The following is a 56,079-nucleotide window of genomic DNA, read 5'->3' as shown; positions in this document are numbered from 1 at the left end:
GAGAAGCAGGTCGCCGCCGAGCTCGTGGAGCGCGCCCGCGAGCAGGACCTCGTGGTGCTCACGGACGCCGGCATGCCGACGGTCAGCGACCCCGGCTACGGCCTCGTCGCCGCCGCGGCCGAGGCGGGCGTGACCGTGACGGCGATCCCGGGGCCGAGCGCGGTGCTCACGGCGCTGGCGGTGTCGGGGCTGCCGACGGATCGCTTCGCGTTCGAGGGCTTCGTGGCGCGCAAGCCGGGGGAGCGGTCCCGAGCGCTGGCCGCGTTGGCCGCGGAACCGCGCACCCTGGTCTTCTTCGAGGCGCCGAGCCGCGTCGCGCAGACGCTCGCCGACATGGCGGGCGCGTTCGGGGCCGATCGGCGCGCGGCGGTGTGCCGCGAACTGACCAAGCTGCACGAGGAGGTCGCGCGCGGCACGCTGGCCGAGCTGGCCGCCTGGGCGGAGGAAGGGGTGCGCGGCGAGGTCGTCATCGTCGTGGCCGGCGCGGTCGCCCGTGAGGTCTCGGCCGAGGACGCGCTCGCGCAGGTCCGCGCGCTCGTCGCCGGCGGCACCCGGCTCAAGGACGCGGCGCGCGAGGTCGCCGAGGCGACGGGGCTGTCGTCTCGCGACCTGTACCAGGCAGCGCTGGCCGCACGCTGACGCGCGTCATGGCCCGGCGGCGCCGCAACTAGACTGCTCTGGTGACTTCCGGGCGTTCCTTCTACATCACCACCCCGATCTACTACCCGAGCGATGTGCCCCACATCGGGCACGGGTACACGACGGTGGCGGTGGACGCCCTCGCGCGCTGGCACCGCCAGGCCGGCGACGACACATGGATGCTCACGGGCACCGACGAGCACGGCCAGAAGATGATGCGTGCCGCCGCGGCAAACGGTGTCACGCCGCAGGAGTGGGTCGACAAGCTCGTCACGGAGGCTTGGTTCCCGCTGCTGGACACGCTCGATGTCGCCAACGACGACTTCATCCGCACCACCCAGGAGCGCCACGAGACCGCTGCGGCGAAGTTCTGGCAGGCGATCCACGATCGCGGCTACGTGTACGCGGGCGAGTACGAGGCGCTGTACTGCGTCGGCTGCGAGGAGTTCAAGCCCGAGAGCGAGATCGTCGACGGCACGGGGCCCTTCGAGGGCCTCAAGGTGTGCGCGATCCACTCGAAGCCGCTCGAGCTGTTGCACGAGAAGAACTACTTCTTCACCCTCAGCAAGTTCCAGGACCGGCTGCTCGAGCTGTATCGCGAGCGCCCCGACTTCGTGCAGCCGGAGTCGGCGCGCAACGAGGTGGTCGCGTTCGTGCAGCAGGGACTCAAGGACCTGTCGATCTCGCGGTCGGCGTTCGACTGGGGCATCCCCATCCCGTGGGACGCCTCCCACGTGCTGTACGTGTGGATCGACGCGCTGCTCAACTACGCCACCGCGATCGGCTACGGCGCCGACGAAGCCAACTTCGAGCGGCGCTGGCCGGGCTATCACGTCGTGGGCAAGGACATCCTGCGCTTCCACGCGGTCATCTGGCCCGCCATGCTCATGGCGGCGGGGCTGGAGGTGCCCAAGGGCGTCTTCGCGCACGGCTGGCTGCTCGTGGGCGGCGAGAAGATGTCGAAGTCCAAGGCGACCGGCATCGCGCCCGAGACGCTCGTCGACACCTTCGGCAGCGACGCCTTCCGCTTCTACTTCCTCTCCGCGATCGCGTTCGGCCAGGACGGCTCGTTCTCGTGGGAGGACATGGCCGCCCGCTACCAGGCGGAGCTCGCCAACGGCTTCGGCAACCTGGCCTCGCGCACCGTCGCGATGATCGGCCGGTACTTCGACGGATCCGTTCCCACGCCGGTCGAGTACGCCGAGGAGGACCTGCGGATCCAGCAGGTCGTGGCCGCGGCGGCCGCCGACGCGGACGCCGCGATGGAGAAGTTCCGGATCGACCAGGCGATCGACGCGATCTGGACGATCGTCGACGAGCTCAACGGCTACATCACCGACAACGAGCCGTGGGTGCTCGCGAAGGACGAGGCGCGTCGCGACCGCCTGGCGACCGTGCTCTACACGTGCGCCGAGGGGTTGCGCGCGCTGGCCGTGCTGCTCTCGCCGGTGATGCCGAAGTCGACCTCCAAGCTGTGGGTCGCGCTGGGCGCCCAGGACGCACTCGGCGAGCTCGGCGCGCAGGACGTGCGCGCCGCGGGCACGTGGGGGGTGCTTCCGGCGGGCGCCGCCGTGCGCTCCCTCGACCCGCTGTTCCCGCGCATCGAGACGGAGTGAGGTCGCCGTGTCGGGAAACGGTGCGGTCGGCGAGGGCACGCGCGAGACGTACGTCGAGAAGCGCTCCACGAAGGGGCGCAAGGACCTGACGCATCCGGAGGCGCCCGAGCCCCTGGTCGTGCCCGTGTACGACAACCACTGCCATCTCGAGATCGAGGACGGCGACGACCCGCTCTCGCTCGATGAACAGCTGGAGCGCGCCCTCGCCGTCGGCATTCACGGCGTGGTGCAGGCCTCGGGCGACATCGAGTCCTCGCGCTGGGCGGTGGCCGCAGCGGAGCGGCACCCGCGCGTGCTCGCGGCCGTCGCGATCCATCCGAACGACGCTCCGGCCTACGCCTCGCAGGGGCGGCTCGATGAGGCGATCGCGGTCGTGGACGAGCTCGCGGCTCACCCGCGCGTGCGCGCGATCGGCGAGACGGGGCTCGACTTCTTCCGCACGGGCGAGGAGGGCCGGCCAGCCCAGTTCGAGTCCTTCGAGGCGCACATCGCGCTGGCCAAGAAGCACGGCGTGGCGATGCAGATCCACGACCGCGAGGCGCATCGCGAGGTGCTCGACACGCTCGCGCGCGTGGGGGCCCCGGACAGGACGGTGTTCCACTGCTTCTCGGGCGACGCCGAGATGGCGCGCGAGGCGGCCGAGCGCGGCTACTACCTGTCGTTTGCGGGGAACATCACCTTCGCGAACGCGCAGAACCTGCGCGACGCCCTCGCCGTGACACCCCGCGAGCGCATCCTCGTCGAGACCGACGCCCCGTTCCTCGCGCCGGTGCCCTACCGCGGTCGTCCCAACGCCCCGTACCTCGTACCCCTCACGATGCGCTTCATGGCCTCCGAGCTGGGGGCCGATCTGGACGAGCTGTGCGCGCGGGTGGCGGCGAACACCCTCGAGGTCTACGGCGCGTTCTGACGCGCCCGGCGCGGTCCCGGCCCAGAGCCCGGGCCGGGACCGCCCGCGTCAGCCGGAACGCAGGGTGAGCCACAGTCCGGACCACTGCAGGGGCGTGAGGTCCCGCGGCAGCGCCGCGCCGCCGACGCCGTGCTGCTGCAGCGCGCGGGTGCACCGCGCGCGGCTCGCGCCCGTGGCCTGCTGCAGGACGGCCCGCAGCGTGCCGCCGCGGCTCGTGAACACGGCCCGCACAAAGGCCTGATAGTCCCGCTGCTCGCGGTGCGGCACGAGCGGCTCGGCGCGCCGGGACACCGCGAGAAGACCTCCGTCCACGCTCGGACGCGGCGCGAATCGGTGGCTCGGCACGCGCTCGTGCAGGGCGAAGGTGAACCACGGCGCGCTCTGCGCCGTGAGCATGGTGCCGCCGCCCACGCCGGCGCGCTTGCGGGCGACCTCCCACTGCGTCAGCAGCACGGCGTGTCGCCACGGCGTGCAGGACGCGCACCCCGGGCAGGGCGTGCCGCAGCCGAGCCACGCGATGCTCGTCGAGGTCGATCGCGGTGAGCGGGCGGCCGAGCGCCGCGAGCGGACGGGTGAGGGCGCCGTCGCCCGAGCCGATCTCGAGGATCGAGCCGTCCGTGCGCGAGACCAGCCCGACGATGCGTGCGATGGTGGGACGGTGGGTCAGGAAGTTCTGGCCGAGCTCGTGTCGGCCGCCGGAAAGAGAACGAGGCATGGGTGCGCTCCGAGTGCGAAGGGAGCACCGGGGGCGGCGCGCAGCGAGAGGCGCGAGAACCGGCCCGGGTGCGAGGACTCTTCGGCGACGGCGCGCAGGCGCGGGAATGCGTCCGGACGCCGTCAGGAGCGGCGGTCGCGGAACACGGCGACGCGCGTCGTCACGAGCGCGGTGCACAGGGTTCCCATGGCTACGACCGTAACAGGCGGCACTCTCACGCTTCAACCGTGACCGTCCCGCGCCGCCCGCCCGTCCCCTCGGCGCCCGTGCGAAGGAGAGGGCGGGCGGTCCGCGTCACGGCGTGAGCGCGACCTCCGCGAGCGCCCCGTCGCGAAGCTCGAGCGTGAGATCGGGTTCGAGGCGGCGCAGGAAGGCGTCGTCGTGACTCACGATGAGCACCGCGCCGCGGAACGCCCGAAGGGCGGCGAGCAGCTGTTCGGCGGTGGCGATGTCGAGGTTGTTCGTCGGCTCGTCGAGGACGAGCAGCTGCGGTGGGGGATCGGCGAGCAGCAGGCGCGCGATCGCCACGCGGAAGCGCTCGCCTCCCGACAGCGAGGCGATGGGCCGGTCGGCGGCGGCGCCCCGGATGAGGAACCGCGCGAGACTGTTGCGCAACTGCGCCGACGGCACGCGCGGCGCCGCCGCCTGCACGGTATCGAACGCCGACGCGGCATCGTCGAGACCGTCGATCCGCTGCGGCAGATAGCCGACTCTCTCCGTGTGCAGCCGCGAGGCGCCCTCGCCGCGTAGCAGTGATTCCAGGAGCCGCGTCTTGCCCGCACCGTTGGGGCCGATCAGGGCGACGCGTTCCGGCCCCTGCACGACCCAGTCGCGATCGCCGTCGCTGATCGTGGCGATGCGCCGCCCCGCCGCGACGGCGGGGTCGGGCAGGTCCAACCGGATCGCGTCGTCGTCTCGGACCCGCCGCTCGGCGAGGTCGAGGGCGGCGCGGGCCTCCCGCTCCTTCTCGCGTACCTCGCCGCGCAGCTTCCCCGCCGACACCTGCGCCTCGCCCGCCTTGAGCTTCATAATGACCTTCGGCCGCCGCAGGTTCTCGTAGTCGGTCTTCGCGTACCGCTGCCGGCGCGCGAGCTTCGTCTCGGCCTCGATGCGCTGCCGCTTCTCCTTGGCGAGCGACTTCCTCGCGTCGACCTCGGCCTGCCGCGCGGCCTCCTGATCCGCCTCCAGCGCCGCGCGCCACTGGGAGTACGGTCCACCGAACACGCTGAGCGCGCCGTCGTACAGCTCGGCGGTCTCGTCCATCAGCTCGAGAAGCGCGAGGTCGTGCGAGACGACGATCAGCGCACCCCGCCAGCCGCGGACGAGGTCGTAGACGCGGGCGCGCGCGTCACGGTCGAGGTTGTTCGTCGGCTCGTCCAGCAGGGTGATGGGGGCGCCCCCGAGCCGGATGCCGGTGAGGGCCGCGAGCATGGCCTCGCCGCCGGAGAGTTCGCCGACGCGGCGGTCGAGCATGTCCGGTGCGAGTCCGGCCTCGGCGAGCGCCGCGTGCGCGCGGGCCTCCACGTCCCAGTCGTCGCCGACCTCGTCGAAGCGGGCAGGCTCGACATCGCCGGCCTCGATGGCGCGCACGGCGTCGAGCGGCGCGGCGATGCCCAACAGCTCGGCGACGCGCATGCCCGTGTCGAGGGTGAGCTTCTGCGGCAGGTAGGCGACATCGCCGTCTGCGACGATGCGGCCCGTCGTGGGCACGAGCTCGCCCGCGGCCAGGCGCAGCAGCGTGGACTTGCCGGCGCCGTTGCGTCCGACGAGTCCGGTGCGGCGCTCGCCGAAGGCGCCGGAGAGCTCGCGCAGTCCGACGGATCCGTCGGGCCAGGTGAAGGAGAGACGATCAAGGATGAGAGCAGGCATGGGACCTCCCGGGTATCAGAGCAGGGGTGCGCTGATACCGCGGCAGAGGGCCTGCACGCTCGGAGCGAGCATCGACGGATCAGCGCGAGAGGCGCTGATCGAGCTCGGCGAACCGGAGTCGACGGTCAGCGCGGATTACGCGATGGCGTCGATGAGCTTCAACGGTTCGTTCCGATCCTCGGGGGCAGGTCGGCTCGATTGTACGCATTCGGCCCCCCGAGCGACACCCCGAGAAGACGGTGTGCGGTGCCGGCCTGCGAGAATGGACGGAATGGACACCTCGCTGCGTGACCGGATCGCCGGAACCGGCAGCGATCCCGACGGGCTCTACGACGCCTTCGTCGGCTGGGCCTCTGACGGCGGCGTGACGCTCTATCCCGCGCAGGACGAGGCGGTCATCGAGCTCGTCTCCGGATCGAACGTCATCCTCGCCACGCCCACGGGCACAGGCAAGTCGCTCGTCGCGGTCGCGGCGCACGCCGTCAGCATGGCGCGCGGCGGGCGCAGCTACTACACGGCGCCGATCAAGGCGCTCGTGAGCGAGAAGTTCTTCGCCCTCGTCGACCTCTTCGGCGCGGAGAACGTGGGGATGGTCACGGGCGACTCGTCGGTGAACCCCGACGCACCCATCGTCTGCTGCACCGCCGAGATCCTCGCCAACATCGCCCTGCGTCGCGGGGCGGAGGCCGACGTCGACATGGTGGTGATGGACGAGTTCCACTATTACGGCGATCGGGAGCGAGGGTGGGCGTGGCAGGTGCCCCTGCTGCTGCTGCCCCGCGCGCAGTTCCTGCTCATGTCGGCCACGCTCGGAGACACCGCGGCCATCGAGAGCGACCTCACCCGCCGCACCGGCCGGACGACGACCCTCGTCGCCGGTGCGGAGCGCCCCGTGCCGCTGCACTTCGCCTACGAGAAGCGCCCGGCCCACGAGGTGGTGGAGCGGCTGCTCGAGGAATCGGAGGTCCCGGTCTACATCGTGCACTTCTCGCAGGCGGCGGCGATGGAGCGCGCGCAGGCCCTCGCGAGCGTGCGGGTCGCCAGCCGCGAGCAGCGCGACGCGATCGCGGAGGCGATCGGCGACTTCCGGTTCACGACCGCGTTCGGCAAGACGCTCTCCCGGCTTGTGCGCGCGGGCATCGGCGTACACCACGCCGGCATGCTGCCGCGATACCGGCGGCTCGTCGAGACCCTCGCGCAGCGGGGCCTGCTGCGGGTCATCTGCGGCACCGACACGCTCGGCGTGGGCATCAACGTGCCGATCCGGACCGTGCTCGTCACGGCGCTGTCGAAGTTCGACGGCACGCGCATGCGCCGCCTGTCGGCCCGGGAGTTCCACCAGATCGCCGGCCGCGCCGGGCGGGCAGGCTACGACCCGTACGGCAACGTCATCGCGCTGGCCCCCGAGCACGACATCGAGAACGAGCAGGCGCGGCGCAAGGCGGGCGACGATCCGAAGAAGCTGAAGAAGATCACGAAGAAGAAGGCGCCCGACGGCTTCGTGAACTGGAGCGAGGAGACGTTCGAGCGGATCGTCCAGGCGCAGCCCGAGCCGCTGCAGCCGCAGCTGCAGATCACCTCGGCGATGCTCATCAACGTGATCGGGCGCGGCGGGGACGTCTTCGGTCACGTGCGGGGCCTCGTCTTCGACAACCATCAGCCTTCCGCGCAGCGTTTCGCGCTCGCCCGCCGCGCGCTGGCGATCTTCCGCACGCTGCGCGAGGCGGGCGTGGTCGAGGTCACGGGCGACGGGGAGATCCGGCTCGTCGTGGAGCTGCAGCCGAACTTCGCGCTGAACCAGCCGCTGTCGCCGTTCGCGCTCGCCGCGATCGATCTGCTCGACCCCGAGGACGGGGCGGAGGGGGCCGGGACGGGGCATTACGCGCTCGACGTCGTGAGCGTGATCGAGGCGACCCTCGACGATCCGCGGCAGATCCTGTCCCAGCAGGAGTACCGGGCGCGTGGCGAGGCCGTCGCGGCGATGAAACGGGAGGGCATGGAGTACGAGGAGCGCATGGACGCGCTCGAGGAGGTCACCTACCCGCGGCCGCTGCGGGAACTGCTGGAGCAGGCGTATGCCGTGTTCGCCTCCAGCCAGCCGTGGATCCGGGACTTCCCGCTGCGGCCGAAGTCGGTCGTGCGTGACATGTACGAGCGTGCCATGAGCTTCGCGGAGTTCGTGGGCTGGTATCAGCTGGGGCGCAGCGAGGGGCTGGTGCTGCGCTACCTCAGCGACGCGTACCGGGCCATTCGCCAGACGGTGCCTGCCGAGGCCCGCACCGAGGAGCTGGAGGACATCATCGCGTGGCTCGGAGAGCTGGTGCGACAGGTGGACTCGAGCCTCGTCGACGAATGGGAGGCCCTGGCGGCCGGCGCCGATGTCTCGGACGAGCCCGACGCCCTGCCGCCCGCGCCACCGTCTCTCGTGGCCAACCGTCGCGCGTTCACGGTTCTCGTGCGCAACGAGCTGTTCCGGCGCGTGCAGCTCGCGGCGCTCGAGCGCGACGAGGAACTGACCGCGCTCGATCCGCTCATCGACTGGCCCGCCGTGCTCGATGCCTACTACGCCGAGCACGACGAGCTGCTCACCGGCGGTGCCGCTCGCTCCCCGGCCCTATGCCGGATCGAGGAGGAGCCCGGCACGTGGCGCGTGGAGCAGACGCTCGTGGATCCGGCGGGCGACCACGACTGGCGGATCCGCGCCGAGGTCGACCTGGCGGCAAGCGACGAGCAGGGGTCCGCGGTCGTGCACGTGACATGGGCCGGCCGGCTCTGATGGGATGATGGGCGGATGACCGTGACGCTGCTCGGCCCGTCGGAGATCCGCACGCTGGCCGCTCGACTCGACGTCACGCCGACGAAGAAGCTGGGGCAGAACTTCGTCGTCGACGCCAACACCGTCCGCCGGATCGTGCAGGTCGCGAGGGTGTCCAAGGACGACCGGGTCGTCGAGGTGGGCCCGGGGCTGGGCTCGCTCACGCTCGCGATCCTCGAGACCGGGGCCGCGGTCACGGCCGTCGAGATCGACCACCGCCTGGCCGCGGAGCTGCCGGCGACGGCGCGCGCTCACGGGGTGCCGGAGGGCGCCCTCACCGTCATCGACGCCGATGCCCTGAGGGTCGCTGAGCTTCCCGGCGACCCGCGCGTGCTCGTGGCCAACCTGCCTTACAACGTGTCGGTGCCCGTGCTGCTGCACTTCATGCAGACCTTCCCCGCACTGGAGCGCGGCGTCGTCATGGTGCAGGCCGAGGTGGGGGAGCGGCTGGCTGCCGCCCCGGGCAGCAAGGTGTACGGCGCGCCGAGCGCCAAGGCCGCGTGGTACGGGCCGTGGCGATTGGCGGGCACGGTGTCGCGACAGGTGTTCTGGCCGGTGCCGAACGTCGACAGCGTGCTCGTCGCCTTCGACCGTGACGTCGAGCCCCGCGGGCCGGAGGGCGAGCGGGACGCCACCTTCCGGATCGTCGACGCGGCGTTCCAGCAGCGGCGGAAGATGCTGCGACAGGCCCTTGCCGGTGAGCTCGGCGGATCGGCGGCGGCGTCCGCCGTGCTGGAGCGCGCGGGCGTGGATCCGACGGCGCGGGGCGAGGCGCTCGGCATCGCGGACTTCCACCGCATCGCGCTGGCCATGTGACGCCCGCGCTTCGAACCCGCCGTGTGTCGGCGGCGCGGGCGTGGGTAGGGTGAAGCCATGAGCGAGAGCCCCCGATTCCGCACGGTCGCCGACATCGCCGACATCCACCGGCCCTACGCGGCGCACGAGGGGCGCTACGCGCGCAACGACTACCGGCAGGTGGGCGACTCGGGGCTCTACCTGCCGCCGCTCTCGCTCGGCCTGTGGTGGAACTTCGGCGACAACGTCCCGATCGACAACCAGCGCAGGCTTCTGCGCCACGCCTTCGACCGCGGCATCACGCACTTCGATCTCGCCAACAACTACGGGCCGCCGTACGGCTCGGCCGAGAAGAACTTCGGCCGCATCTTCGCCGAGGATTTCCGCCCCTACCGAGACGAGCTCATCATCTCGTCGAAGGCCGGCTTCGACATGTGGCCCGGCCCGTACGGCGACTTCGGCTCGCGCAAGTACATCCTCGCCAGTGCCGAGCAGTCGCTCGCGCGGATGGGCCTGGACTACGTCGACATCTTCTACTCCCACCGCACCGATCCCGTCACTCCTCTGGAGGAGACGATCGGTGCTCTCGACACGCTCGTGCGCCAGGGCAAGGCGCTGTACGTGGGCATCTCGTCGTACTCGGCCGAGCGCACGGCCGAGGCCAAGGCGATCGCCCGCTCGCTCGGCACTCCGCTGGTGATCCACCAGCCCTCCTACTCGATCCTGAACCGCTGGATCGAGGACGGCCTGACCGGCGTGCTGCGTCAGGAGGGGATGGGGGCCATCGCCTTCACGCCCCTGGCGCAGGGCCTGCTGACGTCGAAGTACCTCGGCGACGGCACCGCCGAGCGCGCGCAGCAGCGTCGCTCCCTGCCGAACAGCCGCCTCTCGGACAGCGCGCTGGCGACGCTGCGCGGCCTGGACGTGATCGCGACGGAGCGGGGCCAGACGCTGGCCCAGCTGGCCATCCAGTGGGTGCTGCGTGATCCGGTGGTCGTCTCGGCGCTCATCGGCGCCTCCCGCGTCGAGCAGCTGGACGAGAACCTCGCCGCCCTCGACGGTCCCGCCCTCACGACCGAGGAACGGGAGCGGATCGACGCGCTGGCCGACGGGGTCGGCGCGCAGCTGTGGGCGACATCCCCCGCGACCGAGTGAGCGGGCGCCGATGACTCTCGCGGAGATCTTCCCCTCGGTGCGAGTGCGTGCCCCGGGCAAGATCAACGTCTTCCTGCAGGTGGGGGGCCTCGACGACGACGGGTACCACGAGCTCGCCACGGCCTTCCAGGCCGTCTCGCTCTACGAGGACGTCGTGGCGACCTACGCCGATGACTTCACGATGGCGGTGAACGGATCGGTGCCCTTGGAGGGCGTGCCGGTCGACGACCGCAACCTCGCCCTGCGGGCGGCGCGGCTGCTGGCGGCCGAGACCGGGTACGAGGGCGGCGTGCACCTCGAGGTGCACAAACAGGTGCCGGTGGCGGGCGGCATGGGCGGCGGCTCGGCCGACGCGGCGGCGGCGCTCGTCGCGTGCGACGCCCTGTGGGGCACCGAGCTGCCCACCGGTGAGCTGCATCGGCTTGCGGCGCGGCTCGGCGCCGATGTGCCGTTCGCCCTGATGGGCGGCACCGCGATCGGCGTCGGTCGCGGCGATCGGCTCAGCCCCGCCCTTGCGCGCGGACGGTTCGACTGGGTGCTCGTCACGAGCGAGGAGGGTGTGTCGACCCCGGCGGTCTACGGTGAGCTCGACCGGCACCGCGAGCGGCACCGCGTGGACATCGGGCCGGTCCCGGCCGTGCCGCAGGTCGACGCCGACGTCCTGCACGCCCTGCGGGCCGGGGACGCCCGGATGCTCGCCTCGACGCTGCGCAACGACCTGCAGGCCGCCACGCTGCAGATGCGTCCGGACCTCGCCCCCGTGCTCGAGCTGGGCGAGCGGGAGGGCGCGCTCGCCGGCATCGTCTCGGGCTCCGGTCCGACGCTCGCCTTCCTCTGCGGGGGGCCCGAGGAGGCGATCGACCTGCAGGTGACCATGAGCGCCGCCGGCCACGTCGCGCTGCACGTGCACGGCCCCGTGCCGGGAGCCCGCGTCGTCGGCTGACCGGCCGCGTCCGCGTCACATTCGCGAAAGGCGAGCCCGATGTCGGTGCCCGACGGTATCGTCGGAACACGCCCGAAACCGACCGACTGGAGGGGCGATGAAGGCACTGTGGCGCGACCGGGTGGTCGCGGAGGCACCGGAGGACGAGCTACTGCGGATCGACGGGGCCTGGTATTTCCCGCCGAGCCGCGTGGACCGCGACCTGCTGTTGGCGTCGCCCACGCCGTACACCTGCAGCTGGCGCGGTGAGATCCAGTACTACTCGCTGACCGCGGACGGCGAGACGGAGCGCGACGCGGCGTGGTGCTACCCGTCGATGCCGCCCGAGGCGATCGAGCGGATCGGCACGGACGCGAGGCAGTACATCGCGTTCAGCCCCGCCGTGACGCTCCTCTGAGCGGATGATCGAGTTCCGCTCCGTTCGCAAGGAGTACGCGGGAGGCACGGTCGCCGTGGCCGACGTGAGCCTTGTCGTGCCGTCGCACAAGACCGTCGTGCTGGTGGGTTCCTCGGGTTCCGGCAAGACGACCCTGCTGCGCATGGTGAACCGCATGGTGGAGCCCACCAGCGGCGCGGTGCTGATCGATGACGAGGACGTGAAGGACCGCGACCCCGTGCGCCTGCGCCGAAGCATCGGCTACGTCATGCAGAGCGCCGGTCTCATGCCGCACGTGCGCGTGATCGACAACATCGCGACGGTGCCGCTGCTCAACGGCGTGCCCAAGCGGGAGGCCCGCGAGCGGGCGCGCGAGCTCATGGACACCGTCGGCCTCGACGCTGCCCTCGCCACGCGTTACCCGGCGCAGCTCTCGGGCGGGCAGCAGCAGCGCGTGGGGGTGGCGAGGGCGCTGGCGTCCGACCCGAACATCCTGCTCATGGATGAGCCCTTCGGCGCCGTCGACCCCATCGTGCGGCGCGAGCTGCAGCGCGAGCTGCTGCGGCTGCAGAGCGAGCTGGGGAAGACCACCGTCTTCGTGACGCACGACGTGGACGAGGCGTTCCTGCTCGGCGACGAGGTCGTGATCCTCGCCCAGGGCGGCCGCATCGTGCAGCAGGGCACGCCCGACGAGATCCTCGAGGACCCGGCCGACGACTTCGTGCGCGAGTTCGTGGGGCTCGTCGACGGTCGCCGCGGACTGACGCTGCGTGAGACCCGCAACGGCACCGCGGTGGTCGACGGGTCGGGGCGCATCCAGGGCATGTTGCGCCCCGAACTCGCCGCGCCCGCGGCCGGGGCGCGGAGCGAACCGACGTGAGCTGGACGCTGGACAACCTGGGGTTGATCGGCCAGCTCACGGTCGAACACCTGCGCCAGAGCGTGCCCCCGATCCTCTACGGGTTGCTGCTCGCGGTGCCGCTGGGCTGGATCGCGCACCGCTTCCGCCGCGTGCGTGGCCTCGTGCTCACGGTCACGGGCATCCTCTACACCCTGCCGTCGCTCGCCCTGCTGCCGCTGCTGCCCCTGGTGTTCGGAACGAGCACGCTGAGCCCGCTCAACCTGGTGCTCGCCCTGACCATCTACGCCGTCGCGATCCTCGTCCGCTCCGTGGCCGACGGCTTCGACGCCGTGGACGAGGACGCGCGGCGGGCGGCCGTCGCGCTGGGTTACGGCCAACTGCGCGGCTTCTGGGCGGTTGAGCTCCCGCTCGCGGGGCCCGTCATCCTGGCGGGCCTGCGTGTGACGGCGGTCAGCACGATCTCACTCGCGACCGTGGGCATCCTCATCGGCGTGACCAACCTCGGCTACCTGTTCACCAACGGGTTCCAGCGGCGGATCGTCGAGGAGATCCTCGCGGGTGTCGTAGCGGTCGCGCTCGTCGCCCTGCTCGTCGACGCCCTTCTCGTGGTCGCCGGACGCGTGCTGATGCCGTGGGCGACGGCGACGGCCGGCTCGTCCCGCATCGCGACGGTCGCGGGAGGGCACGCATGAACCTGCTGGTCGACGCCCTCGCCTGGCTGTTCTCACCCGAGCGACTCAGCGGCTCGAACGCGCTGCCGGCCGCCCTGCTCGCGCATCTGTTCTACACGTTCGCGTCGGTGGCCATCGCGGCGGCCATCGCGATCCCGCTCGGCTGGTACATCGGTCACACCGGTCACGGCCGCGAGATCGCGGTGGCGGTGTCGGGCGCCGCCCGTGCCCTGCCCTCGTTCGGGCTGATCCTGCTGCTCGTGCTGCTGCTGGGCGTGGCCCGCAAGCCGGAGGCCGCGATCACGGCGTTCGTCCTGCTGGCGATCCCCTCCATCCTGGCCGGCGCCTACACCGGGATCGACGCCATCGATCGGCGCACGATCGACGCGGGTCGTGCGATGGGCATGACCGGGTGGCAGGTGCTGTGGCGCATCGAGGCGCCGCTGGGGCTGCCGCTGCTCGTGGGCGGCCTGCGCTCCGCCGTGCTGCAGGTGGTCGCCACCGCCACCCTCGCGGCGTACGTCAACCTCGGCGGCCTCGGCTACGACATCATCCAGGGCATCCAGCTGAGGCGCTTCGAACAGGTGCTGGGCGGCGCGCTCGCCGTCGCGGCCCTGGCCCTCGTGCTCGACGCCGTGTTCGCCGTGATCCAGCGCGCGTCGATCCCGCGCGGCACCCTCGACCCGGCGCCCCGCGCCGCCCGACCGAACGAAAGAAGGCGATTCGCATGAACGCACCTCGCTCCCTCGCCCTTGGCGCCACCGCGCTGCTCAGCCTCGCGCTGGCCGGCTGCGCCTCCGCCGACCCGCTCGCGCCGCAGACGCAGGAGCCGGGCGGCTCCGGCGGCGACGAGACGATCGTGGTGGGCTCGCAGGCCTACTACTCGAACGAGATCATCGCCGAGATCTACGCGCAGGCCCTCGAGAACGCGGGCTTCACGGTCGAGAGGCAGTTCAACATCGGTCAGCGCGAGGCCTACATGCCCTCCCTCGAGAGCGGCGAGATCGACCTGTTCCCGGAGTACACCGGCAGCCTCTTGCAGCAGGAGTACGACCCGGAGACCTCGGCACGCACGGCGGACGAGGTCTACGACGCGCTCGTCGAGGCGCTGCCCGAGGGGCTGACCGCGCTCGACCAGTCGACCGCCACCGACCAGGACTCGTACACCGTGACGGCCGCCTTCGCCGAGGAGCACGGCCTGACGACGATCGCCGACCTCGCAAAGGTCGACGAGCCGCTCACGCTGGGCGGCCCGCCCGAGCTCGAGGAGCGTCCGTACGGCCCCCGCGGCGCGCAGGAGGTCTACGGCCTCGACCTGCAGTTCTCCGCCACGGGCGACACGACCGTCGAGGACCTGTTGGCCGGCACGATCCAGGTGGCGAACGTCTTCACCGCCGACCCGCGCATCCAGACCGAGGACCTCGTGCCGCTGGAGGATCCCGAGGGCCTCTTCCTCGCCTCGAACGTCGTCCCGATCGCGTCCTCGGACGTGGCGGACGAGATCGCCGACGTGATCGACCCGATCAGCGCCGCGCTCACTCCCGAGGGCCTCGTCGCGCTGAACGTGCAGAGCACGCAGGAGCAGATGTCGCCCGAGGAGATCGCGACGGGGTGGCTGGAGGAGCAGGGACTGCTCTGAGCCGCGCCCGGGTGACTCCGGCTCGCGCCGTGCGTCATACTGTGGGAAGCGATGTGACCGTGCGCATCGCGGAGACGGTGAAGGACGAGACGGCTGTGGCGAACGCGACGGAGCGGCCCCGGATGCCGAGCATCCGCGACGTGGCGCGCCTCGCGGTCGTCTCGCATCAGACCGTGTCGCGGGTTCTCAACGGACATCCGTCGATCCGCGAGGAGACGAAGCAGCGCGTCCTCGACGCCATCCGCCAGCTGGATTACCGACCCAATCAGGCTGCGCGCGCGCTCGTCACGTCCAAGCTCAATCTCATCGGCGTGCTCTCCGCGACGGTGGGGGAGTTCGGACCCACCGCCTCGATCGCCGCGATCGAGGAGGCGGCGCGCGCCGAGGGGTTCTCGGTGACCACGCTCAACCTGCCGGACACGAGCGCGGAGGCGATCGGAGCGGCGGTGCGTCAGCTGCTGCGCGAGCAGGTCGACGGCATCGTCGTGCTCGCGCCGCAGGTGCGCGTCTTCCACGTGCTGCGCGGGATGGCGATCGGCGTTCCGTTCGTGAGCCTGCAGACCTCCTCGGGAGAGGCCACCGCCCACGTCGCTCCGGATCAGCTCGAGGGGGCCCGAATCGCGACGCAGCACCTCGTCGACCTCGGCCACACGGACATCCTCCACCTGGCCGGGCCCCAGGACTGGATCGAGGCCGACTCCCGCATGCGCGGCTACCTGCAGGCGTTGCGCGATGCCGACCTGCCGACCATCCCCCCGATCCGCGGCGACTGGACGGCGGACTTCGGGCACTACGCCGGGATGGAGATCGCGCGGCGACAGGACTTCACGGCGGTCTTCGCCGCGAACGACCTCATGGCCATCGGTCTCATGCACGGGTTCCGCGACGCGGGGCTCGACGTCCCGCGCGACGTCAGCGTCGTGGGGTTCGACGATATTCCCGTGGCGGCACATGTCTGGCCGCCGCTCACCACCGTGCACATCGATTTCGCCGATCTCGGCCGCCGGGCGATCGCCAGCCTGCTCGCGGCGCTGCGCGAAGAGCCCGCCCCGAAGGAGGAGCGCCCCGCACCCGCCCTGGTCGTGCGCTCGTCCACCCACGCGCGCCGTTAGCGAGATGTGACAGAGCGTCGGCTTGACACCCGGCGCGAGCCGGTGCACGATGAAACGCGATGTGAACGGTCACACGTAGTCGTGAGGCCCCGACGAGGAAGTCCCGAGAGCACCAGTCCCGACCTCCTCGTCGGCGCATTCCTCCCGCCATCGCGGCGAGGGGCCGAGTCCTGTGATTCAGAGGAGAACACTGTGAAGAAGCACCTTCTGCTCGTCGGCATGGTTGCCGTCGGCGGACTGGCTCTCGCCGGCTGCAGCGGCGACCGCACCGGAGGCGGCGGAGCCGGGGCCGGCGAGGATGTCGACGTGAGCGAGCTCATGATCGGCGTCGCGATGCCCACGCAGCAGTCCGAGCGGTGGATCGCCGACGGCGAGAACGTCCAGGCCACGCTCGAGGACATGGGGTACCAGGTCGACCTGCAGTACGCCAACGACGACATCCCGACCCAGGTGTCGCAGATCGAGAACATGATCTCGAGCGGCGCCGACGCGCTCATCATCGCCTCGATCGACGGCACGACCCTGACCGACGTCCTGCAGCAGGCCGCAGACAACGACATCCCCGTCATCGCTTACGACCGCCTCATCAACGGCACGGAGAACGTCGACTACTACACGACGTTCGACAACTACCAGGTCGGCGTGCAGCAGGCGACGAGCCTCCTGACGGGGCTCGGCGTGCTGGACGAGAACGGCGAGGAGACGGGCGAAGAGGGCCCGTTCAACATCGAGCTGTTCGCCGGCAGCCCCGACGACAACAACGCCAACTTCTTCTGGGACGGCGCGATGGACACGCTGCAGCCGTACCTCGACTCGGGCGTGCTGACGGTCCCGTCGGGCCAGGTGGAGTTCGATCAGGCCGCGATCCTGCGCTGGCTGCCGGAGACGGCCCAGGAGCGCATGGAGAACATCCTCACGATCATCGGTGACACCCGCCTCGACGGCGTGCTCTCGCCCTACGACGGTCTGTCGATCGGCATCATCTCGGCGCTCACGAGCGGCGGGTACTCGGCCGACGACCTGCCGGTCGTGACGGGTCAGGACGCCGAGGTCGGCAGCGTGAAGTCCATCCTCGCGGGCGAGCAGTACTCGACGATCTTCAAGGACACCCGCCTGCTGGGTGAGACGGCCGCCGAGATGGTCGACGCCCTCATGCACGGCGAGGAGCCCGAGGTCAACGACACCGAGACGTACGACAACACCGTCAAGGTCGTCCCCGCCTACCTCCACGACTCGGTCATCGTCACGGCCGAGAACTACGAGGAAGTGCTCGTCGACAGCGGCTACTACAGCGCCGACGAACTCCAGTAATCGGCTGCATCACGGTCCGCCGCGCCTCGCGCGGCGGACCGTGGTCCGCCATCCGTCAGACGAGAAAGCGAACGCGTGAACACCATCCTCGAGATGCGCGGCATCACCAAGGAGTTCCCGGGCGTCAAGGCACTGCAGAACGTCACGCTCGAGGTCGAGCGCGGCACCGTCCACGCCATCTGCGGCGAGAACGGCGCCGGGAAGTCGACCCTCATGAAGGTGCTGTCGGGTGTCTACCCGCACGGGACCTACGACGGCGAGATCGTCCTCGAGGGCGAGACGGCGCAGTTCCGGGACATCCGCGACTCCGAGCGCGCCGGCGTCGTCATCATCCACCAGGAGCTGGCACTGAGCCCCTACCTCTCCATCGCCGAGAACATCTTCCTCGGCAACGAGCGGCAGAAGAACGGTTTCATCGACTGGCACGACACGAACGTCGAGGCGCAGAAGCTCCTCGCCCGCGTCGGGCTGGGCGACAACCCTGCCACCCCGGTCCGCGAGATCGGGGTCGGCAAGCAGCAGCTCGTGGAGATCGCCAAGGCGCTCTCGAAGCGCGTGAAGCTGCTCATCCTCGACGAGCCGACCGCCGCGCTCAACGACGAGGACTCCGCCCACCTGCTCGACCTGATCCGCCACCTGAAGGGGCAGGGGATCACGTCGATCATCATCAGCCACAAGCTCAACGAGATCAAGGCGATCGCCGATCGCGTGACGATCCTCCGCGACGGGCGCACGATCGAGACGCTCGAGCTGAACAGCGGCGAGGTCTCGGAGGACCGCATCATCAAGGGGATGGTGGGCCGCGACCTCGAGCACCGCTACCCGGATCGCACGGTGGAGCTGGGCGAGGAGGTGTTCCGCATCGAGGACTGGTGGGTGAGCCACCCGACCGAGCCCGAGCGCGTGATCATCCACGGGGCCAATCTGTCCGCCCGCGCCGGCGAGGTCGTCGGCATCGCGGGCCTCATGGGCGCCGGCCGCACCGAGCTCGGCATGAGCGTGTTCGGGCGGTCCTACGGATCCCGCATCTCCGGCCGGGTGTATGTGCGCGGCAAGGAGGTCAACACCAAGACGGTGGCCGACGCGATCGATGCCGGCATCGCGTACGCGACGGAGGACCGGAAGGTCTACGGCCTCAACCTCATCGAGGACATCAAGCGGAACATCTCGCTCGCGTCGCTGCGCAAGCTCGCCACGCGCGGCTGGGTCGACGCGGGGCAGGAGTACCTCGTCGCCGACCGGTACCGCAAGAGCATGAACATCAAGGCGCCGTCCGTCGGCTCCGTCGTGGGCAAGCTCTCGGGAGGAAACCAGCAGAAGGTCGTCCTCTCGAAGTGGCTGTTCTCGGACCCCGAGGTGCTCATCCTCGACGAGCCCACGCGCGGCATCGACGTCGGCGCGAAGTACGAGATCTACACCCTCATCAACGAGCTCGCCGCGCAGGGCAAGGCGATCATCGTCATCTCGTCCGAGCTGCCCGAGCTGCTCGGCATCTGCGACCGGATCTACGCGATCTCGGAGGGTCACATCACGGGCGAACTGCCCATCGAGCAGGCGACGCCCGAGTCGCTCATGCAGCTCATGACAAAGGAGAAGGAAGCCGACCATGTCCTCAGCTAGCGTTCCCGCGCCGTCGTCCCTGCGCAGCGCGCTCGGGTTTCTGACCTCGCGGATCCGGCAGATCGGCATCTTCGTCGCGCTGATCGTCATCGTCCTGTTCTTCCAGCTCGTCACCAACGGCCGCCTGCTGACGGCGGGCAACGTGTCGAACATCGTGGTGCAGAACAGCTACATCCTGATCCTGGCGATCGGCATGGTGATGATCATCATCGCCGGGCACATCGACCTTTCCGTGGGTTCGGTGGCGGCGTTCGTGGGCGCGGCATCGGGCGTCATGATCGTGCACTGGGGATGGCCATGGTGGGCCGGCATCCTCGTCTCGCTGCTCATCGGCGCCGCCGTCGGAGCATGGCAGGGCTTCTGGGTCGCGTTCGTCGGGATTCCCGCGTTCATCGTGACATTGGCGGGAATGCTGCTGTTCCGAGGGCTCACGCAGATCGTGCTGGGCAACACGCAGATCACGCCGTTCCCCACCGAGTACCGTCAGCTGGGCGGTGGCTACCTCTTCCCGCAGCTCTTCCCGGCATCGAGCTCGCCGGCGGAGTGGATCACGGTCGGCCTGGGCGTGCTCGCGCTCGTGCTGTACATCACCAACACGCTGCGCGAGCGCGGCAAGCGCGTGAAGCTGGGCCTGGAGAGCGAGCCGGCCTCGTGGTTCTACGTGAAGGTCGCGTTCATCTCGCTGCTCATCGCGTACCTGACCTACCTTCTGGGCGTCGCGCCCGGCTCGCGCGGCACGCCCATCGTGCTCATCGTGCTGGCCGTGCTGATCCTCGGCTACTCGCTCGTCATGAACCGCTCGGTGTTCGGCCGCCACGTCTACGCGATCGGTGGCAACCGCCACGCGGCCGACCTGTCGGGCATCAAGTCGAAGCAGGTGGACTTCTACCTGTTCGTCAACATGGGCGTGCTCGCGGCGCTCGCCGGCCTCGTGTTCACGGGTCGCCTCAACTCCGCCGGCCCCGGCGCGGGCAACCTGTTCGAGCTCGACGCGATCGCGGCGGCGTTCATCGGCGGTGCCGCGGTGCAGGGCGGTGTCGGTACGATCATCGGCGCCATCACCGGTGGTCTCATCATGGGTGTGCTCAACAACGGCATGTCGCTGCTGGGCATCAGCACCGACTACCAGCAGTTCATCAAGGGCCTCGTCCTGCTGCTGGCGGTGGCGTTCGACGTGTGGAACAAGCGCCGCACCCGCGCGCGCTGACCGAGCGAGACGGCGGAGGGGCCGGGGCGTCTTCGGACGCCCCGGCCCCTTGCGTTGCGGGCTCAGGTCGGGGGCAGCTGGAGCCGGTAGCCCATCCCGGGTTCCGTGAGGAGGAACCGCGGGTTGGCCGGGTCGGGCTCGAGTTTCTTGCGCAGCTGCGACACGTACAGGCGCAGGTAGCCCGTGTCCTCCACGTGATCGGTGCCCCACACCGAGGCCAGCATGTTCTGACGCGTGACGAGCTTGCCGGCGTTGCGGATGAGCAGCTCGAGCACCTGCCACTCGGTGGGCGTCAACCGGATCTGGCGGGGGTGCCCGCCGTCCCTGCGGGTCACGCTGCGCGCGGCGAGGTCGACCGTGATCTCGCCCAGCGCGACGGAGGGGGCCGCCTCCGCCTGGGGCACGCGGCGCGTCAGCGCACGGATGCGGGCGAGCAGCTCCTCCACGGAGAAGGGCTTGGTCACGTAGTCGTCCGCGCCGGCATCGAGTGCCTCGACCTTCTCGGCGGCCCCCGCACGGCCCGAGACGACGAGGATCGGCGCCTGCGACCAGCCGCGAATGCCCTGAATCACCTCGATGCCGTCCAACCGCGGCATGCCCAGGTCGAGCAGGAACACGTCGGGTCGATGCGCGATCGCGGCCGCGATGGCCTCGGCCCCGTCCGCCGCGGTATGCACCTCGTAGCCGGTGGCGCTGAGCGTGATCCGCAGCGCGCGAAGCAACTGCGGGTCGTCGTCGGCGATCAGGATCCTCATGTGTCCTCCGTGCCTCTCGCCTCGTCGGAATCGTCGGCCAGGGGCAGCGAGATCACCATGGTCAGGCCGCCGCCCGGCGTCTCCTCGGGCGTCAGAGCGCCCTGCATGGCCTCCATGAACCCGCGCGAGAGGGCCAGCCCCAACCCCAGGCCCGTCGCGTTGTCGTCGTCTCCCAGACGCTGGAAGGGCACGAAGACGTCATCCCGTCGCTCCGGGGGGATCCCCGGGCCGTGGTCGACGACCCGGATCTCGAGGCGCGGCCCGAAGGTGCTCGTCGAGATCCGCACGGGCGTGCCCGCGGGGGAGTGACGTCGGGCGTTCGCGAGCAGGTTGACGAGCACCCGCTGCAGCAGCACGGGATCGGCCAGCGCGCGCGCCGCGCCGTGCTCCAGCGCCAGTTCCACCTCGGCGGGCCCCAGGGCCAGCTCGTCCAGGGCGGGCGCGATCGCCTCGCCGGGATCGACGTGGACCGCGGCGATCGACAGCGCCCCGGCCTGCACCCGGCTGACGTCCAGCAGATCGGTGACGAGCGTCGACAGGGCGGACAGGCTCTCATCGGCGGCGTCGAGCAGCTCCCGGCGGTCGGCCTCGTCGAGGGCGACGCCCTGCGTGCGTAGCGCGCCGACGGCTGCGGTGGCCGCCGCGAGCGGTCGACGGAGGTCGTGGCTGAGCGCCGACAGGAGCGCGCCGCGCACGCGGTCGGAGGCCACGATCGGCTCGATCTCGCTGGCGGTCTCGGCCAGTCGCTGGTGCTCGAGCGCGGCCCGCAGCTGGGCGGCGACGACCGTGAGCAGCCGGTGGTCCGAGGCCGGCAGGTCGGCGCCGTGCAGCTCGAGCACGGCGTCGTCGGTCAGCGGCACGGACGTGTGGCGGCCGTCGGGCAGGGGCTCACCCGACCGCGCCAGCACCCGCTCGCCGGCAACGACCCGCACGCCGGGCAGCCGGAACGCCTCGCGCGTGCGCTCCACGAGCGCCTGCACGGCGCTCTGCCCCCGCAGCACGTTGCCGGCGATCGCCTGCAGCAGCTCGGACTCGGCGGCGGCACGGCGGGCGGCGCGGGCCCGCCGCGCGGCCCGGTCGACGACGTAGCTCACGAGGGCGGCGATCGTGACGTAGAGCAGCAGCGACACGACGTCGAGCGGGTCGGCGACCGCCGCCGTGTGCAGCGGCTCGATGAAGAAGTAGTTGAGCGTGAGCCCCGACATCACGGCGGCGAAGAGGGCCGGCCAGACGCCGCCGACGAGCGAGACGATGACGACGAGCAGCTGATAGGCCAGCACGTCGCTCGTGAGCGTCTCGGGGCTGCGCAGGACGACGAGCAGCCACGTCAAGGCGGGGCCCGCCGCGAGGGCCAGCACGAACCCGGCGATCCGGCGCCTCATCGTGAGCGCCCCGCCGATGCGCGGCAGCGCCAGCCGGTCGCTCGCCGCCGCGTGGGTGACCATGTGCACGTCGATGTCGCCGGACTCGCGGATCACGGTCGCGCCGATGCCGGGACCCGCCAGGGCCGCGGCCAGCCGGCCGCGGCGACTCGCACCCAGGACGAGCTGCGTGGCGTTGTGGGAGCGGGCGAACTCCACGAGCGCGGTCGGGATGTCGTCGCCCACGACCTGGTGGTAGGTGCCGCCGAGCTTCTCGGTGAGGGAGCGCTGCTGCGCGAGGGCGGCGGGGTCGCCCGCCCGCAGCCCGTCCTGGGTCAGCACGTGCACGGCCAGCAGATCGCCGCCCGCCGACCGCGCCGCGATGCGGGCGCCGCGGCGCAGGAGCGTCTCGCCCTCGGGCCCGCCCGTGAGCGCGACGACCACGCGCTCGCGCGCCTCCCACCGGCCCGCGATCCCGTGCTGTTGTCGGTAGGAGGTGAGCGCCTGGTCCACCTCGTCGGCGAGCCACAGCAGCGCGAGCTCGCGCAGGGCGGTGAGGTTGCCGAGCCGGAAGTAGTTCGACAGGGCGGCGTCGATGCGCGGCGCGGGATAGACGAGGCCGCCGGCGAGGCGGTCGCGCAGCGCCTGCGGGTCGAGGTCGACGACCTCGATCTGGGCGGCGCCGCGCAGGAACGCGTCGGGAACCGTCTCGCGCTGCGGCACGCCCGTGATCTGTTCCACAGCGTCGTTGAGCGATTCGATGTGCTGCACGTTCACCGTGGAGATGACGTCGATCCCGGCCGCCAGCAGCACCTCGACGTCCTGCCACCGCTTCTCGTGGCGCGACCCCGGCGCATTCGTGTGCGCCAGCTCGTCGACGAGGGCCACCTGGGGGCGGCGCGCGAGCACCGCGCCGAGGTCCATCTCTTCCAGGTCAACGCCCCGGTGCGCCACGCGAGCGCGCGCAACGGCGGGCAGGCCGGCGGCCATGGCGGCGGTGGCCTCCCTGCCGTGGGTCTCGACGAAGCCGATCACCACGTCCTTGCCATCGGCGAGCAGTTGGCGGCCCTCCTCGAGCATCGCGTAGGTCTTGCCGACCCCCGGGGCAGCGCCGAGCAGCACCCGCAGCCGCCCTCGTGTGCCCATCTCAGCCCTCCCGCTCGTCCAGGGCCAGGTTAAGGGTCACGACGTTCACCGCGGGGTCGCCGAGGAATCCGAGGGCGGGGCGGGCCGTGTGCGCGTCGATCAGCTCGAGCACCTCCGCCAGTGGCACGCCGCGCGCCTGGGCGACGCGTTCGGCTTGCAGCCGCGCGTAGGCGGGGCTGATGTGCGGATCGAGGCCGGAGGCCGAGGCCGTCACCGCGTCGGACGGCACGTCGGCCTCGGCGACGCCGTTGAAGGCCGCGATCTCGGCGCGCCGCTGGACGATCGCGGCCACGAGGTCGGCGTTCTCGGGGCCGAGGTTGCTGCCGGCCGAGGCGGTGGCGTCGTATCCCTCGCCGGCCGCCGACGGCCGCGGCTGGAAGAACTGCGGCAGCGGCGCGCCGTCTGCGGCGGCGAACGACTGACCGAGGAGCGCCGAGCCGACGACCCGGCCGTCGTCGTCGCGGAGGAGCGTGCCGTTCGACGGGGCGGGGAACAGCAGTTGACCGGCGATCGTGACGAGCGCGGTGTAACCGAGGCCGAGCGTGGCGGTGAGCACGAGCAGGGCGCGGGCGGCGACCCACAGGGTGCGTCCGCTCGAGCGGGTGGTGGCGTTCATGGAGACCTTCCTGAAGATCAGAAACCGGGGATGAGGCGCACGAGCTGGTCGATGACCCAGATGCCGAGGAACGGAGTGAGGACGCCGCCCAGGCCGTAGACGGCGAGATTGCGTCGCAGGATGCGGGCGGCGCCGAGCGGCCGGTAGCGCACACCCCGCAGCGCGAGGGGCACGAGGAGCACGATGACGATCGCGTTGAAGATGACGGCGGAGAGCACGGCGGACGCGGGCGAATGCAGTCCCATGACGTTCAGGACGGCCAGCCCGGGGAAGACGCCCATGAACATCGCCGGAATGATGGCGAAGTACTTCGCGATGTCGTTGGCGATCGAAAAGGTCGTCAGGGCGCCGCGCGTGATGAGCAGCTGCTTGCCGATCGCGACGATGTCGATGAGCTTGGTGGGATCGCTGTCGAGGTCGACCATGTTGCCGGCCTCCTTCGCGGCGGAGGTGCCGGTGTTCATTGCGACGCCGACATCGGCCTGCGCGAGCGCGGGCGCGTCGTTCGTGCCGTCTCCGGTCATCGCCACGAGCCGCCCGCCCTCCTGCTCGCGACGGATGTACGCGAGCTTGTCCTCTGGAGTGGCCTCGGCGAGAAAATCGTCGACGCCGGCCTCCTTCGCGATCGCCGCGGCGGTGAGCGGGTTGTCGCCCGTGACCATGACGGTGCGGATCCCCATGGCGCGCAGCTCCGCGAAACGCTCCGTGAGGCCCTCCTTCACGACATCCTTGAGATGGATGACCCCCAGCACGCGGTGCGCCCCGTCCGCGGAGCGTGCCGCCACCGCCAACGGCGTGCCTCCCGACTCGGAGATGCGCGCGACGTGCGCCTCGAGGTCGGCGCGCACGTCGGCGGGAAGCGGCGAACCGCCCGCCTCCGCCCACGCGGCGACGGCGGATGCGGCGCCCTTGCGGATGCACGTGCCGTCGGCGAGGTCGAGGCCCGACATCCGCGTCTGCGCCGTGAAGGGCACGACCTCACCGGCCGCCCCCTCCGGCGCGCCGCCCTGTGCCCGCGCCAGGTCGACCACCGAGGTGCCCTCGGGGGTGGGGTCGGCCAGGGAGGACAGCGCAGCCGCCGTCACGAGCTCCTCGAGCGGCACGCCGGAGAGGGGGAGGAAGGCGCTGGCGCGGCGGTTGCCGTAGGTGATCGTGCCGGTCTTGTCGAGCAGCAGCGTCGTCACATCGCCCGCCGCCTCGACCGCGCGCCCCGACATGGCCAGCACGTTGCGCTGCACGAGCCGGTCCATGCCCGCGATTCCGATCGCCGACAGCAGGGCGCCGATGGTCGTCGGGATCAGGCAGACGAGCAGCGCGACGAGGACGGTCACGCTCACGGGCGCGGCGGGGTAGGAGGCGATCGGATTGAGCGTCAGGGCGACGGCCACGAACACGATCGAGAGCGATGCGAGCAGGATGTTCAACGCGATCTCGTTGGGCGTGCGCTGGCGCGCGGCGCCCTCGACGAGGGCGATCATGCGGTCGACGAACGTCTCGCCGGGCTTCGAGGTGATCCGCACGACGATCCGGTCGGAGAGCACGCGCGTGCCGCCCGTGACCGCCGAGCGGTCGCCGCCCGATTCGCGCACGACCGGTGCGGATTCTCCGGTGATCGCGGACTCGTCGACGCTGGCGATGCCCCACTCGATGTCGCCGTCACCGGGGATGAGATCGCCGGCCGCGACGACCACCGTGTCCCCCAGGCGCAGCTGCGCGGACGAGACGTCCTCGAGCGTGGCGTTCGCGGCCGAGGGGTCGCGGGCCGGGTCGTAGTCGACCACGCGATGCGCCGTCGTGCTCGTGCGCGTGCGGCGCAGGGTCTCGGCCTGGGCCTTGCCACGCCCCTCCGCGATCGACTCCGCGAGGTTGGCGAACAGGACGGTCAGCCAGAGCCACGCCGCGATGATCCCGGTGAAGGACGGCGGCACGGCGGCCCCGCCCGAGGCGCGCGGGCCGCCCAGGAACGGTTCGGCGATCGCGAGCAGGGTCGCGAGCGCTGCCCCGACCCAGACGAGGAACATGACGGGATTGCGCCACTGGGCGCGCGGGTGCAGCTTGCGAACGGCGCCGGGCAGGGCGGCGCGCACCTGCGCTGCCGTGAGCGTGCGGCGAACCGCCGGCGTCGGGGCGCGGCGGGGACGCGGAGGGGGAGGGGTGGATGACGATCGACATGGTTCAGAGCAGCCCTTCCGCGAGGGGACCCAGTGTGAGGACAGGGAAGAAGACGAGCGCCGTCACCAGGATTCCGGTGCCGACGGTGAGGCCCACGAACAGCGGGCGATGAGTCGGCAGCGTGCCGGCCGACACGGGCACCCGTTCCTGGGCGGCGAATGAGCCGGCCAGTGCCAGCACGAGCACGATGGGCACGAAGCGGCCGAGGAGCATCGCCACGCCGAGCGCACCGGTGAGCCAGTCGGTGGTGGCAGTGAGTCCGCCGAACGCGGATCCGTTGTTGTTGGCCGCGGAGGCGAAGGCGTAGAGCACCTCGGACAGCCCGTGCGGGCCGGTGTTGGCGAGGGAGTCGTCGACGATGCTGGCTCGCAAAGCCGGCACCCCGAAGCTCAGTGCGACCCCGGCGAGCACGATGATCGGCATGACGAGGATGTACAGGCTCGCCAGCTTCATCTCGCGGGGGCCGATCTTCTTGCCGAGATACTCGGGGGTGCGGCCGACGAGCAGTCCGGCGATGAACACCGCGAGGATCGCCACGATGAGCATTCCGTACAGTCCCGACCCCACGCCGCCCGGGGCGATCTCACCCAGGAGCATGTTCAGCATCGGCATCATGCCGCCCAACGCGGTGTACGAGTCGTGCAGGGAGTTGACGGCGCCCGTGGAGGTGAGAGTGGTGGTGGCGGCGTAGAGCACTGACTGCGCGAGACCGAAGCGCACCTCCTTGCCCTCCATCGGCGCACCGGCGAGCTCGGGTGCGCTGCCTCGTCCGGCGAACTCGAAGGCGGCCAGGGCGGCGAGCGACGCCAGAGCCAGGACGAGCATCGCGGCGAGGATCGCGTAGCCCTGTCGCGAGTCGCCCACGATCCGTCCGAAGGCGCGCGGCAGCGAGAACGGGATGAGCAGCAGGAGGACGATCTGCAGCAGGTTCGTCCACCCGAGGGGGTTCTCGAACGGGTGGGCGGAGTTGGCGTTGTAGAAGCCGCCGCCGTTGGTGCCGAGCGCCTTGATGGCTTCTTGCGAGGCGACCGGCCCGCCGGGGATCGACTGCGTGCCGCCGGAGATCGTGGTGATGTCGGTGAAGCCGTTCAGGTTCTGCACGACGCCCCCGGCGACGAGGGCGAGCGCCGCGAGGACGGCGAGCGGCAGCAGCACGCGGAAGCACCCGCGGACGAGGTCGACCCAGAAGTTGCCGATGGTGCCGGAGCGGCGCGCGGCGAGACCGCGCACGAGGGCGACCGCGACGGCCAGCCCCGTCGCGGCCGACACGAAGTTCTGCACCGTCAGCCCGAGGGCCTGCACGGTGTGCGCCAGGCTCTCGCCGGAGTACGCCTGCCAGTTCGTGTTGGTCACGAAGGAGATGGCGGTGTTGAAGGCGACCGCCGGGTCGACCCCGGCCAGGCCCTGCCCGAACGGCAGCACGGATTGTGCGCGCTGCAGCAGATACAGCAGCAGCACACCGGCGAGGGAGAACAGCAGCACCGACCGCAGGTACGCCTGCCACGACTGCTCGCGCCCCGGGTCGACGCCGATGGCCCGGTACACGCCGCGCTCGACGGCGAGGTCGCGCCGGCTCGTGAGCGCCCACGCCAGGTAGTCGCCGACGGGTCGGTGCAGCACGCCCAGGATGAGGACGAGCGTCGCGACGCTCGCGCCGAGAACCGCCCACTCCATCAGAACCGCTCCGGCTTCACGAGGGCGAAGAGGAGGTACCCGATCGCGGCGACAGCCAGCACTGTGGCGATCAGCTCGAACACGATCACAGCCGTTCCACCGCCTTCGCGACGACGCCGACGAGCGCGAACAGCGCGATCACGCCCAGCAGATAGATGAGGTCGCTCACCCCAGGACTCCGTTTCCACCGTCGGGCGGCCCGGTGTGGGGCCGCGTGCCCGCACACCGGGCACAGCTGTCGATGGAACACCTCTCGGGGGGAGGAATCGGGCGTCCTCACGGAACGCATACGGGGATGTGCTCGACCCTGACGCTTCCCTCACGGCGGCGGGCGCCGTGCCCCCGTCACGCCGTCAGAACGGCGGTCTTCGCCCCGATCCTCGACAGAGTGGGGGAGTCGGAGGCATCGGTGATCACGCCGACGGTCTCCTCCAGCGAGATGACCGGGAACGGGGAGGCGGCGCCGACCTTTTCAGAGGACCCGAGCACGTACGTCTCCGCCGCTCGGGCGGCCAACGCGCGCTTGATCGCCGCCTCCTCCGCATCACCCGTCGTGAGCCCGGTGTCGGGGTGAATCCCGGTGACCCCGAGGAGGAAGACATCGGCGTTCACGCGCTGTGCGGCCTCGAAGGCGACAGCGCCGTAGGCGACGGCGGAGTGCTTGAAGAGACGTCCGCCCAGGATGAGCACCTCGGCGGAGGGGTGATCGACCAGTGCGGCGGCGACCGTGGGGCTGTGCGTCACGATGGTGCAGGACAAATCGCGCGGCAGGGAGCGCACGACCTCCAGCGCGGTGGTCCCGCCGTCCAGGATCGCCGTGGCGCCCGGGCGGATGAGCCCGGCGGCCACCCGCGCGACGCGTCGCTTGCCCTCCACCGAGACGGACTGTCGCCCCGCGTAGTCGGCGACGGCCGGGGACGCCGGAAGAGCGCCGCCATAGACCCGTTGGCAGAGGCCGTCCGCCGCCATCTCACGCAGGTCCCGGCGAACGGTGTCCTCCGACAGACCCAGGCGAGCGGCCTCGTCCTTGGCGAGAACCTTGCCCTCCCGCCGCAGGATGTCGAGCAGGTGAGCACGTCTCTCCGCCGCCAGCATGTCATCCGACTCCTTCGCATTTGTGCACGTTTGTGCCTATTGTAGCCGCATGACGACACCGCAGATGATCTTGATCGCCGGCCCGTACAAGTCGGGAACCGGCGGAGACCCGGAGCTGATGGCCGCCAACCTCCGCAAGCTCGAGGAGGCGGCGTGGCCCCTTTTCGAGGCCGGCCACGTGCCGATGATCGGGGAGTGGGTCGCGTTGCCCGTCCTGAGCTCGGCCGGTGCGGGCATCACCGATCCCCTCGCCGACGACGTGCTGTACCCCACCGCGGAGCGCCTTCTTCAGCACTGCGACGCCGTGCTGCGCCTGCCGGGCGACTCGCAGGGGGCCGACCAGGACGTCCGCATCGCCCGGGAGCGCGGCCTGCCGGTCTACTACGACATCGCCGAGATCCCGAGGGCCGTCTAGGCGCGGCCCGCCCGTCCGCCCGGCGGCGGGGGTTCAGGAAGGCGCGCATACGATCGAGAGGATGTCTCACCCACACGCCGGCGGCCGTGTCCTGCCGCTCCCCGCCGCCGTGCGAGCGTCGACGCGGCCGTGGGTGATGGCGGTCTCTGCCGCCATCGCGTGGGTCGGCGCGATCGCGACCGCCCTGCTGTTCGCCTGGGCGGGACGCTCGCTCGACGGCGTGGCGACGGGGTGGGTGCTTCCGGCCCTGTGCGCGGTGATCGCCGCGGTGTGCGCGGGGGCGGGCCCCTGGTTCTCGCAGTGGGCCGGCTCAGAGGCCGAAAGGCGGCTGCGGCAAGCGGTCGTGAGCCGCGTCTTCGACCTCGGCGTGACGGGAACAGCGGGACGATCGGGGCAGCTGCTGTCGCTCGCGGCCGACGCCGTGGAGCGCACGGCACACTACCGGGCCGGCTTCCTGGGCCCGATCCTCGGCTCTCTCACGACGCCGCTCGTCGTGCTCGGGGTGATGGCGCTGACGGCCGACCCCGTCACGGCGGGCTGGCTGGCGCTGCTGATCCTGCTCGTGCCCGTGCTGATCGGCGGGTTCCGCCGCCTCGTCCGCCCGATCGGGGCCGCGTATCGGCGCACGCAGGGGCGGCTGACGGCCGGTTTCCTGGAGGCGATCCAGGCGCTCGACACGCTCGTGTACGCCCGTGCCGCCGAACGCGTCGCCGCTGACCTCGCGGCCCGCGGGGAGGAGCACCGCCGCGGCCTCATGCGCATGCTCGCGGGCAATCAGCTGCTCATCTTCGTCGTCGATGCGGCGTTCTCGCTCTCGGTGGTCGTCGCCGCCACCGCGATCGCGGCCGGCCGCACCCTCGACGGCCACATCACCGCCGGCGACGCGGTCGCGATCGTCCTGATGACCGTCCTGGTGATCGGGCCCGTCGATGTCATCGGCTCGTTCTTCTACGTCGGGATCGGCGGTCGGGCCGCCCAGCAGCAGATCGCGGCACATCTCGGCGACGCGGGCGGCCATCGCGCGTCGCTCGGAGGGAACGCGGACGCGAGGGCCCGCGCGAGCGATGCGGGCGCAGGCCGAGCGGTGCCGGCACCCGCGGGTTCGATCGTGCTCGAGGGCGTCACGGCGGGCTATCCCGGCGGCGAGCCCGTGCTGCGCGACCTGTCCCTGCGGGTCGAGCCGGGGGAGCGGGTGGCGCTGGTGGGGCCGAGCGGGATCGGCAAGTCCACGGTCTCGGCGCTCGTGCAGGCGCACGTGCGCCCCGCGTCCGGTGCCGTGCTCGTCGACGGTCTCGACACCGACGCCGTGCGCGGCGAGGAGGTGCGCGCGCGGCTGGCGGTGGTCGAGCAGCGCCCCTTCCTCTTTCTCGGGTCGATCGCCGAGAACCTGCGGTTGGCCGACCCGCGAGCCTCCGACGAGCAGCTGTGGGCGGCGCTGGAGGTCGCCGGCCTGCGCCGCGAGGTCGAGCGGATGCCGAACGGCCTGGACACCCCCGTCGGCGAGCAGGGCTCCCTGCTCTCGGGCGGGCAGGCGCAGCGCCTGGCGATCGCCCGCGCCGCGCTGCGGGACGCGCCGATCCTCGTGCTCGACGAGCCGACATCGCAGGTGGATCTGGCGGGCGAGGCCGCAATCCTGGCCGCACTCGACCGCCTCGCGGCCGGACGGACCGTGCTGATGATCGCCCACCGGCCCGGCGCCATCCTCGCCGCCGACCGGGTGATCGATCTCGGAGCGGGGGCGGTCGCGTGAGCCGCCTCGACCTGACCCGCTGGCTCATCGGCCACACCCGCCGGCTGCTCGCCCCCCTCGCCGTCTCCGTCGTTGCGCGGATCGCCAACCAACTGCTCGGCGTCGCGTTGCTCGCCCTCGCAGCCACAGCGGTCGTCCGCGCGGCGGAGGGCCGTCCTTTCGATCCGCTGCCGCTGGTGCTCTGGTTGGTGGGGATCGCGCTGACGAAGGCGCTGCTGCGCTACCTCGAGCACTACGCCGGGCACGCGGTGGCATTCACGGCCCTGCAGCGACTGCGCGAGCTTCTGTTCGCTCGCCTCATTCCGCAGGCGCCCGCGGCCACGCAGGGGCGCGCCGGCGCCGAGCTGACGGCCGGCGCCACGCGCGACATCGACCGTGTCGAGGTGTTCTTCGCTCACACACTGCCGCCCGCCGTGTCGGCCGTGGCCGTGCCCACCATCGCGCTGGTGTGGCTCGCCAGCGCGGCGGATGCCCGGCTCGCGCTCGCGTCGACGCCGTTCGTGCTCGCCACGCTGCTCGTCCCGTTGGCCGCCGGCGCGATCACGTGGCGCTCGGCGCGCGGGGTGGCCGCCGCGCGCGGCGCCCTGGCCGCCCGGCTGGGCGACGACATCCAGGGCGTGCGGGAGGTGCTCGCCCTGGGAGCCGCCCCGACCCGCCTGCGTCAGCTCGACGCCGCGGACCGCAGCCTCGGGGAGGCCCGGTCGGCCGCGGGGCGGGTGCAGGCCGGGCGCGGCGCGGTCATCGTGCTGTTGCAGGGGCTCGGGATCATCGCCGTCGTCGGCGTGGGCGCGGCCGCGGGAACGCCCACCGAGCCCGTGGCCGTGGCTCTCGCCGTCGCGGTCGCGCTCTGGGGCCCGGCTCGAGGCGTCGACGAGTTCGCCGCGAGTCTCGACGCGTCCTTCGCCGCCGCCGAGCGCGTGCGACGGATCATCGACGGCGAGCCGGCGGTGCGCGCGCCCGAGGCGCCCGGTCCGGCGCCGGCCGATGCGTCGGTCGATCTGCGCGACGCGACCGTGTCCTACGGGGGCATGCCCGCGCTGCACGCCGTCTCGGCGCGCTTCCCGGCGGGGGAGTGGAGCGTCGTGGCCGGGGTGTCCGGCAGCGGCAAGTCCACGCTCGCGTCGCTGTTGCCGCGCGGCCGCGACGTGCAGGACGGGGCGGTGCTGCTCGGCGGCGCGGACGTGCGCGACCTCGCCCTCGATGAGCTGCGGCGCCGCGTCGCGCTCGTCGCGCAGCGCCCGACCCTGCTGAGCGGCACGATCGCCGAGAACCTGCGCCTGGCAGCGCCGGACGCGACGGACGAGCGGCTCCGCGAGGCGCTCGCCGACGCGGCTCTGGACGAGTGGATCGACGCCCTGCCCGCGGGCCTGGACACCCCGGTGAGCGAACGCGGCGCCTCGATCTCGGGCGGTCAGCTGCAGCGCCTGGCGCTGGCGCGCGCGCTGGTCGCCGACCCGGAGGTGCTCGTGCTGGACGAGGCGCTCAGCCAGCTCGACGGCCCCACCGCGGCGCGCGTGCGTGAGCGGTTGCGCACGCGGCGTGCGGGGCTGACGGTCATCGAGATCACGCATCGTGTGGATCTGGTGCCCGACGACACGCGCGTGCTCGTCCTCGACGTCGGCAGGGTCGTCGACGCGGGGCGTGCGGGCGAGCTGCGGGCCGCGGGCGGACCCTTCGCGCGCCTTGAGGCTCGCGCCTGAGACCTCGCGCCCTCGCGTCAGCCGTCGAGCTGCTCGCCGAGCTCCAGCCAGCGCTCCTCGAGTTCGGTGATCTCGGCCATCCGGTCCCGCAGGTCGGCGTTCAGGGCGGCGAGCCCGTCGTAGTCGGCCGGATCGTGGGCCGCCATGTCGGCGTGGATCCGCGTCACGCGGGACTGCAGGTTCTGCAGCTTGCGCTCGATCGAGGCCAGCTCCTTCTCGGCGGCGCGGCGCTCGGCGCCCGACAGACCCGGGGAGGCCGCCGCCGGCGCGGGTGAGGGCGGGGTCGCACGCGCGGATCCCGCTCCCTCCCGGCGCAGCCGGAGGTACTCGTCCACGCCGCCCGGCAGGTGCCGCAGGTGCCCGTCGAGCACGGCGTACTGCTGATCGGTGACCCGCTCGAGCAGGTACCGGTCGTGCGAGACGACGAGGAGGGTGCCGGGCCAGGAATCCAGCAGATCCTCCATCGCCGCGAGCATGTCGGTGTCGAGGTCGTTGCTCGGCTCGTCGAGGATCAGCACGTTCGGCTCGTTCAGCAGCACGAGCAGCAGCTGCAGCCGGCGCTTCTGCCCGCCCGAGAGGTCGCGCACGGGCGTCGACAGCTCGGAGGATCGGAATCCGAGCCGCTCCAGCAGCTGCGCGGGCGTCAGCTCCTTCCCGCCCGAGACGTACGTCGACCGTTGCTCGGCGAGGATCTCGCGCACTCGACGGTCCATGACCGGGTCGAGCTCGGCCAGGCGCTGGTCGAGATAGGCCACGCGCACGGTCTTGCCGCGCTTGACCCGGCCGCTCGTCGGCTCGACGGTTCCGGCGATCAGGCCGAGCAGCGTGGACTTGCCGGCTCCGTTCGGGCCGAGGATGCCCGTGCGCTCGCCCGGGGCGATGCGCCACTCCACGTCGCGCAGCACCTGGCGGTCGTCGTACGCGACGCCCGCGTCGAGCAGATCCACCACGTCCTTGCCGAGGCGGGCGGTCGCGAGCTGCGCCAGCTGCACCGCGTCGCGCACCGGCGGTTCGTCGGCGATGAGCTGGTTGGCCGCCTCGATGCGGAACTTCGGCTTCGAGGTGCGGGCGGGCGCCCCGCGCCGCAGCCACGCGAGCTCCTTGCGCATGAGGTTCTGGCGCTTCTCCTCGGCCACGGCCGCCTGCCGCTGCCGCTCCACGCGCTGCAGCACGTAGGCCGCGTACCCGCCCTCGAAGGGATCGACGATCCCGTCGTGCACCTCCCACATCCGCGTGCACACGGCGTCGAGGAACCAGCGGTCGTGGGTGACGAGCAGCAGCGCGCCCTGGTTCGCCGGCCACCGGGTGCGCAGGTGCTCGGCGAGCCACGCGATGCCCTCGACATCGAGGTGGTTGGTGGGCTCGTCGAGCGCCACGACGTCCCACTCCTGCACGAGCAGCCGCGCCAGCGCGACGCGTCGGCGCTGTCCGCCCGACAGGGCCGAAACGTCGGCCTCGAGATCGAGGTCGTTCGTCAGCCCCGCCAGGACGTCGCGGATGCGGGCGTCACCGCGCCACGCGTGCTCGGGCGCGTCACCGACGATCGCGTGCCGCACGGAGTCGCTCTCGGTCAGCTCGTCGGTCTGGGCGAGCATGCCCACGCGCAGACCGCCGCGACGGGTGACGCGGCCGTCGTCCGGCTCGGTCCGCCCGGTGAGGATCCGCATGAGCGTCGACTTGCCGTCACCGTTGCGCCCGACGATGCCGACGCGGTCACCGTCGGCGACGCCGACGGTGACGCCGTCGAGGATCACCTTCGCGGGGAACTCGATGTGCAGGTTCTCGCCGCCCAGCAGGTGCGCCATCAGTGGTCGTCCCGGTCGATCGCGCGCATCCGTCCATTATCCCGTGCCGCCCTGTGCGACAGCCCCGGTGCTCAGGCGCCGGATTCGAAGCCGAGGCTGAGATGGCGCAGCAACGCCGCGAGCCGCGTGCGCTCGGCCGGCGAGAGCGTGCGCAGCAACTCGGCCTCGGCATCCATGAGGCGCGTGATGGCCGCGTCCACGCGGATCCTGCCCTGCTCCGAGAGGGTCACGAGGATGCTGCGACCGTCGCCCGGGTCGGCCTCACGCTGCACGAGCCCGCGCTGGACGAGCTTGTCGATGCGGTTCGTCATGGTGCCGCTGGAGACGAGCGTCTGCTGCAGCAGCTGCTTGGGACTCAGCTGGTACGGCTCGCCCGCGCGCCGCAGTGCCGAGAGCACGTCCCATTCCCACGGCTCGATGTCGGTGCGGGCGAAGGCCTCGCGCCGTGCGCGGTCGAGGTGGCGCGAGAGCCGGTCGACGCGCGAGAGCACTTCCATGGGAGAGAAGTCGAGATCCGCCCGCTGCGTGCGCCAGGCGGCGACGATCCGGTCGACCTCATCCGTTGCGCCCATCCGGTCATTATCGCGCGTGAGAGACTGATTCCGCGGTCGCTCGCGCGCGACGCGTCCGCGGTCCGCCATGGTGTAACGGCAGCACGACAGCCTTTGGAGCTGTGAGGACCAGGTTCGAATCCTGGTGGCGGAGCATGAACCACGAGAATCTGGCGATCGTCGTGTTGGCAGCCGGGCAGGGCACGCGCATGAAGTCCCGCACGCCGAAGGTGCTTCACCGGATCGGCGGGCGCCCGCTCGTCGGCCACGTCCTGCACACCGCCGAGTCGCTCGGCGCGCAGGTGATCGAGGTTGTCGTCCGACACGAGCGCGACCGCGTCGTCGAGACCGTCTCGTCGCACCCCGGTGTCACGGTCGTCGACCAGGACGACGTGCCGGGCACGGGGCGGGCGGTACAGCTCGCGGTCGACGCCCTGCCGGCCGGCTTCGACGGCGACGTGCTCGTGCTCTCGGGCGACGTGCCACTGCTCGATGCCGGCGCGCTCTCGGCGCTCGTCGAGCAGCACCGCGCGGCGGGGGCGGAGGCCACGGTGCTGAGCGCCCTGCTCGACGACGCGACGGGATACGGCCGCATCGTGCGCGACGCGGACGGCCTCGTGGAGCGGATCGTCGAGCACAAGGACGCAAGCGACGACGAACGCGCGATCGGCGAGATCAACGCGGGCGTCTACGTCTTCCGCGCCGCGGGGCTGCGCGAGAGCCTTCCGCGCCTGAACGCCGACAACGCGCAGGGCGAACTGTACCTCACCGACGTCGTGCGCCTGCTGCGCGAGGCGGGGCGCGCCGTCGCGGCGAGCATCGCCGCCGACGCCCGCGTGGCGCTCGGGGTGAACGACCGCGCCCAGCTGTCGGAGGCGGCCCGGATCTTGAACGACCGGATCGTGCGGCGCTGGCAGCTCGAGGGGGTGACGATCCAGGATCCGGCGACGACGTGGATCGACGACACGGTCACGCTGGCCCAGGACGTCACGATCCTTCCCAACACGCATCTGCTCGGCGCGACGATCGTCGCCGAGGGCGCGACGATCGGGCCCGACACCTCGCTGACGGACTGCGAGGTGGGGGAGGACGCCGTCATCCGCCGCTCCGACGCCACGCTCGCCGTCTTCGGGCCAGGCAGCACGGTGGGGCCGTTCGCCTACGTGCGCGCCGGCACGACCCTGGGCGAGGGCGGCAAGATCGGCACGTTCGTGGAGAGCAAGAACTCGCAGATCGGCGACGGCAGCAAGGTGCCGCATCTGTCGTACGTGGGCGACGCGACGATCGGCCGGCACGTGAACCTCGGTGCCAGCACCATCACCGCGAACTACGACGACGTGAACAAGCACCGCACGGTCATCGAGGACCACGTGCACACGGGCACGCACAACGACCTGGTGGCGCCCGTTAGACTCGGTGTCGGCGCGAAGACGGGTTCCGGAGCCGTGATCCGCAAGGACGTCCCGGCCGGAGCGCTCGCCCTCAGCGTGGCACCCCAGCGCAACTCCCTGGGGTGGGTCGAGAAGAACAGAGCGGGCACTCCCGCGGCGGACGCCGCGCGACAGGCCCGCGAAGCAGAAGAGGCGGCCGGTGGCTCAGAAGCAAAAGAAGGTTGAACTCGACCGCGAGCGGGGCATCGCCCCCGGCGTCGTCGCGAAGACGAAGAAGCGTCTCGTGGTGGTGACCGGTCGCTCGCACCCGGAACTGGCGCAGGCGGTCGCCGCGCAGCTGGGCATCCAGGTCGCGCCGACCGAGCACCGCACCTTCGCCTCCGGCGAGATCTACACGCGCTTCGAGGTGTCGATGCGCGGCAGCGACGTGTTCCTCATCCAGTCGTTCGGGCAGAACGTGAATGAGGACCTCATGGAGATGCTCATCATGCTCGACGCGCTTAAGCGCGCGTCGGCCAAGCGCGTCACCGTCGTCGCGCCGTACTACCCCTACTCGCGGCAGGACAAGAAGGGCCGCGGCCGCGAGCCGATCTCGGCCCGCCTGATCACCGACCTCATCGCCACGGCGGGTGCCGACCGGATCATGAGCGTCGACCTGCACGCCTCGCAGATCCAGGGCTTCTTCAACGGCCCCGTCGACCACCTGTTCGCCAAGCCGGTGCTGCTGAGCCACTTCCGCGAGACGATCACCGACGAGGAGCGCGAGACGCTCACGGTCGTCTCGCCCGACATGGGGCGCGTGCGCGTGGCCGACCAGTGGTCGGACTCGCTGAACGCGCCGCTCGCGATCATCCACAAGCGCCGCGACCCCAAGGTCGCCAACCAGGTGACGGTGCACGAGATCGTCGGCGAGGTCGCGGGTCGCACGTGCCTGCTCGTCGACGACATGATCGACACCGCCGGCACGATCGTGAAGGCGGCGCAGGCGCTCAAGGAGAACGGCGCCCGCAAGGTCATCGTCGGCGCGACCCACGCGATCTTCAGCGACCCCGCCACGGAGCGCCTGCAGGACGAGGCCATCGACCGCGTCGTCGTCACCGACACGGTGCCCGTTCCGCAGGACCGCCGCTTCGACAAGCTCACGGTGCTCTCGAGCGCGCCGCTGCTGGCGCGCGCGATCCGCGAGGTCTTCGACGACGGCTCCGTCACGAGCATGTTCGACGGGGCGGCATAGCCCTTTCGTCGTCAGGCCGAGTCGGCCGGCCGGGCGGGCAGGCGCACCTCGAACGTCGTGTCGCCCGGCTCGCTGCGCACCGTGATCGTGCCCTGGTGCGCCTCGACGATCGCCTTGGCGATCGCGAGCCCCAAACCTGTGCCGCCCGTCTTGCGCGCGCGCGAGGCGTCGCCGCGGGCGAAGCGGCCGAACAGCTCCTTCTGCAGTGCGGGATCGATGCCCGGGCCGTTGTCGTGCACCTGCAGCACCGCGCGGGTGCCCCCGCCGCTGCCCTCGCGCGCGATGCGGAGCGTCACCTCGGTTCCCGCGGGAGTGTGCGTGCGGGCGTTCGCGAGCAGGTTCAGGACGACCTGACTGAGCCGTGCCGCGTCCCCCGCGACGACGACCGGCTCCTCCGGCACGTCCGCCTGCCAGCGGTGATCCGGCGCGGCCACCTGCTGATCCGCCAGCGCCTCCACCGCCACCTGGGTGAGGTCCACCGCTCCCACGACGATCTCGGTCCCCTCGTCGAGGCGCGCCAGCAGCAGCAGGTCTTCCACAAGGCTCGTCATCCGGATCGACTGCGCCTGAATGCGCTCGAGCGACTGCTCGGTGGTGTCGCTGAGTGAAGGGTCGCGCAGCGACAGCTCGGAGTAGCCACGGATCGAGGCCAGCGGCGTGCGCAGCTCGTGGCTGGCATCGGCGACGAAGCGTCGCATGCGGTCCTCGTTGCGCTGACGCTCGTCGAGCGACGCGTCGACGTGGTCGAGCAGCGTATTGAGCGCGGCGCCCACCTGCCCGATCTCGGTGCGCGGGTCCGCCTGGTCCGCCGGCACCCGCTCGCGGATCGAGACCGCCCCGGCGTGCAGGGGCAGGTGCGCGACCCGCGTGGCCGTGTCGGCGACCGCCCGGAGCGGCCGCAGGCCGCGATGGATGACGGCGGTGACCGCCGCGCCGAGCAGGAGCAGACCACCGGCGGTGACGAACGCGATCGTCGAGAGCATCTGGCCCACCGTCGAGCGCACGCCCGAGGTCGACACCCCGATGAGGTAGGCGGCGCCGGGCACCTGACCCGAGGCGATGCGGAACTCGCCCTCGCCGGCGATCGTGACCGTCGTCGCGCGCTCGCTGCGCGTGCTGCGCGCGTCGGTGAGCTGGGCCACGCTGAGGCTCGTGACCTCGGGGCCGTCGCTGACCGCGCCGGAGACGGCGCCGGTGGTCGTCGACAGCACGATGAGGATGGTGCCGGGGAACGTCCGCGCGCCGGCGAGCTGGGACGCGGCGTCCTGCCCGGGCGACACCCACGACGAGGCGCTGTCGGCGAGGGACTCCACCTGCTGCGACAGCGACGACTCCAGCACGCGCCCGAGCACCAGGCTCATCACTGCCGAGACGACGACGAGGATCAGCGCGACGATCGCGAAGACGGTGAGCATGAGCTTCGTCTGGAACGACATCGGGGGGCGGCCGGCCGGCGCGGCCCCGGTCTCGGCGCCGACCCCGGCGGACGCCGCCTCGCGCCCGGGGCGCGGGGGGCCCGTGCGCGCCGCGCGCTCCTCGCCGGTCGCGTCGGTCACTGCGGGGCCTTGATCATGTACCCGGCGCCTCGGATGGTGTGGATGAGCGGCTCGCGCCCCGCGTCGATCTTCTTGCGCAGGTACGAGATGTACAGCTCGACGACGCTCGACTTGCCACCGAAGTCGTACTGCCACACCCGATCCAGGATCTGCGCCTTCGAGAGCACGCGCCGGGGATTGCGCATGAGGAAGCGCAGCAACTCGAACTCGGTGGCGGTCAGCTCGATCGGTTCGCCGCCGCGGTCGACCTCGTGGCTGTCCTCGTTCAGCGTGAGGTCGGCGACGCGCAGGATCGGCTCGCTCTCGGCGGTCTGCACCCCGGCCCGGCGCATGAGCGCGCGCAGCCGTGCCACGACCTCCTCGAGGCTGAACGGCTTGGTGACGTAGTCGTCGCCGCCTGCGGTCAGCCCGGCCACCCGATCGGCCACGGCGTCCTTCGCGGTGAGGAAGAGAATGGGCACGTCATCGCCCGCCTGGCGGAGCCGCTGCATCACGGCCATGCCGTCGAGGTCGGGCATCATGATGTCGAGCACGATCGCGTCGGGCCCGAACTCGCGCGCCGCCTGCAGGGCATCGAAGCCGCTCGATGCCGCTCGGACCTCCCAACCCTCCATCTTCAGCGCCATCGACAGCAGGTCGGTGAGCATCTGTTCGTCGTCGACGACGAGCACGCGGACGGGCGAACCGTCGGCGCGGGTGAGGGCGGGCTGCGGCGAGGTCATGGCTCCATTGTGCGCGCCGACCTATGCGTTTCCTATGGCGCGGCCTATGCCTGGGCTGTGAAGGGCCGGTGCGCGTCATAGCTCTTCCATAACGACGTCATGGGGCCCCCATGGAACGAATTCCTACCGTCGACTCCGGACATCCACTGAAAGGAGCCGAATGAACGGCAGATACCTGCGGCGCGAGCTCGCCGGCCGCAAGAAGCAGACGATCATCGTGGCGGCGGGGCTCGCCCTGGCCATCGCGCTCGTCATGGTGGTGGGAGCGCTCGCCAACGGCGTGCGCGACGCGCAAGCGGCAGCGCTCGCCTCCGTCTACGGCGTCGGCACGGATCTCACGCTCAGTGGCGCGGCCGCGGAGCCCGGAGAGGGCGGCGGCCAGCGATTCGAGTTCGGGGCCGAGGATGGGGCGACGGGGGAGGACGGCGCGACGCAGGTCAGCCAATCGCGGTTGGCCGTCGAGATGGGGCGCTCCACCCTCGAGGCCTCCGCGGTCGACACGGCGGTGGACACCGACGGCGTCGCGGCGGCATCGGGCGCGCTCGCCCTGAGCAACATGACGTTCGACGGCGAGCTGCCGTCGCCGCCCGAGGACGCCGGTGCAGAGGGTCAGGTGATCGAGGGCGCGCCGCAGGGCGGCCGCAGCGGCGGCTTCGGCGGCGGCTCCTTCGACCTCGCGCAGACGAGCGTGCTCGGCGTGGACGATGTCGCGACGTCCGTCGGGCCGTTGTCGTCGGTGTCGCTCACAGACGGTCGCACCCTTGCGGCCTCCGACGCCGGAGCCTCCGTCGCCGTCGTGGACGCGTCGTATGCGACGACCAACGAGATCGCGGTGGGGGACGCCCTCGATCTGGGCGGCGAGGAGTTCGAGGTGATCGGCGTCGTCGCTTCGGACTCCGACGCCGCGGACGCCGCGGCCGACGTGTTCATCCCACTCGACGTCGCGCAGGAGCTCTCGGGCGCGGGGGACGTCGTCTCCACCGTGTATGTGCAGGCCGAAGCCGCCGACGACATCGCGACCGTGCAGGCGGCCCTCGCCGAGGCACTGCCCGAGGCGACGGTCAGTTCCGAGAGCGACCTTGCCGCAACGGTGTCCGGATCGCTGTCGAGCGCATCCGCGCTCATCGCGGGCCTCGGCGCGTGGCTCTCGGTCGTGGTGCTGGCTGTGGCCGTGCTGCTGGCGATCCTTTTCACGGTCTCTGGCGTCTCGCGCCGCACGCGCGAGTTCGGCACCCTGAAGGCGCTCGGCTGGACGAACGGGCGCGTCGTGCGGCAGGTGGCCGGCGAGTCGCTCGTGCAGGGGCTCATCGGGGCGGCGGCCGGCGTGGTCCTCGGACTGGCGATCACCCTGGCCATCGACGTCATCCAGCCCACGGTGTCCGCCGTGCCGGCCGCCGAAGCGGCGCCACCCGGCGGGGGCGGCGGTTTCGGGGGTGTCGGCCCTGGGACGGCGCAGAACGGCGCCGCCGAGATCGCGCTGAGCGCGCCCCTCAGCATCGGGACGGTGCTCGCCGCCGTGGCCCTCGCGATTGCGGGCGGCCTGCTGGCGGGCGCGATCGGCGGCTGGCGCGCGGCCCGCCTGAGTCCCGCCGAGGCCCTGCGTGCCGTCGCGTGATCGATCCATGGACAAGGAGAAGGACCAGATGACCGCTCTGTACGAGCTTCGCGATGTCACGAAGACCTACGCGCAGAAGAACCGGAAGGTCACGCCGCTCGCGGGCGTCGACCTGACGATCGAGGACGGCGACTTCGTCGCGATACAGGGGCCGACCGGCGGCGGCAAGTCGACGCTCCTGCAGTTGCTCGGCGCGCTCGACACCCCTACCGCCGGCGTGGTCCGCCTCGGCGAGACGGAGCTGTCGACGGCGCGCGCCGACGTCCTCGGTCGCATCAGGGCGGAACGCATCGGCTTCGTCTTCCAGGGTTTCAACCTCATCCCGACGCTGAACGCGCACGAGAACGTCGACATGGGGCTGGAGCCGCTGCGTCTCCCGCGGCCCGAGCGGGATCGCCGCGTGGCCGAGGCGCTCGCCCAGGTCGGCCTGGCCGAGCGCGGCGATCACCTGCCGGGAGAGCTGTCGGGTGGGCAGCAGCAGCGCGTGGCGATCGCGCGCGCGATCGCGAAGCGTCCGGCGGTGCTGCTCGCCGACGAGCCCACCGGAAACCTCGACGAGCAGACGCGCGACGAGATCATGGAGCTGCTGGAGGGGCTCAACGCCGGCGGGCTCACCCTGATCCTCGTCACGCACGACTCGGCGGTCTCGCGGCGCGCGCGGCGGCGCCTCCGGCTCGCGAAGGGCGCCGTGACCGACATCACGCACTGAGCGACGTCTTGGGGGAGCGGCGTCTCCCGAGGCGCCGCTTCTCCGCGCTCCCCATCAGCCGCGGCGGACGAAGTACCAGTTGGCGATGAGCCAGACGACCGCCAGCAGGATGAGCATGCCGGAGCTGAGCAGCGCGAACAGGGGATCCTCGATCACCATGGCGATCGCCAGCTGCACCATCGAGGCGATCAGAGCGGTGACGCCCACCGTCGCGAGCGCCTTCCGGGCGGCGGCGCGGTCGCGCTCGTCGGCGAACTCCAGCGCGTTCACGCGTTCCAGGTCGCCCGAGCCACGTCGCCGGGCGTACGCCGAGGCGAGGGCGCCGAAGGTGGCGGCGAGGATCATGATGATGCCGGCGGTGAGGCGGTCGGATGCGATCAGCCAGACGCCGAAGAGGGTCGCGAGGCTGTAGATGACGGTGTTGACGATCGAGATGGGCCACCGGAAGCGCCGCCGGGGCCGGCCCTGCGGCTCCTGCTCATCCATCGACATCGAAGACCTCCTCCACGGGCGCGCCGAAGAAACGCGCGAGGTGCACCGCGAGCGTCAGCGACGGGTCGTATCGGCCCGTCTCGATCGCGTTGATCGTCTGGCGCGAGACGCCCACGGCATCGCCCAGCGCCTGCTGCGAGAGCCCGCGCTCGCCGCGCAGCTCCCTCACCTTGCTTCGCACGTTCTCCTCGGCACTCATGTGACTCATGTGTAAAGCGAACTTGACACTTTCGAGAGTGTCAAGCATGCTTGTCATGTCAAGGCCACTTTACACCGACCGAGGAGAGGTCCCATGTACGACGCGCTCGTCGCCTTCACCGAGTCCCTGCCCACGTGGGCCCACTGGCTGGGCGTCATGCTCGTCGCGGCCATCCCCTTCGTCGAGTCGTACTTCGGCACGCTCATCGGTGTGCTCGCCGGCGTGCCGACCGTCGTGGCGGTCCTCGCCGCGGTGATCGGCAACATCGTCTCGATGCTCGCGTTCGTCCTCGTCGGCGCCGGCGCGCGCCGGAAGGTGCTGGCCGGTCGCGGGGAGGGCGAGGGGGAGCCCGAGCTGTCGCCGCGCAAGCAGCGCTTCAAGCGCATGTTCGACCGCTTCGGCGTTCCGGGAGTCAGCCTGCTCGGGCAGACACTCCTGCCCAGTCAGATCACCTCCGGACTCATGGTCTCGTTCGGTGCCAGCCGCAACCAGGTGATCTTCTGGCAGATCGTCTCGATCATCCTCTGGGCCATCGCCTTCGCCATCCTCGGCAACCTGGGTCTCGTCGCCCTGCGGTGAGGCGTTGCGCGCCCGATCGGCCGGCGTCCCGCACGGGGCGGCCGGCCGATCGCGTGCGGGCCCTGTCGTCGTGTCGGAGGCGCGCGCTACCGTTCGTGCCATGACGACCCTCGACGACCTGCGCGCCGGCCTCGCCGGCGCGGTGCTGACGGCGGCGGATCCCGAGTGGGATGACGCTCGCCTGTTTCACTCGGGCATCGGTGAGCCCGAGGTCATCGTTCGACCGGCCGGCGTGGACGACGTGCGGGCGGCGGTGGCGCATGCCGCGCGCGCCGGCCTGCCCGTCACCGTGCGCGGCGGCGGGCACAGCGCCTGGGGATCGGTTCCCGGCGGACTGACCATCGATCTCGGCGCCCTGCGCGACATCGCCGTGGACGGCACGCGCGTGCGCGTCGGCGGAGGCGCGACGTGGGGCGAGGTCGCCGCCGCGCTCGCGCCCCGCGGCCTCGGCATCAGCTCGGGCGACACCGCGTCGGTGGGGGTGGGAGGGCTGACGCTCGGTGGCGGTATCGGCTGGATGGTGCGGGCCTGGGGCCTCGCCGCCGACCAGCTCGTCGGCGCACAGCTCGTCACGTCCGCCGGCGACGTGGTCGAGGTGTCGGACGACAGCGCTCCCGAACTGATGTGGGCGCTTCGGGGTGGTGGCGGCAACTTCGGGGTGGTCACCCGCTTCGACTTCGAGGCGCACCGGCTGCCGGGCGTGGTGTGGATCGAGCTCACGCTCTCGGGCGACGCGCGCCAGACGCTGCGCGCGATGCGGGACATCCTGCGCGATGCGCCCCGCGAGCTGACCGTCACGTACATGGACGTGCCCCCGATGGACCCGAGCGCCCCTCCCGGAGCCTCGCTCACGGCGTGCTGGCTGGGCGATGAGCAGGCGGCGCGACAGCTGCTGGCGCCGGTGCTCTCGCTGCCGGGCGTGACCGAGATGGCGTTTCAGACCGTGTCGTACCCGGAAATCCTCGGCGACATGCCGCCCTTCGATCCGGAGCGCCCCGCGCCGGGTTTCGTCGGCGGTAACTCCCTGATGCCCGAGCTGGGCGACGACACGATCGATCGCCTGACGGCATTCCGCGAGGCGCAGCCGGCGTCGGTGCTCTTCCTGCGGTCGCTCGGCGGGGCTTACGGAGACGTCGCCTCCGACGCCACGGCGTTCGCCGCGCGCGAGGCGACGTGGTTCGTCATGGCCGGTGCGTTCGAGGGGCCCCACGTCGACGACGCCGAGCGCGCCCGCGTCGCAGCCGACTGGGCGGCCATCGCGCGGGAGGGCGTCGGCGTCTACGGCAACTTCCTGAACTCCACCGACCCGGCGCTCGCCGCCACGCTCTATCCGGCCACCACCATGGCGCGGCTGGAGCGGGTCAAGCGCGCCTGGGATCCCGAGAACGTCTTCCGCCGAAACCACAACGTCCGGCCCGCCTGAGCGGACCGGACGTCGTGCCGACGGCGTCGGATGTCAGTGAGTGTCCTCGGCCTCGATCTCGCTGCGGTCGCCCGACCACAGGGTGTGGAAGGTGCCGGGCTTGTCGATGCGCTTGTACGTGTGCGCGCCGAAGAAGTCGCGCTGGCCCTGCACGAGTGCGGCCGGCAGGCGCTCGGCGCGGATGCCGTCGTAGTACGCCAGCGACGACGAGAACGCAGGGGAGGGGATGCCCGCCCGCGCGGCGGAGACCACCACGCGGCGCCACGCCGCCTGAGCGCGCCCGAACACCTCGACGAAGTACGGCGCCGTCATGAGCACCGGAAGATCGGGCGTGGCGGCGTAGGCGTCGCTGATCCGATTCAGGAACTGGGCGCGGATGATGCAGCCGGCACGCCAGATCTTCGCGATGGCGCCGAGATCGATGTCCCAGCCGTACTGAGCCGCGCCCGCCCGGATCTCGTCGAAGCCCTGCGAGTAGGCGACGATCTTCGAGGCGAACAGCGCCAGGCGAACGTCCTCGATGAACGCATCGACGTCGTCGACCCGGAAGGACTCTTCGGGACCGGGCAGGTCGGCGGCGACCGCACGCTGCTCGGGGTGCGACGACAACGACCGCGCGAACGTGGCCTCGGCGATGCCGGACACGGGCACACCGAGCGAGAGTGCCGTCTGCACGGTCCACGCGCCCGTGCCCTTGGCGCCGGCCTGGTCGAGGATGACGTCGACGAGGGGCTTGCCGGTCTCGGCGTCGACCTGGCGCAGCACCTCGGCCGTGATCTCGATGAGGTACGACTCGAGCTCGCCGCGGTTCCACTCGGCGAAGACGTCGGCGATCTCGGCGGGGCTCTTGCCCGTGCCGCGGCGGATGAGGTCGTACGCCTCGGCGATCAGCTGCATGTCGGCGTACTCGATGCCGTTGTGCACCATCTTGACGAAGTGTCCGGCGCCGTCGTGGCCCACGTGGGTGACGCACGGCTCGCCCTCGGCGACGGCCGCGATCGACTTCAGGATCGGCCCGAGCGTGACCCACGACTCGTCCGACCCGCCGGGCATGATCGACGGGCCGTGCAGCGCGCCCTCCTCGCCGCCCGAGATGCCCGCGCCGACGAAGTTGATGCCCGTCTCCCGCACGGCCTTCTCGCGGCGGATCGTGTCGGTGAACAGGGCGTTCCCGCCGTCGACGATGATGTCGCCCGGCTCGAACACCTTCACGAGCTCCTCGATGACGGCGTCGGTGGGGCCACCGGCCTTCACCATGATGATCGCCGTGCGCGGCTTCGACAGCGTGGCCGCGAACTCCTCGTAGCTGTAGGCCGGGAGGAAACCGGCCTCGGGGTGCGCGGCGACGAGCTCATCCGTCTTGGAGCGGCTGCGGTTGTACACCGCGACCGTGTTGCCCTCGCGGCTGGCGAGATTGCGAGCCAGGTTGGATCCCATCACGGCGAGTCCGACGACTCCGATGTTGGCCTGCGCTTCGAATCCGGACACGTGGGTGCTCCTCGAGGGTGTGTGGGTATCGGGACGGAGAGATCGTGACCAGGCTACCCGTGCCCTGCGGCCGCTGCGCCGCCGGCAGCGCGTCAAAACCCGGTCGGGCTGATGACGAGTTCGTCGATCGTGACGCCCGGAGGGGCGTCCAGCACGAACTGCACCGCGCGGGCGACGTCGTCGGGCGACAGCATGCGAGCGCGACTGTCCTCATCCGGCTGCACGGGGCGCAGTCGCAGGAACTCGCTGTCCACGTCTCCCGGCAGCAGGAGCGTGGCGCGGACGCCGTTGCGGCCCTCCTGGCCGTTGAGTGTCTCCGTGAGTGCCTTGAGACCGCGCTTGCTCGCGGTGTAGGCGACGCCTGCACCCGGTGAGAGGCGCCAGGCCGAGATCGACGAGACGATGACGATGGTGCCGCCGCCGGCGTTCCGCATCCCCGGAAGCGTCAGATCGATCGCCCGGGCGACGGACGTCAGATTCGTCTCCACGATCGCGGCGAAGTCCGACATCGACTGGTCCGCCCACGTGCGAGCGGGCGCGTTCAGGCCGGCCGAGAGCACGAGAGCCTCGACCGTTCCGAACTCGGCGCGGACGCGCGCGTGCGCTTCCGCGAGCGCGTCCGGATCCCGGACGTCGAGCGGCAGCACGAGCGGGGCGGGGCCGCCCGCGTCGACGATGCGCTTCGCGGTCTCCTCCAGCGAGGGCACTCGCCGTCCGCTCAACGCGACGCGCCGGCCCGAGGCACCCGCGCGGACGGCGCTCGCACGGCCCATGCCGCTGCCGGCCCCGGTCACCCACGTGCAGCGATCGGTCATCGCGGCGCTCACCCCTTCTCCGGGTACCGGATGGGCGATGCGTGCACGCGCGCGGCCGCCTCGGTCAGCACGCGGCCCAGATCGCCGGAGGCGGGGCTGAAGGTGCGTCCGTCGATGGCGAGCGGCGCCCCGAAGACGACGACGGGGGCCCCGGTCTCGGGACACTGGATGGCCTGCTCGATCGAGAGGCCCCCGACCGCCTGTACCGGCACGGTCGTCGCGGCGACGATGTCGGCCAGCTCGGTGAGCGGGCTGAGCCCGAGGTGGGGGTTGCGGTTGCGATGGTCGTAGCCGATGTGGTGGATCACCATCCCCACGCCCAGCTGCTCCAGCCGCACGCACGCCGCGACGCGGTCGGGTTCGGCGAGGTCGTCGCCCATGACGAGCATTCCGAATCGCTCACCCGCATCCACGACGGCCTCGATCGTGGCGTCGTGCGCCCGTGCCATCACGATCACGGCGTCGGCGCCGGCATCGCCCATCATCTCCGCCTCGAGGTAGCCGCCGTCCATCGTCTTGAGGTCGACGACGATCGGGTGTTCGGGGAACTCGCGGCGCAGGGCCCGCACCGCGTGCAGCCCCTCGGCGAGCACGAGGGGAGTGCCCACCTCGATCCAGTCGACGCCCGATTCGACGGCCACCGCCGCCGTGCGCAGCGCCTCATCGTTGTTCGTGAGGTCGAGCGAGATCTGTACGAGCGGACGGGCGAGGTTCGCTCGCGTGAGGTGCCGGATGGTCGTGGACATGGTGCTCCCGGGGCGGACGCCGGCGCTCAGCGCTCGACGACGTTGATGAGGGCGCGGCCGTCGAGCAGCGCGCGGAGGTTGTCGGCGATGAGCCCGGCGGCACCGATGGGGCGCCCGCCGGCCGAATGCGGGGTGATGATGACATTGGCGAGGTCCCACAGCTCGGAGGAGACCGGCAGGGGCTCCACCTCAGTCACATCGAGGGCCGCGCCGCCGAGCCGGTCGTGGCGGAGAGCATCGGCCAGGGCCGCCTCATCCACCGTGGCGCCGCGGCCCACGTTGACGACCCAGGCGCGGGGTGGCAGCAGGGCGATGCGCTCACGGCTCAGCGCCCCGCGCGTCTCGCCCGTGGCGGGGAGGATCATGATCAGCACGTCCGTCTCGGGCAGCACCGTCTCGATGTCCGCCTCCGCGACCACCGGGTAGCCGCCGCGCTCTCCGGCGCTGCGGGCGATGCCGGTCACCTCGGCACCCAGCGCTGAGAGGAGCGGCGCAAGAGTCTGGGCGATTCCGCCGAAACCCCACACGCTCACCCGTGCGCCCCGCAGCGTCGTCACCCGGTCGGGGTCGGAGAGGGGCTGGCGTCCACCGATCTCCGACGCCCAGCGGTGCCCGATTTGGGCGCGCACCAGGGTGTGGAGGCGTCGGGCGCCGGCGAGGGCGAGGGCGAGCGCGTGCTCGGCCACCGTGACGTCGTGCAGTGAGCGCCCCGAGGTGATCACCGCGTCGGGCGCGAATCCGGCGGCGACGACCTGGTCGGGGCCGGCGGCGAGCGTCTGCACCCACCGCACCGCGGTCAGCGCGGCCGCGGCGTCGGCGAGCTGCGCGTCCGAGTTGCCCCACACGACGAGCGCCTCGGCGTCGTGGTGCTCGGGAGGGATCGGCTGGGTGATGTCGTACGTGACGTATCGCACGTCCTCGAGCGACGGCATGTCGAGCGGGAGCGAGTCGGGAAGCAGCAGCTTCATGCCTGTGCCTCCGGGAACGCCACGCCGGCCGCGGCGCCGAGGGCGCGGAGCTCCTCGATCGTGGCGGCGGGCAGCGGCACGCCGTCGGCGGTGCGCGTGTCGCGCGCCCGTTCCTCGGGTTCACCAGGCACGAGGACGGCGTCGAACCCCGGTGCGGGGGCGATGGCGCGTGCCTCGGCGGCGAGGGCGTCCATGCGCGCGAGGAAGTCGGCCGGGGGGATGAAGCGGGAGATGTCGATGGCGATCATGAAGTGGCCGACGTCCTGCGGGCGTTCGAAGTCGGAGTACATGTTGCCGATGCCGTGGGTGACGGCGGCCCCCGTCAGCACGCCGCCGAGCACCTCGACGAGGAAGCCGAGTGCGTAGCCCTTGGGGCCGCCGGCCGGCAGCAGGGCGCGGATCTCGTGGGGGTCGGTCGTCGGCGCGCCCGACGCATCCACGCCCCAGTCAGGGGGCACCTCGCGCCCGTCGGCTCGCGCGACGAGCACCTTGCCCATGGCGGAGGTGCTGGTGGCCATGTCGAGGCTGAGGGGGGCGCCGCTCGTGGGGGCGGCGAAGGCGAGGGGATTGGTGCCGAAGAGCGGGTCTCGGCCCCCGAAGGGAACCACCACGGGCTCCGAGTTCGACACGACCACCCCGATGAGGCCCTCGGCGGCGAGGGCGCGCGCGTAGTAGCCGGCGGCGCCGAAATGGGCGCTGTTGTGCACGGCGACGGCGGCGACACCGTGCTCGCGGGCCGCGTCGCGCGCCGTCTCCGTCGCGGTGCGAGCCGCGATCTGCCCCGCCGCCCCGTTCGCGTCCACGCGGGCGGTGGCACCGGTCCGCGTGACGATCGGCTGCGCGGTGGCGCTGACGAGGCCGGCCTCGAGGCGGGCGCGATATGCGCCGAGGCGAATGACGCCGTGGGAGTCGACGCCGCGCAGATTGGCGTCGACGAGCGTGTCCGCGATGTAGGCGGCGTCGTCCGGGGCGTACGACCAGGTCACCAGCAGGGCGGTGACCCATTCACGCAGGCGGTCGGCGGCGATCGGCATTGGCGTTCCCTTCGGCTTCCTTGCCACGATGACGAATGATCGTATAGGTATTACTTATTAGATGTGGGCGGATCATCCCGCGTCAAGTCACCGACAAAGAGGTTGCCATGAGAATCAGCGTCTTCCCGAAGGGGGACCTGGCCGCGCTGAGCGATTCGCGCACGATGACCGTGTTCGAGTGGATCGAGAAGGCGGCGTCCCTTCCCGCCGACGGGCTCGAGCTCTACTCGGGCATGTTCTGGCAGAGCGACGACGATTACCTCGACGCCATCGGGGAAGCGCTCGCGAAGGAGGGGTTCGAGATGCCGATGCTGTGCACCTCGCCCGACTTCACCCACCCCGACCCGTCCGTGCGGTCGGCGGAGTTCGATCGCCAGGTCGAGATCATGCGCTACGCACGCCATCTGGGCGGGCCGGGCGCCAGCGCGCGCGTGCTCTCGGGGCAGAAGCACCCCGAGATCACGCGCGAGGAGGGGATTGGGTACGTCGTCGACGCCTACCAGCGGCTGCTGCCCATCGCTCGCGAGATGGACGTCACGCTCGCCATGGAGAACCACTACAAGGACGGCTCCTGGGCCTACGTCGAGTTCGCCCAGCGGGCCGACGTCTTCCTGGAGATCGTCGGGGCCATCGACGACCGTGTCCACTTCGGCGTGCAGTACGACCCCTCGAACGCCATCGTGGCGGGCGAGGACTCCGCCGACTTCCTCGACCTCGTCGTCGACCGCGTCGTGACGATGCAGGCCTCCGACCGCTTCCTCGCCCCCGGCACGAGCCTCGCCGACCTCCGGCAGGCCGACGGCACGATCGGCTACTCGCCCGCGCTGCAGCACGGCGTGATCGGTCAGGGGATGAACGACTACCCCCGCATCTTCCGCACCCTCGCTGAGGCCGGTTACGACGGCTGGATCAGTATCGAGGACGGCGTCAACGGCATGTCCGAGATGCACGAGTCGGTGCTGTTCCTGCGCGAGGCGCGCGATCGGTACTTCGGCGGGTCGACCGCCGTCCGCGTCGAGAAGCAGGAGGAGGCGCGCGCCGCCGCCGGCCTGCCGAGCCTGGCCCGCCCGGCCCTCGATGAGGACGCACGGGCCACGGGAAGGGCGGCCGCACGATGAAGGCGCTCGTCAAGTACGCGCTCGAGGATGGTGCCGTCGAGCTCCGCGACGTCCCGGCCCCTCAGCTCGAGCCGGGCCACGTGCTCGTCGCCGCGCGCGCCGTCGGCGTGTGCGGCTCCGACGTGCACATGTGGCGCAACGGGCAGAGCTGGGACATCACGCTGCCCCTCGTGCTCGGCCACGAGACCGCGGGCGTCATCGCCGCCGTCGCGGACGACGTGACGCAGTGGCGGGTGGGGGATCGGGTGGTGTGCGAGACGGCGGCGAAGATCTGCGGCGTCTGCGCGCTGTGCCGCACGGGGCGATACAACCTCTGCCCGCAGCGCGAGGGGTACGGGGCCATGCGCGATGGGGCGTTCGGCGAACTGCTGCTCGCGGAGCCCCGCGTCCTGCACCGCATCCCCGACAACGTCAGCTTCGAGCAGGCTGCCATGACGGAACCCTTTGCCGTCGCGTACACCGCGGTGGTCGAGCGCACCGACATCAAGCCCGGCGATCTCGTCGTCGTGCAGGGGGCGGGCACGATCGGACAGTTGACGGCGCAGATGGCGCGGCTGCGCGGCGCGGGAACGATCGTCATGCTCGGCACCGGAATCGACGCCGCACGCCTGGCGAAGGCGCGGGACCTCGGCGTCGACCACACGATCGACATCACCTCTCAGGATGCGGCGGAGTTCGTGCGGGGTCTCGGCGACGGCCTGGGCGCCCACGTCGTCATCGACGCAACGGGGGTCAGCATCGCGCTGCAGCAGGGCCTCGAGCTGGTGCGTCCGTACGGGACCATCGTCAAGGTGGGCTGGGGACCGCAGCCGCTCGGGTTCAGTCTCGATCCCCTCGTGGCGAAGGCCGTGACCCTCGCCGGGTCGTTCTCGCACACCTGGACGACCTGGGAGGCCGTGCTGTCGCTCTTCTCGAGCGGGCGCCTCGAGACCGACCGCGTGCTCGGCGGCGTCTACCCGCTGGAGGAGTGGGAGGAGGCCTTCGAGGCGATGGAGTCCGGCCGCAACATCAAGAGCGTCATGGTCTTCTCCTGAACGGCTCCACGGGGACGGCGTCGAAGGCGCCGGCCCCGTGGATCAGGAGAACTCGTCGAGCGTGTCGGTGACGAGCGCGCGCGCGAGCTGTTCGGCCCGCTCGGTGTCCCTCTCGGCGATGGCGTGCGCAAGCTCGCGGTGCGTCGTCAGCGACGTCTCGGTGATGTCGTGCATGCCGGGCCGGGTGTCCACCGCCCTCGCGTGGAGCGTGGCGCCGATGGTGTCCGACAGCTGCGCGATGACGGGGTTCCCCGTGCCTTCGAGCAGGAGCCGGTGGAACGTCGCGTCGGCGTCGAAGTAGGCGCGGAGGTCGTGCAGTTCGTGCATCGCGGCGCCCATGCCGTCGGCCGCGGCGATGAGCTGCTGCGCCTGTTCGGGGCTCATGCGCTCGCTGGCAAAGCGCGCCGCCACCTGCTCGAGCCCCAGTCGCAGCTCGAGCAGCTCGCGCATCTGCTCCCGATAGCCATGGCCCTGCGAGCGCCAATGCACGACGTGGGGGTTCAGCAGATCCCAGCGCTCGCGGGGCAGCACCCGCGTGCCGACCTGCGGCCGTGACTCCAGCAGGCCCATCGAGGCGAGCGAGCGCAGGCTCTCGCGCACGACCGAGCGCGAGACGCCGAAGCGCTCCGAGATCTGCTCGGCGAACACGATGCTGCCGACCGGGAGCGTGCCGTCGATGATCTCCTGGCCGAGCGCCTGGAACACGTGCGCGTACAGGCCTCCGCCCATGCGGGCGCGTCGCTGTGCGCTGGTGCTGTCGCGCCGTGCGGGGTCGACCATGGGCGTCCTTTGGAGTGGTGGGCGATCAGAGGGCATCGAGGCCCTCGGCGGCGGCGCGTTCGTAGGCGAGGCGCGGAACCTGCGTCGCGAGCTTCCCGCCGCTGATGTCGATCAACGTACCCGTAATGTATCGGGCCTGGTCCGAGGCCAGGAAACAGACGAGGTTCGCGATGTCCGACTTCTGGCCCCAGCTGCGCAGCGTCAGGGTGTCGAGCAGTCGGGCCTGCTCAGCCTCCTCACGCTCCGTGAAGTGGTTGAGCGTCGTGGGGATCATGCCGGGCGCGTACGCGTTGGCCGTGATGTTCCACGGCCCCACCTCTCCGGCAAGGGCGCGGGTGAACTGGGTCACGGCGGACTTCGATCCCGCGTACGCGGCCGCGCCGACGATCGGGACGATCGCGGCGAACGAGGCCGCGTTGATGATCCGACCGCGGCGCTGTCGCTTCATGACGGGGAGGACGGCCTGGCAGGTGAGGAACGTGCCCTTCACGTTGACGTCGAAGCAGAGGTCCCACGCCCTCTCCCCGAGCTCGGCGACGTAGCCGTCGCCGCCGACGCCGGCGTTGTTCACGAGCGTGTCGATGCGCCCGAAGCGGACATCGACATCGGCGACGATCTCCCGGATGCGGGCCGCGTCGCGCACGTCGCAGTCGTACTCGGCGTGCGTGCCCCCGATCTCGTCCAGCTCCCGGGCCAGGCTCGCCAGGTCGTCTCGGTCGAGATCCAGCGAGACGGTGGTCACCCCCTCGCGCGCGAGGGTGAGGACGATCTCCCGTCCGATTCCCTTGCCGACGCCGGTGACGATGGCGACCTGGCCGGTCAGATCGAGCTCCACGATGAGCCTCCTTGAAAGGTGGGGGACTGCTCCCGGATGAGACGAGATGCGATGGTGACTTGCGCCTCCTTCGCATATTAGTGTTACTTATAGGGGTTATCCGATCTGCACCACAGCGTGTCCGTCCACTCGCGGGCACACACCCGATGAAGGGAGATGCAATGACGCATCGTTGGATCAGGGTCTCGACGGCGACGGCCGCGGCCGCCGTGCTCGTGACCGGACTCGCCGGATGCTCCGGCGGCGGCGAGGGGGACGGCGGCTCGCAGGTGCTGCGCGTGACCCTCGCGAACCACGTCTGGACGGACATCGTCAAGGAGAAGATCGCCGAGTTCGAGGAGGCCAACGAGGGGGTCACCGTCGAGGTCACTCAGCTCGGGGAGGACCAGCTCTCGGACCAGTACAACGTCAAGCTCAACGCGGGCACCGACGAGATCGACGTGATGATGTACCGCCCCCTCCAAGAGGGCAAGCTGTTCGCCCAGAACGGCTACCTGGCCGACCTCACCGACTACGTCTCCGCCGACGAGGAGTGGGACTGGAGCGACTTCCAGGAGGCCCCCGTGGCGGCCGTCACGCACGACGACGCCGTGATGGGCGTGCCGATCATCACCGAGCAGGAGGTGCTGTACTACCGCACCGATGTGCTGGAGAACCTCGGCATCGCGGTGCCCGAGACCCTCGAAGAGCTCGAGGCCGCCGCGAAGCAGATCAAGGAACAGGGCGAGATGGCGGGCTTCGTGGCCCGCACGGGCGCATCCGCGGCCGTGACGCAGTTCTCGAGCTTCCTGTACAGCATGGGCGGTGACTTCACGAACGAAGACGCCACCGAGGCGACCGTCGACAGCGACGCCGCGGTCGAGGCCTACGAGCTGTACGGGCGGCTCATCGGCCAGTACGGTCCCGACAACGTCTCCACGGACATGAGCTGGCCGGACGCCGCTGCCCTGTTCGCGCAGGGCCAGGTCGCGTTCTACACCGACGCGTCGAGCCTGTACAAGAACCTCACCGAGGCCGAGAACTCGACGGTCTCCGAGTCCGTCGGCTTCGCGCCGTTCCCCGCGGGGCCCGCCGGCTCCGTGCCCTACAACGTCCCGTCCTGGGCGCTCGGCATCAACAGTGCCTCGCAGAAGCAGGACCTCGCGTTCGACTTCGTCAAGTGGCTGACCAGCCCCGAGATGACCCTCGAGGTGCAGACGGCGGGCGTGCCCGCGGCCCGCGCCTCGGTGTGGGAGAACCCGGAGGGCGTGTCGAGCTTCCCGCCGCAGCTCGCCGAGGCGATCGCGATCGGCTCGGAGACGGGTGTCGGCTACGACCGCCCGCGCGTGGTCTCGGTCGCCGAGGCGCGTGAGATCGTCGGCGCTCCGATCGTGGTCGCGATCACCGGGGGTGACGTCGAGGCCGCCATCGAGCAGGCGCAGACGGAGTTCCAGGCGTTCCTCGACGACGAGAACGACTGAGCGGCCCTCCGTCGACACCGGCGGTGGTGCGTCGGGGCACGACCGGCGCACCACCGCCATCCCCACGCCCGTCAGCGAGCGTTCTGGAGAGACCATGACGACAACGACCGCACCCCGCGCCAGGACGCAGCCGTCCTTCTCGGCGTGGGCGAACCATCACCGGAAGTGGGTGCTCGCGGCCCCCGCCATGGTGTTCGTGGCCATGCTGCTCGTGTTCCCACTCGCGTGGACCGTGTACCTCAGCCTCACGGACGCGTCTGGGTCGATCCGCGCGGAGCACGACTTCATCGGCATCGACAACTATGTCGAGATCCTCGGCGACACCGACCGCTTCTGGCCCGCCGTCCTCCGCACGGCCATCTTCACCTTCGGGGCGCTCGCCGTCGAGATGACCCTCGGCATGCTGATCGCGCTGCTGCTGTGGCGACCGTTCCGCGGCCAGGGCCTCGTCCGCATCATCATCCTCCTGCCGCTCGTCGCGACGCCCGTCGCGGTGGGCATGATGTGGCGGCTCATCTTCGAACCGTCCATCGGCTTCGCCAACCAGCTCCTGTCGTGGTTCGGCATCCCCGCGCAGCCGTGGCTC

The 56,079-nt window shown here is 71.4% G+C and carries 51 protein-coding genes, 1 tRNA gene and 1 pseudogene (2 of these 53 only partly in view); 30 read left to right on the top strand and 23 right to left on the bottom strand.

Translation table 11 applies throughout. The features are described from left to right. The 3 genes in view from rsmI to N8N77_RS03580 are tightly spaced (at most 41 nt apart) and all read left to right on the top strand, a layout consistent with a single transcriptional unit that may run on beyond the window. Window positions 1–639, top strand: partial view of a 16S rRNA (cytidine(1402)-2'-O)-methyltransferase gene (gene rsmI, locus N8N77_RS03590; RefSeq protein WP_261164672.1) — the 3' portion only. It extends 177 nt beyond the left edge of the window; only the last 639 of its 816 coding nucleotides appear in the window; its start codon lies beyond the left edge, outside the window; the stop codon is at window positions 637–639. A gap of 41 nt (window positions 640–680) precedes the next feature. Then, window positions 681–2,255: a methionine--tRNA ligase gene (metG, locus tag N8N77_RS03585; protein ID WP_261164670.1), complete on the top strand. Its 1,575-nt coding sequence runs from the start codon at window positions 681–683 to the stop codon at window positions 2,253–2,255. A 7-nt stretch (window positions 2,256–2,262) separates the two neighbouring features. Then, on the top strand, window positions 2,263–3,165 hold the full coding sequence (locus N8N77_RS03580) for a TatD family hydrolase (protein WP_396652770.1): 903 nt from the start codon (window positions 2,263–2,265) through the stop codon (window positions 3,163–3,165). 48 nt (window positions 3,166–3,213) lie between these two features. Here the strand turns inward: N8N77_RS03580 and N8N77_RS13435 are convergent. Both N8N77_RS13435 and N8N77_RS03565 read right to left on the bottom strand, forming a co-directional pair. Continuing rightward, window positions 3,214–3,880, bottom strand: a pseudogene (locus N8N77_RS13435) (ribosomal RNA small subunit methyltransferase A). 294 nt (window positions 3,881–4,174) lie between these two features. Further along, window positions 4,175–5,749, bottom strand: a complete 1,575-nt coding sequence (locus tag N8N77_RS03565; protein WP_261164667.1) for an ABC-F family ATP-binding cassette domain-containing protein — start codon at window positions 5,747–5,749, stop codon at window positions 4,175–4,177. A 271-nt stretch (window positions 5,750–6,020) separates the two neighbouring features. Between N8N77_RS03565 and N8N77_RS03560 the strand changes: the two genes are divergently transcribed. From N8N77_RS03560 to mmsB, 13 genes are all read left to right on the top strand, one after another. Then, on the top strand, window positions 6,021–8,525 hold the full coding sequence (locus N8N77_RS03560) for an RNA helicase (protein WP_261164666.1): 2,505 nt from the start codon (window positions 6,021–6,023) through the stop codon (window positions 8,523–8,525). A gap of 15 nt (window positions 8,526–8,540) precedes the next feature. Next, window positions 8,541–9,380, top strand: coding sequence for a 16S rRNA (adenine(1518)-N(6)/adenine(1519)-N(6))-dimethyltransferase RsmA (rsmA, locus tag N8N77_RS03555; protein WP_261164664.1), 840 nt, complete (start codon window positions 8,541–8,543; stop codon window positions 9,378–9,380). A 57-nt stretch (window positions 9,381–9,437) separates the two neighbouring features. Continuing rightward, window positions 9,438–10,514: an aldo/keto reductase gene (locus tag N8N77_RS03550; protein WP_261164663.1), complete on the top strand. Its 1,077-nt coding sequence runs from the start codon at window positions 9,438–9,440 to the stop codon at window positions 10,512–10,514. A gap of 10 nt (window positions 10,515–10,524) precedes the next feature. Then, the gene (locus N8N77_RS03545; protein WP_261164662.1) at window positions 10,525–11,457 is read left to right on the top strand and encodes a 4-(cytidine 5'-diphospho)-2-C-methyl-D-erythritol kinase; all 933 of its coding nucleotides are present in this window, start codon (window positions 10,525–10,527) and stop codon (window positions 11,455–11,457) included. Window positions 11,458–11,554: 97 nt separating this feature from the next. Beyond that, window positions 11,555–11,854 (top strand): DUF427 domain-containing protein, encoded by a 300-nt coding sequence (locus N8N77_RS03540; protein WP_261164660.1) that lies wholly within the window; start codon window positions 11,555–11,557, stop codon window positions 11,852–11,854. 4 nt (window positions 11,855–11,858) lie between these two features. Then, on the top strand, window positions 11,859–12,713 hold the full coding sequence (locus N8N77_RS03535) for an ABC transporter ATP-binding protein (RefSeq protein ID WP_261164659.1): 855 nt from the start codon (window positions 11,859–11,861) through the stop codon (window positions 12,711–12,713). Then, window positions 12,710–13,387 carry an ABC transporter permease gene (locus N8N77_RS03530; protein WP_261164658.1) on the top strand — a complete coding sequence of 226 codons (678 nt, stop codon included), beginning with the start codon at window positions 12,710–12,712 and terminating at the stop codon, window positions 13,385–13,387. Before N8N77_RS03535 ends, N8N77_RS03530 begins: the two co-directional genes overlap by 4 nt. Continuing rightward, window positions 13,384–14,097, top strand: a complete 714-nt coding sequence (locus N8N77_RS03525) for an ABC transporter permease (RefSeq protein ID WP_261164657.1) — start codon at window positions 13,384–13,386, stop codon at window positions 14,095–14,097. The genes N8N77_RS03530 and N8N77_RS03525 overlap by 4 nt, the downstream gene beginning before the upstream one ends. Then, on the top strand, window positions 14,094–15,005 hold the full coding sequence (locus N8N77_RS03520) for an ABC transporter substrate-binding protein (protein ID WP_261164655.1): 912 nt from the start codon (window positions 14,094–14,096) through the stop codon (window positions 15,003–15,005). Before N8N77_RS03525 ends, N8N77_RS03520 begins: the two co-directional genes overlap by 4 nt. A gap of 122 nt (window positions 15,006–15,127) precedes the next feature. After that, a complete protein-coding gene (locus N8N77_RS03515) occupies window positions 15,128–16,117 on the top strand; it encodes a LacI family DNA-binding transcriptional regulator (protein ID WP_261165607.1) in 990 nt (329 codons plus the stop codon). A 219-nt stretch (window positions 16,118–16,336) separates the two neighbouring features. Next, a complete protein-coding gene (gene chvE, locus N8N77_RS03510) occupies window positions 16,337–17,428 on the top strand; it encodes a multiple monosaccharide ABC transporter substrate-binding protein (RefSeq protein WP_261165606.1) in 1,092 nt (363 codons plus the stop codon). Between the two features lie 93 nt (window positions 17,429–17,521). Further along, entirely contained in the window at window positions 17,522–19,048 is a 1,527-nt protein-coding gene (mmsA, locus tag N8N77_RS03505) for a multiple monosaccharide ABC transporter ATP-binding protein (RefSeq protein WP_261165605.1), read from the top strand. Further along, entirely contained in the window at window positions 19,035–20,255 is a 1,221-nt protein-coding gene (mmsB, locus tag N8N77_RS03500) for a multiple monosaccharide ABC transporter permease (protein ID WP_261164653.1), read from the top strand. Before mmsA ends, mmsB begins: the two co-directional genes overlap by 14 nt. Before the next feature lie 62 nt (window positions 20,256–20,317). On the opposite strand, the gene N8N77_RS03495 is transcribed toward mmsB, so the two are convergent. The 8 genes from N8N77_RS03495 to N8N77_RS03460 form a co-directional block, all read right to left on the bottom strand. Next, on the bottom strand, window positions 20,318–21,010 hold the full coding sequence (locus N8N77_RS03495) for a response regulator (RefSeq protein ID WP_261164652.1): 693 nt from the start codon (window positions 21,008–21,010) through the stop codon (window positions 20,318–20,320). Continuing rightward, window positions 21,007–23,517, bottom strand: coding sequence for a DUF4118 domain-containing protein (locus tag N8N77_RS03490; protein WP_261164651.1), 2,511 nt, complete (start codon window positions 23,515–23,517; stop codon window positions 21,007–21,009). The genes N8N77_RS03495 and N8N77_RS03490 overlap by 4 nt, the downstream gene beginning before the upstream one ends. Window position 23,518: 1 nt before the next feature. Beyond that, complete coding sequence (gene kdpC, locus N8N77_RS03485; protein WP_261164649.1) at window positions 23,519–24,133, bottom strand: potassium-transporting ATPase subunit KdpC; 615 nt, start codon at window positions 24,131–24,133, stop codon at window positions 23,519–23,521. A 17-nt stretch (window positions 24,134–24,150) separates the two neighbouring features. Next, window positions 24,151–26,220: a potassium-transporting ATPase subunit KdpB gene (kdpB, locus tag N8N77_RS03480; RefSeq protein WP_261164647.1), complete on the bottom strand. Its 2,070-nt coding sequence runs from the start codon at window positions 26,218–26,220 to the stop codon at window positions 24,151–24,153. 88 nt (window positions 26,221–26,308) lie between these two features. Then, window positions 26,309–27,979, bottom strand: a complete 1,671-nt coding sequence (gene kdpA, locus N8N77_RS03475) for a potassium-transporting ATPase subunit KdpA (protein WP_261164645.1) — start codon at window positions 27,977–27,979, stop codon at window positions 26,309–26,311. Beyond that, on the bottom strand, window positions 27,979–28,068 hold the full coding sequence (locus N8N77_RS03470; RefSeq protein WP_261164643.1) for a potassium-transporting ATPase subunit F: 90 nt from the start codon (window positions 28,066–28,068) through the stop codon (window positions 27,979–27,981). The genes kdpA and N8N77_RS03470 overlap by 1 nt, the downstream gene beginning before the upstream one ends. Then, window positions 28,065–28,259 carry a hypothetical protein gene (locus tag N8N77_RS03465; RefSeq protein WP_261164642.1) on the bottom strand — a complete coding sequence of 65 codons (195 nt, stop codon included), beginning with the start codon at window positions 28,257–28,259 and terminating at the stop codon, window positions 28,065–28,067. The genes N8N77_RS03470 and N8N77_RS03465 overlap by 4 nt, the downstream gene beginning before the upstream one ends. A 65-nt stretch (window positions 28,260–28,324) precedes the next feature. Next, window positions 28,325–29,074, bottom strand: coding sequence for a DeoR/GlpR family DNA-binding transcription regulator (locus tag N8N77_RS03460; RefSeq protein ID WP_261164641.1), 750 nt, complete (start codon window positions 29,072–29,074; stop codon window positions 28,325–28,327). A gap of 49 nt (window positions 29,075–29,123) precedes the next feature. Between N8N77_RS03460 and N8N77_RS03455 the strand changes: the two genes are divergently transcribed. From N8N77_RS03455 to N8N77_RS03445, 3 genes are all read left to right on the top strand, one after another. After that, window positions 29,124–29,489, top strand: a complete 366-nt coding sequence (locus N8N77_RS03455; protein WP_261164640.1) for a DUF4406 domain-containing protein — start codon at window positions 29,124–29,126, stop codon at window positions 29,487–29,489. Window positions 29,490–29,550: 61 nt separating this feature from the next. Beyond that, window positions 29,551–31,239, top strand: coding sequence for an ABC transporter ATP-binding protein/permease (locus N8N77_RS03450; RefSeq protein WP_261164639.1), 1,689 nt, complete (start codon window positions 29,551–29,553; stop codon window positions 31,237–31,239). Beyond that, window positions 31,236–32,939 (top strand): ABC transporter ATP-binding protein, encoded by a 1,704-nt coding sequence (locus N8N77_RS03445; RefSeq protein ID WP_261164638.1) that lies wholly within the window; start codon window positions 31,236–31,238, stop codon window positions 32,937–32,939. The genes N8N77_RS03450 and N8N77_RS03445 overlap by 4 nt, the downstream gene beginning before the upstream one ends. 17 nt (window positions 32,940–32,956) lie before the next feature. Here the strand turns inward: N8N77_RS03445 and N8N77_RS03440 are convergent, their stop codons facing one another. Together N8N77_RS03440 and N8N77_RS03435 are read right to left on the bottom strand one after the other, a co-directional pair. After that, on the bottom strand, window positions 32,957–34,744 hold the full coding sequence (locus N8N77_RS03440) for an ABC-F family ATP-binding cassette domain-containing protein (protein ID WP_261164637.1): 1,788 nt from the start codon (window positions 34,742–34,744) through the stop codon (window positions 32,957–32,959). A 71-nt stretch (window positions 34,745–34,815) separates the two neighbouring features. Continuing rightward, window positions 34,816–35,316, bottom strand: coding sequence for a MarR family winged helix-turn-helix transcriptional regulator (locus N8N77_RS03435; protein WP_261164635.1), 501 nt, complete (start codon window positions 35,314–35,316; stop codon window positions 34,816–34,818). 61 nt (window positions 35,317–35,377) lie between these two features. On the opposite strand from N8N77_RS03435, the gene N8N77_RS03430 reads away from it, so the two are divergent. From N8N77_RS03430 to N8N77_RS03420, 3 genes are all read left to right on the top strand, one after another. Next, a tRNA-Gln gene (locus N8N77_RS03430) sits at window positions 35,378–35,449 on the top strand. 1 nt (window position 35,450) lies between these two features. Next, window positions 35,451–36,911 (top strand): bifunctional UDP-N-acetylglucosamine diphosphorylase/glucosamine-1-phosphate N-acetyltransferase GlmU, encoded by a 1,461-nt coding sequence (glmU, locus tag N8N77_RS03425; protein ID WP_261164633.1) that lies wholly within the window; start codon window positions 35,451–35,453, stop codon window positions 36,909–36,911. Next, window positions 36,886–37,920, top strand: coding sequence for a ribose-phosphate diphosphokinase (locus N8N77_RS03420; RefSeq protein WP_314732506.1), 1,035 nt, complete (start codon window positions 36,886–36,888; stop codon window positions 37,918–37,920). Before glmU ends, N8N77_RS03420 begins: the two co-directional genes overlap by 26 nt. Before the next feature lie 11 nt (window positions 37,921–37,931). On the opposite strand, the gene N8N77_RS03415 is transcribed toward N8N77_RS03420, so the two are convergent. Then, a complete protein-coding gene (locus N8N77_RS03415; protein ID WP_314732505.1) occupies window positions 37,932–39,476 on the bottom strand; it encodes a HAMP domain-containing sensor histidine kinase in 1,545 nt (514 codons plus the stop codon). Beyond that, complete coding sequence (locus tag N8N77_RS03410) at window positions 39,473–40,198, bottom strand: response regulator transcription factor (protein WP_261164631.1); 726 nt, start codon at window positions 40,196–40,198, stop codon at window positions 39,473–39,475. Before N8N77_RS03410 ends, N8N77_RS03415 begins: the two co-directional genes overlap by 4 nt. A 160-nt stretch (window positions 40,199–40,358) precedes the next feature. Here N8N77_RS03410 and N8N77_RS03405 point away from each other — a divergent pair, with 160 nt between their 5' ends. Further along, complete coding sequence (locus N8N77_RS03405) at window positions 40,359–41,813, top strand: ABC transporter permease (protein WP_261164630.1); 1,455 nt, start codon at window positions 40,359–40,361, stop codon at window positions 41,811–41,813. A 7-nt stretch (window positions 41,814–41,820) separates the two neighbouring features. Continuing rightward, the gene (locus N8N77_RS03400; protein WP_261164628.1) at window positions 41,821–42,522 is read left to right on the top strand and encodes an ABC transporter ATP-binding protein; all 702 of its coding nucleotides are present in this window, start codon (window positions 41,821–41,823) and stop codon (window positions 42,520–42,522) included. Between the two features lie 54 nt (window positions 42,523–42,576). On the opposite strand, the gene N8N77_RS03395 is transcribed toward N8N77_RS03400, so the two are convergent. Further along, entirely contained in the window at window positions 42,577–43,014 is a 438-nt protein-coding gene (locus tag N8N77_RS03395; protein ID WP_261164626.1) for a hypothetical protein, read from the bottom strand. Then, on the bottom strand, window positions 43,001–43,222 hold the full coding sequence (locus N8N77_RS03390; protein WP_396652769.1) for a helix-turn-helix transcriptional regulator: 222 nt from the start codon (window positions 43,220–43,222) through the stop codon (window positions 43,001–43,003). Before N8N77_RS03390 ends, N8N77_RS03395 begins: the two co-directional genes overlap by 14 nt. A gap of 84 nt (window positions 43,223–43,306) precedes the next feature. Here N8N77_RS03390 and N8N77_RS03385 point away from each other — a divergent pair, with 84 nt between their 5' ends. Continuing rightward, entirely contained in the window at window positions 43,307–43,792 is a 486-nt protein-coding gene (locus tag N8N77_RS03385; RefSeq protein WP_261164624.1) for a hypothetical protein, read from the top strand. A gap of 100 nt (window positions 43,793–43,892) precedes the next feature. After that, entirely contained in the window at window positions 43,893–45,215 is a 1,323-nt protein-coding gene (locus N8N77_RS03380; RefSeq protein WP_261164623.1) for an FAD-binding oxidoreductase, read from the top strand. A gap of 33 nt (window positions 45,216–45,248) precedes the next feature. On the opposite strand, the gene gndA is transcribed toward N8N77_RS03380, so the two are convergent. From gndA to N8N77_RS03355, 5 genes are all read right to left on the bottom strand, one after another. Beyond that, window positions 45,249–46,652: an NADP-dependent phosphogluconate dehydrogenase gene (gndA, locus tag N8N77_RS03375; RefSeq protein WP_396652797.1), complete on the bottom strand. Its 1,404-nt coding sequence runs from the start codon at window positions 46,650–46,652 to the stop codon at window positions 45,249–45,251. Between the two features lie 143 nt (window positions 46,653–46,795). Next, window positions 46,796–47,518 carry an SDR family oxidoreductase gene (locus tag N8N77_RS03370; protein ID WP_261164619.1) on the bottom strand — a complete coding sequence of 241 codons (723 nt, stop codon included), beginning with the start codon at window positions 47,516–47,518 and terminating at the stop codon, window positions 46,796–46,798. Window positions 47,519–47,526: 8 nt separating this feature from the next. Then, on the bottom strand, window positions 47,527–48,264 hold the full coding sequence (locus tag N8N77_RS03365; RefSeq protein ID WP_261164618.1) for an orotidine 5'-phosphate decarboxylase / HUMPS family protein: 738 nt from the start codon (window positions 48,262–48,264) through the stop codon (window positions 47,527–47,529). A 26-nt stretch (window positions 48,265–48,290) separates the two neighbouring features. Then, window positions 48,291–49,232, bottom strand: coding sequence for an NAD(P)-dependent oxidoreductase (locus N8N77_RS03360; protein WP_261164616.1), 942 nt, complete (start codon window positions 49,230–49,232; stop codon window positions 48,291–48,293). Next, window positions 49,229–50,266 carry an Ldh family oxidoreductase gene (locus N8N77_RS03355; protein ID WP_261164614.1) on the bottom strand — a complete coding sequence of 346 codons (1,038 nt, stop codon included), beginning with the start codon at window positions 50,264–50,266 and terminating at the stop codon, window positions 49,229–49,231. Before N8N77_RS03355 ends, N8N77_RS03360 begins: the two co-directional genes overlap by 4 nt. A 107-nt stretch (window positions 50,267–50,373) precedes the next feature. Between N8N77_RS03355 and N8N77_RS03350 the strand changes: the two genes are divergently transcribed. Both N8N77_RS03350 and N8N77_RS03345 read left to right on the top strand, forming a co-directional pair. Beyond that, the gene (locus N8N77_RS03350; RefSeq protein ID WP_261164613.1) at window positions 50,374–51,384 is read left to right on the top strand and encodes a sugar phosphate isomerase/epimerase; all 1,011 of its coding nucleotides are present in this window, start codon (window positions 50,374–50,376) and stop codon (window positions 51,382–51,384) included. Further along, window positions 51,381–52,418 carry a zinc-binding dehydrogenase gene (locus tag N8N77_RS03345; protein WP_261164611.1) on the top strand — a complete coding sequence of 346 codons (1,038 nt, stop codon included), beginning with the start codon at window positions 51,381–51,383 and terminating at the stop codon, window positions 52,416–52,418. The genes N8N77_RS03350 and N8N77_RS03345 overlap by 4 nt, the downstream gene beginning before the upstream one ends. Before the next feature lie 42 nt (window positions 52,419–52,460). Here N8N77_RS03345 and N8N77_RS03340 read toward each other — a convergent pair whose 3' ends face one another. Together N8N77_RS03340 and N8N77_RS03335 are read right to left on the bottom strand one after the other, a co-directional pair. Next, the gene (locus N8N77_RS03340; RefSeq protein ID WP_261164610.1) at window positions 52,461–53,198 is read right to left on the bottom strand and encodes a FadR/GntR family transcriptional regulator; all 738 of its coding nucleotides are present in this window, start codon (window positions 53,196–53,198) and stop codon (window positions 52,461–52,463) included. Window positions 53,199–53,223: 25 nt separating this feature from the next. Further along, complete coding sequence (locus N8N77_RS03335) at window positions 53,224–54,033, bottom strand: SDR family NAD(P)-dependent oxidoreductase (protein ID WP_261164608.1); 810 nt, start codon at window positions 54,031–54,033, stop codon at window positions 53,224–53,226. A gap of 161 nt (window positions 54,034–54,194) precedes the next feature. On the opposite strand from N8N77_RS03335, the gene N8N77_RS03330 reads away from it, so the two are divergent. Beyond that, the gene (locus N8N77_RS03330; RefSeq protein WP_261164607.1) at window positions 54,195–55,493 is read left to right on the top strand and encodes a sugar ABC transporter substrate-binding protein; all 1,299 of its coding nucleotides are present in this window, start codon (window positions 54,195–54,197) and stop codon (window positions 55,491–55,493) included. A 94-nt stretch (window positions 55,494–55,587) separates the two neighbouring features. Next, window positions 55,588–56,079, top strand: the 5' portion of a protein-coding gene (locus N8N77_RS03325) for a carbohydrate ABC transporter permease (protein WP_261164606.1). Its footprint extends 435 nt past the window's final position; 492 of the gene's 927 nt are visible here — the first part of the coding sequence; the start codon lies at window positions 55,588–55,590; its stop codon lies off the right edge, out of view.

The sequence above is a fragment of the Microbacterium sp. Marseille-Q6965 genome (assembly GCF_946151065.1).
GTDB lineage: Bacteria > Actinomycetota > Actinomycetes > Actinomycetales > Microbacteriaceae > Microbacterium.
Note: the sequence above shows the minus strand (reverse complement) of the source record. Positions and strands in the feature narration are given on the sequence as shown.

Excerpts from the sequence above, each read along its gene's own strand:
- N8N77_RS03405 (WP_261164630.1), top strand. The coding sequence starts at position 40,359 with ATGAACGGCAGATACCTGCGGCGCGAGCTCGCCGGCCGCAAGAAGCAG.
- N8N77_RS03390 (WP_396652769.1), bottom strand. The coding sequence starts at position 43,222 with ATGAGTCACATGAGTGCCGAGGAGAACGTGCGAAGCAAGGTGAGGGAG.
- chvE (WP_261165606.1), top strand. The coding sequence starts at position 16,337 with ATGGTTGCCGTCGGCGGACTGGCTCTCGCCGGCTGCAGCGGCGACCGC.
- N8N77_RS03340 (WP_261164610.1), bottom strand. The coding sequence starts at position 53,198 with ATGGTCGACCCCGCACGGCGCGACAGCACCAGCGCACAGCGACGCGCC.
- N8N77_RS03545 (WP_261164662.1), top strand. The coding sequence starts at position 10,525 with ATGACTCTCGCGGAGATCTTCCCCTCGGTGCGAGTGCGTGCCCCGGGC.
- N8N77_RS03565 (WP_261164667.1), bottom strand. The coding sequence starts at position 5,749 with ATGCCTGCTCTCATCCTTGATCGTCTCTCCTTCACCTGGCCCGACGGA.
- N8N77_RS03400 (WP_261164628.1), top strand. The coding sequence starts at position 41,821 with ATGGACAAGGAGAAGGACCAGATGACCGCTCTGTACGAGCTTCGCGAT.
- N8N77_RS03515 (WP_261165607.1), top strand. The coding sequence starts at position 15,128 with ATGCCGAGCATCCGCGACGTGGCGCGCCTCGCGGTCGTCTCGCATCAG.
- glmU (WP_261164633.1), top strand. The coding sequence starts at position 35,451 with ATGAACCACGAGAATCTGGCGATCGTCGTGTTGGCAGCCGGGCAGGGC.
- kdpC (WP_261164649.1), bottom strand. The coding sequence starts at position 24,133 with ATGAACGCCACCACCCGCTCGAGCGGACGCACCCTGTGGGTCGCCGCC.
- mmsA (WP_261165605.1), top strand. The coding sequence starts at position 17,522 with ATGCGCGGCATCACCAAGGAGTTCCCGGGCGTCAAGGCACTGCAGAAC.
- N8N77_RS03350 (WP_261164613.1), top strand. The coding sequence starts at position 50,374 with ATGAGAATCAGCGTCTTCCCGAAGGGGGACCTGGCCGCGCTGAGCGAT.
- mmsB (WP_261164653.1), top strand. The coding sequence starts at position 19,035 with ATGTCCTCAGCTAGCGTTCCCGCGCCGTCGTCCCTGCGCAGCGCGCTC.
- kdpA (WP_261164645.1), bottom strand. The coding sequence starts at position 27,979 with ATGGAGTGGGCGGTTCTCGGCGCGAGCGTCGCGACGCTCGTCCTCATC.
- gndA (WP_396652797.1), bottom strand. The coding sequence starts at position 46,652 with ATGGGATCCAACCTGGCTCGCAATCTCGCCAGCCGCGAGGGCAACACG.
- N8N77_RS03450 (WP_261164639.1), top strand. The coding sequence starts at position 29,551 with ATGTCTCACCCACACGCCGGCGGCCGTGTCCTGCCGCTCCCCGCCGCC.
- N8N77_RS03440 (WP_261164637.1), bottom strand. The coding sequence starts at position 34,744 with ATGGCGCACCTGCTGGGCGGCGAGAACCTGCACATCGAGTTCCCCGCG.
- N8N77_RS03330 (WP_261164607.1), top strand. The coding sequence starts at position 54,195 with ATGACGCATCGTTGGATCAGGGTCTCGACGGCGACGGCCGCGGCCGCC.
- N8N77_RS03525 (WP_261164657.1), top strand. The coding sequence starts at position 13,384 with ATGAACCTGCTGGTCGACGCCCTCGCCTGGCTGTTCTCACCCGAGCGA.
- N8N77_RS03410 (WP_261164631.1), bottom strand. The coding sequence starts at position 40,198 with ATGACCTCGCCGCAGCCCGCCCTCACCCGCGCCGACGGTTCGCCCGTC.
- N8N77_RS03435 (WP_261164635.1), bottom strand. The coding sequence starts at position 35,316 with ATGGGCGCAACGGATGAGGTCGACCGGATCGTCGCCGCCTGGCGCACG.
- N8N77_RS03535 (WP_261164659.1), top strand. The coding sequence starts at position 11,859 with ATGATCGAGTTCCGCTCCGTTCGCAAGGAGTACGCGGGAGGCACGGTC.
- N8N77_RS03540 (WP_261164660.1), top strand. The coding sequence starts at position 11,555 with ATGAAGGCACTGTGGCGCGACCGGGTGGTCGCGGAGGCACCGGAGGAC.
- N8N77_RS03460 (WP_261164641.1), bottom strand. The coding sequence starts at position 29,074 with ATGCTGGCGGCGGAGAGACGTGCTCACCTGCTCGACATCCTGCGGCGG.
- N8N77_RS03365 (WP_261164618.1), bottom strand. The coding sequence starts at position 48,264 with ATGTCCACGACCATCCGGCACCTCACGCGAGCGAACCTCGCCCGTCCG.
- N8N77_RS03355 (WP_261164614.1), bottom strand. The coding sequence starts at position 50,266 with ATGCCGATCGCCGCCGACCGCCTGCGTGAATGGGTCACCGCCCTGCTG.
- N8N77_RS03520 (WP_261164655.1), top strand. The coding sequence starts at position 14,094 with ATGAACGCACCTCGCTCCCTCGCCCTTGGCGCCACCGCGCTGCTCAGC.
- N8N77_RS03385 (WP_261164624.1), top strand. The coding sequence starts at position 43,307 with ATGTACGACGCGCTCGTCGCCTTCACCGAGTCCCTGCCCACGTGGGCC.
- N8N77_RS03395 (WP_261164626.1), bottom strand. The coding sequence starts at position 43,014 with ATGTCGATGGATGAGCAGGAGCCGCAGGGCCGGCCCCGGCGGCGCTTC.
- N8N77_RS03345 (WP_261164611.1), top strand. The coding sequence starts at position 51,381 with ATGAAGGCGCTCGTCAAGTACGCGCTCGAGGATGGTGCCGTCGAGCTC.
- N8N77_RS03495 (WP_261164652.1), bottom strand. The coding sequence starts at position 21,010 with ATGAGGATCCTGATCGCCGACGACGACCCGCAGTTGCTTCGCGCGCTG.
- N8N77_RS03370 (WP_261164619.1), bottom strand. The coding sequence starts at position 47,518 with ATGACCGATCGCTGCACGTGGGTGACCGGGGCCGGCAGCGGCATGGGC.
- N8N77_RS03455 (WP_261164640.1), top strand. The coding sequence starts at position 29,124 with ATGACGACACCGCAGATGATCTTGATCGCCGGCCCGTACAAGTCGGGA.
- N8N77_RS03550 (WP_261164663.1), top strand. The coding sequence starts at position 9,438 with ATGAGCGAGAGCCCCCGATTCCGCACGGTCGCCGACATCGCCGACATC.
- N8N77_RS03490 (WP_261164651.1), bottom strand. The coding sequence starts at position 23,517 with ATGGGCACACGAGGGCGGCTGCGGGTGCTGCTCGGCGCTGCCCCGGGG.
- N8N77_RS03560 (WP_261164666.1), top strand. The coding sequence starts at position 6,021 with ATGGACACCTCGCTGCGTGACCGGATCGCCGGAACCGGCAGCGATCCC.
- N8N77_RS03380 (WP_261164623.1), top strand. The coding sequence starts at position 43,893 with ATGACGACCCTCGACGACCTGCGCGCCGGCCTCGCCGGCGCGGTGCTG.
- rsmA (WP_261164664.1), top strand. The coding sequence starts at position 8,541 with ATGACCGTGACGCTGCTCGGCCCGTCGGAGATCCGCACGCTGGCCGCT.
- N8N77_RS03360 (WP_261164616.1), bottom strand. The coding sequence starts at position 49,232 with ATGAAGCTGCTGCTTCCCGACTCGCTCCCGCTCGACATGCCGTCGCTC.